The organism is uncultured Maribacter sp., from assembly GCF_963975365.1.
In the GTDB taxonomy this organism is placed as follows: Bacteria; Bacteroidota; Bacteroidia; order Flavobacteriales; family Flavobacteriaceae; genus Maribacter.
Map to the genome: position 1 here is coordinate 57,672 of NZ_CAXBGF010000013.1, position 57,671 is coordinate 115,342.

Here is a 57,671-nt window from a genome sequence, read left to right on the forward strand (position 1 = left end):
TCTATCTTTCTTAATCGTCCGTTAGATACATTCATAAGGCCCTTAGGGGCTTTGACACTAATAAGCATACTATCTACTTCATCATACATATGGTCTTTGTTAGGCCACCAAACACTAGCACCTAAACCTTGACATGAAGTTGCCACAAAATCTTTACCGTTTTCATCTTTTTTCCAAGAAAAACCACCATCCCAAGGTGCTTTAACCGCTTCTTTCGGGTGCCCGGAATAAGTAACTATTATTTCGTTAAACTCATCAATTTTTTGCTGTTTCTCTAATTGAATAAAGTGGGCATTACCTTTATTGATTATTTCTAATTCCTTACCATCCTGCGTTACTTTTCCAATTTGCAACGGTAATTGTAAATCAACCTGCAATACTTGATGGGGTTCTAGTACTTTGTAACGAATGGTATTACTACCGCTTATGAATTTGTCATTGGGATTGACCTCGATATCTAAATGATAGTAATTCAAATCCCACCAGGAACGTTCGGGGGTAATACTACCTCTAAGGGTGTCTTGTTCTGTGAACGTTTGCGCTTGACCGAAAGTGAAAAATCCTAAGGCAAGGGCAATTACTATATTTTTCATCCTGTAATGAATTAAATTATTCTTTTAAAATATTTCAATATTAGGCAAATCTTATCTAAATATCCCGTTAGGAAAAACAACAGGACTTTCAAATTCGTTTTCACCTACTGTAGAAACTCCAAAAAAGAAATTGTCAATAACAATACCTTCTAAGGTGAACTCAGTAACATCACCCACATAACGGCTGTTATCCCATGTAGGAGATGTTGTATCTCTCCAGTAGATTTTATATCCTTTGGCCCCGTCAACTTTACTCCATTGAAACTTAGCAGCAGGTTCTACGATACCGCCAATTTTAACCGTTGCTGGTGATGGTGGTGCCCAAGCTAAAGATGCTAGATTAATAGCGTTTACAGCAGTTAATTTAGCAGCATATTTAAAATTTACATGTTCTAAAACATCGCCATAGGCAATACCATCTTCAACACGGATGTCTTGATGCTGTTGAGTATAGTTTTCGTGAGCTTCCATAATACGAATACCTGGAAAACCAGCATCATTAAATGGTCTGTGGTGGCCGCCTCTTCCAAAACGGTCCAATCGATAAATCATCATCGGATTCATTTCGGGCATATACAGCTTTACGTTTTTATGAACGTAACGTGCCAGTTGTCTTGAAACACCGTCAACTTCACCGCCATAAAAACGCCTAGCTTTGCGTTGCTCTTCTGTTTCGGTTGGTGGCACAGGTTCTGAGAAAATTCTAAAATCTACATTACTAACAGTACCATCAACACCAGTGATGTTACCAATCATATCATTATTGAAAATACCGATAATTTCCCAACCTTGATCTTTGGCATATTGCGCAACTCCGCCACCTCCAAAGAGACCTTGTTCTTCACCAGAGAGTCCCATATAAATGATGCTGTTCTCAAATTTATATTTAGAAAGTACTCGGGCAGCTTCAAGGGTACCGGCCATACCACTTGCATTATCATTCGCTCCTGGAGATTCATCAGTATAATTTGTTGGGTCACTTACCCTAGAATCTATATCACCACTCATAATAATAAAGCGATTAGGATATGTAGTACCTTTTTGAATAGCGAGTACATTTACGATCTCTACATCTTTAACAATACGAGGGTTAGCTCCTTTTTCTACCAAATCTTTTTGATAAATAACATTCAAACAGCTATTACAAGCACTTGATGTTTTCTCAAATTCACTTTTAATCCATCTTCTGGCAGCTCCAATACCTCTTGTTTTTGAAATGGTATCGCTTAAAGTATGTCTTGTTCCAAAATTGGCCAGTTTTGTAATATCATTTTCGATACGCTCTGCTGAAACGGCATTGATAATGTCGTAGATACGTTGGTCGGTTTGGGCAGATACTATAAACGATGAGGTCAAAAGACCAATAAGAAGTAATTTTTTCATTTCAAGTTGGTTTATAATTTTAAAATGGTAATTAGTATGATTTTCATTAAAAGGAAGGAAATTTTATTCCTTTGGTAACAATTGTAAATAGCAAATTAAATAGTGTACGATTGTTAAAGGTATTAAACCTACAAAAACAAAAATCGGGAAATGAATTTTATAGTACAATAAATACATTACATTTTCTCATTGATTTTACTTGCGGCAAATTCGATGTTGTGTATTACCTGATCTTCTTAACCATTAGGTTATAAACTCCTAGTATTGGTCCTATGGCCAAGGGAATAAACAGTAGATAAATAGGAATTATGTTTTGAAGTACCCCTAATAGTTGAATACTTAAAATTGTAATGGCAAAACCAATACAATTGACCAATGTAAGTGCTGTTCCTTTTAATTCGGGTGCAACCGAAGAAGCAACGAGACTAGAGAATTGTGGTGAGTCAGCGGTAACGGCAATTCCCCATAAGCACCATCCTAATAAAAAAACAGGAGTTGGCAAAGAGAATAGAAGAGGTGAGATTAAGCATAGTGAACCAGACATTGTTAATGCCATCATCGCTACTTTTTCACTACCTATTTTTTGAGATATCACTCCGCCAAAAGCACAGGACACTCCACCGAGGGCAATTATAATTCCTGTCCATAACGGTATAGATAGTCCACTGCCGGTTTGCTTGTTAAACCAAAAGAGAGCAACTGGGGTAAATGCCCAAAATGCATATAATTCCCACATGTGACCAAAATAACCAAATGCCGATTTTCTGAACTCAGTATTTCTAAAAAGTTTAGGTCCTACAGCTAACTTTAAAGTAGTGCTGCCTATTCTAAACGGACCATTTGGAACTAAAATAAACAAGAGAAAACCTCCGATTGCAGTTATACCAGATGTAATTTTTATAACACTATCTGGATGGTTGGCCAATGGGCTTCCTTTTAATAAAAAAGGAAAAGCGGTTCCTAGAACTAATGCTCCAACCAAAAAACCCAAAGCTTTGCCTAAACCCTTTTCGTAATAATCGGCAGCTATTTTCATCCCTATTGGATAAATACCGGCAAGAAAAAAACCAGTGCTAAATCGCGCTAGCATAAGCCCGATAACACTAAGATTTGGTAAGATTAAAAATAAGTTAGATAGCGATGCTAAAAATGCACAAAGCATGAATACGCGAGATGGTGAAAATCTATCGGCTATCATTAATATAGCGAAAAGCAAGGTGCCGACAATGAAGCCAAATTGAACCGATGATAGTACATAACTAATTATGTCGGTACCAAAATCTAGCTTTTTTGTTAACGATTCTAATATGGCATTGCCTGCAAACCAAGTAGATGTACAGGCAAATTGAGAAAGTATGATGATAGGAAGTATATGCGATTTTTGCTTCACATGAACGTCGTTGGTTATATTGATATGAAAATTAGACTTAAATTATAAATGCTAATTAAAATCAGAAAAACGTTTCAAAATATCACGAACATTTTTAGTGTTATCCACAAAATATTTAGCCTGTGTTTTTTGTCGTCCTACTTTCACGGTTACTGAATCTTTGGGTAATTCTTGGAACATAAATTCGTCGGTCCAGTCATCACCAATAGCAAATACAAAATCATAATCATGTTCTGTATAAACACGCATAGATGCACGACCTTTATTGACATTACTACTCTTTATTTCCATGACTTTATTTCCATTTAGAACACTAAGATCATCATTTGCTATAAGGCTTGTAAGTACAGTATTCAGTTCTACAGACCTCTTTTGACCAAAATCTGGATCGGTGTTTCTATAGTGCCAGGCCAAAGAGTAATTTTTTTCTTCAATAAAACTACCAGGAGTACGATCAACAAAAGATTCTAGAACAGGCAATATTTTTTCCATCCAATCTTTCTTCACCTTTTCGAGCATTCTAAATTCTTCCCCTCCTTGAGAGATCCATACCCCATGCTCTACAATCATATTGTATTTTTTAGGAAGAAACCATTTTGTAAATGTTTCTTTATCTCTACCGCTAATCAAATACATGTCGGTGTTTTCTTGTGAAGATATTTGATCTAACAATTTGTATAATGTTTCATCTGGCGATGCTTTTTGCGGGTCAATATGAAAACCGGCAAGCGTACCATCATAATCTAAGAATATCAATCTTCTTTTAGCTTTCTTATAATCTTTCATAACAACATTCATAATATCGACCGATAAACGACTAGATATTGAGGAAAGATCTTTATGTTTTTGATTGACCAAAGAATTCATGAAATCATTGGCCCATTTTTCAACGTTATAGCGTTCTAATCTTTTTTGTAATAAGGTATTTCTAGCAATCTGTTCTTCCTTCGGCATATTGATCGCTTCATTTAAAGAATCTGCAATTTGTTCAAAATTGTTAGGGTTGATCAATAATGATTCATTCATTTCATTGGCAGATCCCGCCATTTCACTCAATATCAATACACCCGTTTTATCAGTTCTAGTTGCAATGTATTCTTTCGCTACTAAATTCATTCCATCTCTTATAGGGGTCAACCAAGCAATATCAGATGATGTGTAAAGGTCTATAAGATTCTCAAAGGGCATGGATCTATAGAAATACCAAATTGGTGTCCAGCTTACTGTTGATAGTTCACCATTAATGCGGCCTACTAATTCATCAATCTCTCTTTTTAATAATCTATATTGTGGTACGTTCGATCTAGAAGGTACGGCAAGAATAATTAAACGAACCTTCTCCTTATAGTGCGGGTATTTATTAAGGAAGTACTCAAAGGCTTTTAGTCGTTTTGCAATTCCTTTTGTATAATCTAATCGGTCTATAGATAAAAAGAATTTTGCATCGGGTGCAGATTTCTTATGCGTATCCAATCGTTTTTGTAATTCAGATTTTTGTGCTTCACTACGTTGTGAATGCTCCTTTGCTGCATCACTGAATTTTTTATAATCAATCCCCATTGGGAAGGAATCAACCTTAATAACCCTATCGTCTAAATAGATGTCATTGAAGCTCACCTCAAGACCTAATAACCTTCGAACGGAACTAAGAAAATGGCGTTCATAATCATAGGTATGAAAACCGATTAAATCTGAACCTAGCAGTCCTAAAAGAACTTCTTTACGCCAAGGTAATGTTCTGAATATCTCATAGGATGGAAAAGGAATGTGTAAAAAGAAACCTATTGAAATATCGGGTCGTTGGGCACGCACCATTTGTGGCACTAGCATTAGTTGGTAGTCATGTATCCAAATAGTATCCTCATTATCTGCCTTTTCTAATATAGCGTCGGCAAATTTTTGATTTACCGCTTTGTAGATTTCCCAACTTTTTAATTCAAATTCAGAATATTCTAGAAAGTAATGAAATAATGGCCATACCGTTCTATTGCTAAATCCGTAATAGAAGCCATCTACTTCTTTTTCTGTAAGATTTACTTTAGTAGATCCGTGTTCTGCTAATGCAGCATCTATTTTAGGAGCTAATTCTTCTGGTATTTCCTCGTCCGTTAATCCACTCCAACCGATCCATAGGCTATCACCGCCAGAATGAACAGATTTCATTCCGGTAGCCAAACCTCCAACACTTGGCACTGCAGTGATGCCACCATTGCTAATTTGCAATTGTACGGGTAGTCTATTTGAGATTATGATAGTTTTGGACATAAATAGCGGGTTTTGCTTTGATTTAATTTTTATTTCTCTCAATTTCGGGAAAAAGGAGACCAATAGCAATTGAAACCTCATATGAATTAAGATTTTTATTGAATGGATAATTTAGACTACGGAATAATAGGAAATTGTAGAAGTGCAGCGTTAATTTCAAAAACAGGAAGTATTGATTGGTGTTGTTTACCAGAATTTGATAGTCCGTCTGTCTTTGCAAAATTATTAGATGAAGAAATAGGAGGTAGTTTTGAAATAAATGTAGATGATACCTATAGCATATCTCAAAAATATGAGCCTTTTACCAATATTTTAATTACCTCTTTTAAATCGGGGGATAATCATTTTGAAATCCATGATTTTATGCCACGGTATAGAAAGGAAGGCAATGCCTATCATGCACCGCCAGAATTAATAAGATATTTTAAGCATATATCCGGAGCGCCTAAATTTTCGGTCTTATATGATCCAAAGCTTGAATACGCAATAGGGAAAACGGAATCTTTTATAAAAAAGGATTTTATAGCAAGTCTTACACATGACGTGAAGTTTGATACTATTTTTCTTTATTCATCTTTTGATAAAGAAACTATTGTAAATAATGGTAATATTGAACTAACCGAAGATGGCTATATTTTAGTAGGTTATAATGAGAAGTTATTACTGCCTACCATTGATAGAGTTTATCTTGATTTACAGAATACGAAAGTATATTGGTTAAACTGGTCAAATTTAACACCGACCTATAAAAAGTTTAATGAAGAAATATCACGAAGTGCCCTTACCTTAAAACTCTTAAGTTATGACAAGACAGGTGCTGTATTGGCTGCAGCGACTACTTCATTGCCAGAAACAATAGGCGAAGTACGTAATTGGGATTATCGTTTCTGTTGGATTCGTGATGCCTCTATGGTTATCAAAGTAGTTTCTGAATTGGGTCATAAGAATGTCGCAAGACGATATTTACAGTTTATTATAGATTTAATACCCGATAAGGCTGAGAAACTGCAAATCATGTATGGTATTAATAAGGAGAAAAAGCTAACAGAAGAAACGTTAGAACACTTGGCAGGTTATAAAGGTTCGAAACCTGTACGTGTTGGTAATGCTGCCTATCACCAAAAGCAGAATGATATCTATGGAATATTGATGGATGTGATTTATGAACAAATGGTAAAATTTAGTGTCGATATTGATAATGGCGAAGACCTATGGGCGATAACAAAAGGAATTGTCTGGATTGTAAGTAACAATTGGAAAGATGCGGATAAGGGAATATGGGAATTCCGTACAGAAGATAGACATTTTACCTTTTCTAAAGTATTATGTTGGACTGCCTTGGATAGAGCGATCAAAGTCGCGGAAATGCTTGATAAAAAGCATAAAATTGACAAATGGATACCTATACGGGAAGAGATATGGCAAGATATTTATGATAATGCCTGGAATGAGGAAGTAGGTGCCTACACCCAATCGTATGGTTCAAAAGAATTAGATGCTTCTGTTTTGTTAATGGAATCTTATGGTTGTGTAGAAGCCAAAGATGTACGATACATTAGTACTGTACATGCCATTGGTAAAGAGTTGAATAATGACGGATTGTTATATCGTTACAAGAACGAAGATGACTTTGGCTTGCCTTCATCATCTTTTACGGTATGTACATTTTGGTATATTAATAGCTTGTTTAAAATTGGTGAACATGCAAAAGCATTGGAATATTTTGAACGACTATTAGGGTATAGTAATCATTTAGGTCTATTTAGCGAGGATATTGATTTTAAGACTAAAAGATTATTAGGAAACTTTCCTCAGGCCTATTCGCATTTAGCATTAATTGAATGTGCAATCAACTTTTCTAAAAAAGAAAGTGAAAATCAAATGTTAGAAAATTTACGAGATTAAATTTTTCTGACAAGTTGTTTGATATTCTCAATAAGTGATTTAAAATGTTGACCGGTCGTAAAGGGATTCATGACCGTTATACGCATGTAATGAATACCTTTTAATTTGGTTTGTACAATATAAAATTCGCCATCCTCTAAAAGCGCTTGGCGAATTTTTATATTTAATTCATTAAGATTTTCAGTATTTAAACCGGGTTCGCAATATCTAAAACAAACAATATTGGACATGGGTTGCAGCGCCAATTCAAAATTTGGTTCCTCTTCTATAAGCTTTGCGAAGTTCGCGCCCATGTCATATAGTTGGGTCACATTTGCATCAAAAATTTCTTCACCATATAGTTTTAACAAAGTAAACCAATGAATGCTCATCATTTTTTTAGTGCATTCAAATGTTCGCTTGCCAGAGTTATACCAATCTTCGTGTTCAGAATCTGAAAGAAGATAATCGGCCTTTTGGCTGAATGTAGCTTTAGCATTAACTTCATTCTTAAACAGTAATGCTGTGGTTAGTGCAGGCATCATCATCATCTTATGTCCGTCAATAACCACTGAATCTGCTCTTTCAATACCGTTTAAGGTATGCCTATACTTTTTTGAAAAAATTCCAGCTCCACCATGGGCGCCATCCACATGAAACCAAATTTTTTGTTTTTCCGCAAAGGTGCCAATAACTTCTAAATCGTCGAAAATTCCTGTTGCTGTTGAAGGGGCGCTACCGACAATGGCAAATATCTCAATCCCATTGGTTTTGGCCTCATTGAATTTTGATTCTAATACATCAGTATCCATGCTAAAGCCATCGGTAACAGGAATTTTAATAATACCTTGTTCTCCTAACCCCATTATTCTAGCTGCACGATCTACACAGTAATGCGCTTCTTCACTAACCATTATTCCTAATTGATTTTGTGTTCCTTTGTTCCAAATATCAACTTTGGTAATGGCCTTTCGTGCGCTTAATAATGCGGTCAAATTAGCTAAAGTTCCACCTGAGGTTAAGAACCCACTAGAATTGGCATCATAGCCAATTTTATTACAAATGAAATCCATGACAATACGCTCAATAGCGTTTGATGCCATACCCATTTCATATACAGCTGTACCGTTATTTAATAATGAACTAATTAAAGAAGTAAGTGCCGTAATAGGAGCAGGTGGACTTACTTGGTGGCCTAAGTAATTAGGATGATGAATATAGGTAGAGCGTTTCGTTATTTCTTGAAACAAATCTTTTTCATTACCATGAATTAAGAAATTTTTCCAAAATTTTAATTCTTGCTCTGGTTCTTTCCAGTTTATGGCATTTCTTGATTTAGCATTTAACTTATCCTTTAAATGAGAAGTTAATTGTTCTATTAATAAATGCCCGTTTTTATTAAAATCGGTGATGTTATAAACCTGTTCAAGTAATTCTTTATGCATAGCATAAAATTAGGTTCTATGGTAATGTTTACCAAATAAAAAACCGCCCTTATTAGGGCGGTTTATATTCAATTTACCAAACAACAAAAGGTAATCTGAATTAGTCAAAGGTGTACCCATTATCAGCAGCTACTTTGTCGGCAATTTGCGTGCGTAAAGATACTACATTAGGGTTATTTGTATATTTTGTAAAGCGTTTTAAGCCCATTAACATCATACGTTGTTCATCGCCTTCGGCAAAAGAAACAATCGCTTCTTTTCCTTTCTGAATTATAGTTTCGGTAGCATTGTATAAGTATAATTTTGCCATAGCAATTTGTGTAGCTTGTTCAGCCTCACCAAAGCGTTTGGCATTTTTTTCTGTTCTCAAAATTGTTGATTCTGCCATATATACTTCAATCAAAATGTCGGAAGCAGCTAACATTAATTGTTGGTGGTTTTCTAACTCTGGGCCATATTTTTGAACCGCAGAACCAGCAACCATTAAGAAAACCTTTTTAAGTCTTTTTATAATATCTTTCTCTTCAGCAAATAATTCTGAAAAATCAGGCGTATCAAAAGATGGTATTCCCATTAGTTCTTCACCCACTGCAGTTGCTGGTCCAAGTAGGTCTACATGACCTTTCATAGCCTTTTTAACAAGCATACCTACGGCCAACATTCTGTTGATTTCATTAGTACCTTCATAGATACGAGCGATACGAGCGTCTCTCCATGCAGATTCCATTGGGGTGTCTGCACTAAAGCCCATACCACCAAAAATTTGAACACCTTCATCGGTACAATTTTGTACATCTTCTGAAACCGCAACTTTTAGTATAGAACATTCAATAGCATATTCCTCTACACCTTTTAATTCTGCTTCTTGATGCGTATTACCGGCAGCTTCACGCATTTTAATTCTGTCCTCAATATTTTTAGCAGCACGATATGAAGCAGATTCATCAGCATAACAATTCGTAGCCATTGTTGCTATTTTGGATTTAATAGCCCCAAAATTCATAATAGGCGTTTTAAACTGAATACGCTCATTTGCATATTTGGTAGCTTCACCAATCACTCGACGTTGAGCATCTAAGCAAGCCGCTGCAAGTTTAATTCTACCAACGTTTAAGGCATTCATTGCTATTTTAAATCCGTTACCTCGTTCCGATAACATATTTTCTACTGGAACCTTTGTATCATTAAAGAATACCTGTCGAGTAGAAGAGGAGTGGATTCCTAATTTTTTCTCTTCATCACCCATAGAGATTCCGTTAGCTGGGTCATTTTCTAAGATGAAACCTGTAATATTTTTATCATCTTCAATTCGAGCAAAAACGATAAACATATTACAGAAACCTGCATTTGAAATCCACATTTTTTGACCCGTAATGCTATACGATTTGCCATCTGCAGAAAGAACAGCTTTAGTTTTTCCTGAGTTAGCATCAGAACCGGCACCAGGTTCAGTAAGACAGTAAGCTCCAAACCATTCTCCAGAGGCCAATTTAGGAACATACTTTTGCTTTTGCTCTTCTGTTCCATAAAGGGTTATAGGCATAGTACCTATACCTGTATGAGCTCCAAAGGCAGTACTAAATGAACCTGTAGCACCAGAGATATAATCACAAACCAACATAGTAGAAACGAATCCCATTCCCATACCACCGTAAGATTCTGGAACGGCAACGCTTAGCAACCCTAATTCACCAGCCTTACGCATGCATTCTTCTGTATAGGCATAATCTTTTTTCTCAAAACGTTCCCAATGTGCCCACAATTCTCGATCAACGAATTCTTTTGTGCTATCTCGCATCATTCGTTGCTCTTCATTTAAATCTTCTAATGTGAAAACATCTTCGCAATTGGTTTCTTTAACAAGGAATTGTCCTCCTCTAAGAATATCTTTATTAATTGTTTCTGTACTCATGTTGTAAATTGTGTTAATATTTGTAGTTGGTGTTAGGCATTCTAATACAACCTAATGCCAGCTAAAATGTTGTTATTTCAAAAACTCAAATATTCCGGCTGCACCTTGACCGGTACCTACGCACATAGTAACCATGCCGTATTTACCTTTCATATTGCGCTTTCTCATCTCATCAAATAATTGAACGGAAAGCTTAGCTCCAGTACAACCTAAAGGATGACCTAGGGCAATTGCCCCGCCATTTACATTAACGATGTCTTGATTTAAATTTAGTTCTCGCATTACTGCTAATGATTGAGAAGCGAAAGCTTCATTCAATTCAATAAGCTCAATATCTTCTTGTTTCAATCCAGCTTGCTTCAATGCTTTTGGAATTGCTTTTACCGGACCAATTCCCATAATGCGCGGCTCAACGCCAGCGGCGGCATAATTTACTAAACGAGCAATTGGCTCTATATTTAATTCTTTTACCATTTCTTCACTCATGATAAGAACAAAAGCAGCACCATCGCTCATTTGAGATGAGTTACCAGCAGTAACACTACCACCCGCAGCAAATACAGCTCTCAAGCCAGCTAATGCCTCTATACTGGTTCCTTTTCTAGGACCTTCATCTTTATTGACAGTGTAGCTTCTATTAGCCTTTTTGCCATTTTCATCAACATACGTTTGATCTACCTTAATAGGAACTATTTGATCTTGGAAACGGTCTTCTGCTTGAGCACGAAGTGCTTTCATATGAGAATTATAAGCAAACTCATCTTGATCTTCTCGAGAAACTTTAAACTCGTTCGCTACTGCTTCCGCCGTGTTTCCCATGCCCCAATAATAATCTTCATGACCAGATTTTACCAAATCGTAGTTTAATTCGGGTTTGTTACCGGTCATAGGAACAGAACTCATACTTTCGGCACCACCTGCAATAATACAATCTGCCATTCCTGATTGAATTTTTGCGGTTGCAATACCAATGGTTTCTATTCCTGAAGAACAAAAACGATTTACGGTAACACCAGGTACATCTACGATATCCAATCCCATAAGAGAGATTAAACGAGCCATATTCAATCCTTGAGAGCCTTCAGGCATTGCATTACCAACGATAACGTCATCGATACGTTTTTTATCTAATTGTGGCAATTCACCCATCATATGCTGAATGGTTTCTGCCGCAAGTTCATCAGCTCTTTTAAAACGGAAAACTCCTTTAGGTGCTTTGCCTACTGCTGTTCTATATGCTTTTACTATATATGCTGTTTTCATCTTTTACTAATTTCTTAAAGGTTTACCTGTTTTTAACATGTGCTGAATTCTTTCTAACGTTTTGCGTTCAGTGCAAAGAGATAAGAAAGCTTCACGTTCAAGATCCAATAAATATTGTTCGGTAACTAAGGTTGGTTCAGATAAATCGCCACCAGCCATAACATATGCTAGCTTATTAGCAATTTTCTTGTCATGCTCACTAATATACTTACTGTCTTCCATAGAATCAGTGCCAACCAAGAACATACCCAGAGCTTGTTTACCAAGAACTTTAATATCTTTTCTTTTTACAGGTTGTGTGTAACCTGCTTCAGCCATTAATTTAGCATGAGCCTTTGCGGTCGCAATTTGACGATCTTTATTCACTACAACAATATCTTTACCATGTTGTAAAATACCTAAGTCATAAGCTTCATAGGCAGAAGTAGATACTTTAGCCATACCAATGGTCAAGAAATACTCTTGAAGTACGTTTAGTTCCACATCATTCTTATGAAATAAATCCTGAGCTCTTAAAGCAAATTCTTTAGAACCACCGCCACCAGGTATTACTCCAACTCCGAATTCAACCAAACCTATATAGGTTTCTGCAGCAGCAACAACTTTATCAGCATGCAATGATAATTCGCAACCACCACCTAAAGTCATACCATGTGGGGCAGATACAGTAGGTATAGCAGAATATCGCATGCGCATCATTGTATCTTGAAACATTTTAATGGCCATGTTCAATTCATCATACTCTTGCTCAACGGCCATCATGAATATCATGCCGATATTAGCACCTACTGAAAAATTAGGGGCCTGATTTCCAACGACTAAACCTTGGAAATCTTTTTCGGCAATGTCAATGGCTTTGTTAAGTCCTGCTAGAACATCACCACCGATGGTATTCATTTTAGATTGAAATTCTACATTTAAAATACCATCACCTAAATCTTCAACAACAACACCACTATTCTTAAATACCTCTTTAGATTTTCTAATATTATCTAGGATGATAAAGGAATCTTGACCAGGTATTTTCTCAACTGATTTATTAGGAATATCATAATAATAGGTGGCACCTTCTTTTACCGAATAAAAAGATTTGTTTCCAGCAGCAATCATTTCATTAACCCAAGAAGCAGGAGTTTCTCCTTCCGCTTTCATAATTTCTAACCCTTTTTCAAGACCGATAGCATCCCAAATTTGAAATGGTCCATGTTCCCAGCCAAAGCCAGCTTTCATCGCATCATCAATTTTGTAAAGTTCATCAGTTATTTCAGGAATTCTATGGGAAACGTAAGCGAATAATGCAGCAAAATTTTTTCTGTAGAATTCACCAGCTTTATCTTTTCCGGCAACTAAAACCTTAAAACGATCCGCTACCTTATCAATAGTTTTTGTGAGTTCTAAAGTTGCAAAACTTGCTCTTTTGTTAGAACGATAATCCATCGTATCTAAATCTAAAGTCAAAATCTCTGTTTTACCTTTAGCATCTTTGGATTTTTTGTAGAAACCTTGTCCTGTTTTACTGCCCAACCATTTATTTTCCATCATGGTATTGATGAAACCAGGTAGCTTAAACAACTCTAATTTTTCGTCATCTTTACAATTGTCGGCAATACCATTTGCAACATGAACCAGTGTATCTAAACCAACAACATCTACCGTTCTAAACGTTGCAGATTTTGGTCTTCCAATTACTGGACCGGTCAATTTATCGACCTCTTCAACGGTCATACCCATATCTTTTACCATATGGAAAAGACTTTGGATACTGAAAATACCGATTCTGTTACCTATAAATGCAGGAGTATCTTTAGCTACTACGGAAGTCTTACCTAAAAATTGTTCTCCATAACCATCTAAAAATTCTAATACTTTTGTTGAAGTTTTAGGACCAGGAATTATTTCGAAAAGTTTTAAATAACGGGCAGGGTTAAAAAAGTGAGTTCCACAAAAATGCTTCTGGAAATCTTCACTACGACCTTCACTCATAAAATGTATAGGAATACCTGATGTGTTAGAAGTAATAAGTGTCCCGGGTGTTCTATATTTTTCAAGGTTCTCAAAGACAATTTTTTTAATATCTAGTCTTTCAACAACTACCTCAATAATCCAATCAACTTTAGATACTTTAGAAATGTCATCCTCTAGGTTACCAGTAGTAATTCTATCTGCAAATTTTTGGTGGTAAATAGGGGATGGTTTAGATTTTAATGCTGCCGCTAATGAATCGTTTACCATTCTATTACGAACAACCTTATCTTGTAAGGATAAACCTTTAGCCTTTTCCTTATCATTTAGTTCACGCGGAACAATGTCTAACAATAAAACCTCTACGCCAATATTAGCAAAATGACAGGCTATACCGCTTCCCATTATTCCTGAACCAATTACCGCTACTTTTTTAATGTGCTTGTTCATGTACTTTAAACTGTATTAATGATTTGATATATCTTTTGAAAATAATTTTTTGTCTGAAATCAGTTTATTAATGATATCGATAACTTCGAAAAAGCTTGATAGTTTTTCCTCTGAGACTTCTTGTTTAACGGCTTCATTAAATCTAAGAACAGTACTTTTTGAATCGTTTCTTTTTTCTAATCCGAATTCTGTTAAATATATAAGAACACCTCTACCGTCATTTGGATTAGGTTTTCTTAAAATGAGACCTTTCTCCTCCATGCTTTTCAATATCCTAGATAGGCTAGTGGCTTCCATTCCCATTTTAGGCCCCAAAGAAGTGGAAGGGGTACCTGATTTTGGATCTATACTCAATAAAGTAAAACCTACAGCCATAGTAGAATCGAAATTCTTTGCTTCTTCATTATACATTCTTGCCACCGCTTGCCAGGTAGCACGTAACGCATAATCAATAGTTGCTTCTTTCATATTTTGGTAGTTGGTGACCAAATATAAGTAAATTTATTATGCATGCATAGTAAATTTATAAAATATTAAGAATATTAAACTACTATTAATGGATTATTGTGAATTTCGAATATTTAATAATGATTTTTAATTTCCTTTTCAATAAAAGGACTCAATATTGGTGATAGAATTACCATTGGTCCGAGAATAGGTGCCACATAAATAAAAATGCTATCTTGTTTAATTTCAGCATTTTAAATTCCCATCCCTAATAAAAAACACAGTACAGCTAAGCTCACAATACTAAAAACAATTAGTGCTTTTTTAAACTTTTTTAGTTGACCAATTGTATGTTTTTCTATTGATATTATGAAAATCTATGCTGTAGTTGATTTAAATGGCATTGTTAATGCCCATATATATCATTGTAAAGATCTAAGTATTTTTCCTTTATAATTTTTCTTCTCAATTTCATGGTAGGCGTAAGGTGCCCATCTTCAATACTCCAAACATCAGGTGTAAGTCTGAATTGTTTTATTTTTTCCCATTTCGCAAAACTTTCGTTAGCAATGGTGACCTCTTCATCAATTCGAGCTAAAACTTTTTCATTATTGACAATATCTGAATTTTCACTTAAAGCGATATTATGTCTTTTCGCCCATTCATGTATGTGGTTAAAATTCGGTTGAATAAGTGCAGCAGGCATTTTTTCACCTTCACCCACGACCATAATCTGCTCTATAAATCGAGATTGTTTACATCTATTTTCTAACAACTGTGGTGCAACATATTTACCGCCAGATGTTTTGAACATTTCTTTTTTACGATCTGTAATTTTAAGAAATCCTTCATGATCAATTTCACCTATATCACCAGTATGGAAGTATCCATCTTTTATAACCTCGGCGGTTTTCTCGGTATCCTTATAATAGCCCAACATAACATTTGGACCTTTACAAAGAATTTCTCCATCCTTGGCTATTTTAACTTCAACGTTGGTTATAACTTTACCTACGCTACCAATTTCCCATCCATGGTTACGAACATCGTTTACGGAAATAACCGGTGATGTTTCCGTTAGACCATAGCCTTCCATTACAGGAATACCTGCTGCTCCGAAAATTCTACTTAAGCGAGGTTGTAAAGCAGCACTACCAGAAACCATCATACCCAGATTACCACCTAAGCCTTCTTGCCACTTACTAAAAATTAATTTGCGTGCAATAGATAATTTAAACTCGTACCACCACCCATTGGCACCATAAGGTTCATATTTGAGACCAACTTTTACCGCCCAAAAGAATAATCCTTTCTTAATTCCTGTTAGGTTTGAACCTTTAGCGATAATGGCTTCATATACTTTTTCTAACAACCTGGGTACAACGGTCATCAAATTAGGCTTTACCTCCTTTAAGTTGTCACTTATTTTATCTAAGCCTTCTGCAAAATAGATTTCTATACCACAATATTGATATAGATAAAGAATCATTCGTTCAAATATATGGCATACAGGTAAAAAGCTTAAAGCACTATCATTGGCTTTAGAGGGTACGCGTTCTTTACTTGCAACAACGTTTGAAACTAAATTATCGTGAGACATCATAACTCCTTTCGGCTTGCCTGTAGTCCCTGAAGTATAAATAAGGGTTGCAAGATCTGATGGTTTGACATTTGCTTTTAACTCATCGACTTTTTCTTGATTACTTATATCGGCACCAAGTTCTAAGACTTCTTGCCAATTTAGACAATTCTCAATTTCGTTAAAAGAGTATACCGCCTTTAAAGATTTTACATTTTCCTTTATAATGTTCACTTTATTAAGTACTTCGGTGCAAGAAACAAAGCAATATTGCGCTTCGGAATGATTTAATACATATTCATATTCCTCTTCTGAAATAGTTGGGTAGATGGGAACATTTTGAGCTCCAATTTGCAGTATGCCAATATCTAATATATTCCATTCTGTTCTATTCGTTAAAGAGATAACCGCAATTTTATCATTAGGTTTAATACCTAAACGAAGTAATCCTCTACTTATGGCATTGGCCTTATCTATATATTCTTGTGTTGAAGTGGAAATCCATTTACCATCTTTCTTTGTTACAAGAGCCTTCTCAAGATTATGGTGCTCAAGTTGGTAATAAGGAATATCGAATAGACGAGTTATCTTTTGCATGTACAGTTTATTAATGATTGCAAAATAAGCAAAGGGAACGGTATTTTAAAATGGTATTTTCATTTTAAAACTGAAAATTTTAAAGATTCAATAGATACTTTAAAATCAACCATTTTTTTCTACCCACTCTTTTGCATTTTTAAATGCTTCTAGCCAAGGTGATACTTTGTCTGTTCTGTCAGAAGGGTAATGTGCCCAGTTCCATGGAAATATAGAACGTTCAATGTGTGGCATTGTAACCAAATGGCGACCAGTTTTATCACAAAGCATTGCGGTATTGAAGTCACTTCCATTCGGGTTCGCAGGATAACCTTCATATCCATATTTGGCTACGATATCATAATTCTCCTCTGATTGTGGTAAAGAGAATTTACCTTCTCCATGAGAAATCCATACGCCAAGTTTGCTGCCTTCTAAAGATGAGAGCATGACCGAATTATTTTTTTGTATTTCTACAGATGTAAAGTTACTCTCATGTTTATGAGAATCGTTGTAAGTCATTTTTCCATGAGACTCGTGTTCAGGATTAATTAAATCCAACTCCATAAACAATTGGCACCCATTACAAATACCAACAGATAAAGTATCTTGTCTAGCAAAAAAGTTTTTAATAACGGTATTTGCTTTTTCATTGTATTTAATGGCTCCTGCCCATCCTTTTGCACTTCCTAGTACATCTGAGTTAGAGAAACCCCCAACAGCGCCTAAAAATTGAATATCCTCTAAATTCTCACGACCAGAAATTAAATCGGTCATGTGCACATCCTTTACATCAAAACCTGCCAAGTACATAGCGTTTGCCATTTCTCGTTCAGAATTACTTCCTTTTTCACGAAGAATTGCTGCTTTTGGTCTTGTGCCATTAATACTTGATCGAATTGGAAGACTAATAGAATTCGAAGTCGGGAATAAATAGTTTAATGGCTGTACTTTATAATTTTCAAATCTATCTTTCGCTAAACCTTTTGCTGTTTGTTTATTATCAAGTAAGTAAGAGGTCTTAAACCAAGTATCGCGAAGGGTTTCAATATTAAGTCCCATTTCCATACCATTGTTTCTAACAGTAAGTGTAGCTTCATTTGTAACGGTTCCTATTTTTATGGCTTTGATATTTTTTTCTTTTAGAATAGCTTCAATAGTATCATTTTTTGCTTGGAAAACGATTCCGCTATTTTCAGAGAACAATACCTTAATAGTATCCGTTTCGCCTAAATCTGATAAATCTAAATTTGCACCCAACTGAGTATCTGCAAAACATAATTCTAATAGAGTTGTAATCAATCCGCCAGAAGCAACATCATGACCAGCAACGATTTTGTCTTCTTTTATTAAGTCTTGTATTGTATTGAAAACTGTTTTAAAATATTCTGAATCTTTAATAGTAGGTGTTTCATTCCCTATACTATTTCTAGTTTGTGCGAATGATGATCCACCTAGTTTGAAACTATCTTTGGATAAATTAATATAATAGATTGATCCGGCATTTTTTTGTAAAACCGGTTCAATTACTTTGGTAATGTCGTTACAGTTACCAGCTGCTGAAATAACTACTGTACCTGGAGAAATCACATCTCCATCGTTATATTTTTGTTTCATGGAAAGTGAATCCTTTCCGGTGGGTACATTAATACCCAATTCAATGGCAAAATCAGAAACTGCTTGTACCGCTTTGTATAAACGGGCATCTTCACCTTCATTTTTACAAGGCCACATCCAGTTAGCTGAAAGTGAAACTGATTTTAAACCTTCTTTCAAGGGTGCCCAAACAAGATTGGTAAGCGATTCGGCAATACTATTTTTACTTCCTGCAGCTGGATCTATTAAAGCAGAAATAGGGGAGTGCCCAATACTTGTAGCGATTCCTTCCTTTCCTTTGAAATCTAGGGCCATTACACCACAGTTGTTTAATGGTAATTGTAATGGTCCAACACATTGCTGTTTGGCAACCTTACCACCAACACAACGGTCGACTTTATTGGTAAGCCAATCTTTACAGGCTACTGCTTCAAGTTGAAGAACGGCATCTAAATAATCATGGAAAAATTCTAATGAATACTCCGCATTGGTATAGTTACGTTCAACGGTGTTATCCGTCATTACTGTTTTTGGAGAACTGCCGAACATATCGGATAGGGCTAAATCCATTGGTTTTGCACCATTGGTTTTAGATTCGAAGGTGAATCGGTCATCGCCCGTTACATCGCCAACTTCATACATAGGTGAGCGCTCACGTTCTGCAATACGTTTTAAAAGGTCAATATCTTTTTTGCCGATTACAAGCCCCATACGCTCTTGAGATTCGTTTCCGATAATTTCTTTTGCAGATAAGGTAGGGTCTCCAACAGGTAACTTATCCAAGTCAATTTTACCACCTGTTTCTTCAACTAGTTCTGATAAGCAGTTAAGGTGACCTCCTGCACCGTGATCATGAATAGAGACTATGGAATTTTTATCACTCTCTACCATACCACGAATCGCATTGGCTGCTCTTTTTTGCATTTCCGGGTTAGAGCGTTGTACGGCGTTCAATTCAATTGCAGAGCTAAATTCACCGGTATCGGCACTTGAAACTGCTGCACCACCCATGCCTATTCTGTAATTATCACCACCAAGAATAACAATTTTATCTCCGGTTTTTGGTTTGTCCTTTAAAGCCTGTTCTATTTTACCATAGCCTATACCACCAGCTTGCATAATTACCTTGTCATAACCAAGTCTACGGTTATTGTTTAATGTAGTTTTATTTTCTTCAGATGTTTCAAAAGGAGTGGATGCTTCATCGTATTCGAACGTAAGAACAGAACCTGTAATTAAAGGTTGTCCAAATTTATTTCCAAAATCAGATGCTCCGTTTGATGCTTTGATTAAGATATCCATTGGAGTTTGGTATAGCCAATCTCTTTCTTTCATTCCTTTTTCCCATGGCCGCTCTTCTTCCAATCTTGAATATGCAGTCATGTAAACCGCAGTTCCCGCTAAAGGTAAAGAACCTTTGCCGCCAGCTAATCGATCACGAATTTCTCCACCTGCACCGGTTGCAGCACCATTAAAAGGCTCTACGGTAGTCGGGAAATTATGGGTTTCCGCTTTAATGGAAATGACGGAGTCAAATTCCTTTTCTTGATAAAAATCGGGCTTATCTGCAGTTTCAGGTGCAAATTGAAAAACCGTAGGTCCTTTAACAAATGCAACGTTGTCTTTATACGCTGAAACTATATCGTTAGGGAATTCTTGTGATGTTTTCTTTATGAGCTTAAAAAGCGAAGTAGGCATCTCTTGTCCATCAATTACAAAAGTACCGTTGAATATTTTATGTCTACAATGTTCAGAGTTTACTTGGCTAAATCCGAATACTTCAGAGTCGGTTAATTCTCTACCTAGCTTTTTACTGAGGTTTTCTAAATATTCGACTTCTTCATCATTTAATGCTAACCCTTCTTGTTGATTAAATGTAGCTATATCGTCAATATTCAAAATTGGTTTAGGTTCAACCTTAATAGTGAATATTTCTTGATCAAGCGAAGTATATTTTTGTGAAATCATTGGGTCAAAACCAACGTGATTTTCTTTAACGACATTAAATTCTTCAATTCGAATAATACCATCAATACCCATGTTTTGAGTAATTTCAGTAGCATTCGTACTCCATGGTGTAATCATGGCAGCTCTAGGGCCAACAAAAAAGGCGTCTAAAGACGCCGCATTTATTTTAGGTTGGTTGCCGAACAACCATATAAGTTTACTTGTATCTTCTGATGAAAGCTCCTTCGCGGTCTGTACCGCAAAAACCTTTGTGCTAGGTTCCCCAAAAAAGTGAATCATTTAATGTATCTGGTATTGATTTTTAAAGTACAAAATTAAGGTTTTACCCGCTATTATTAACGGTAAATCGAAACACTTTTAAACAGGTATTGTTAATGAAATTAGTTAGGTGTGAGTGAAATTTTTTAAGAATTTTAAATAGTCTTAAAACTAGATTATTATTTTAAAATAAGTAAAAGTCTGTGTTTAATACTTATTTGAAAATCATATTTTCATTAAATTTGAATAAACTAAACGATTTCGTTAGAAGTAAAATCATTACTATGACACAACAAAAATCACACACGAACGCATTATCGTATTGCATGGATATGATAGGAGGAAAATGGAAACCAGTTATACTCTTTCATGTTTCTAAAGGGATTAATCGATTCAATAAATTGTTTAATGAAATTGAAGGTATAAACAGGCAAATGTTGAGTAAGCAATTAAAAGAACTTGAAAAATCAGGTGTTTTAGAACGAACACTATTTTCTGAAATTCCACCACGGGTAGAATATACGTTAACACCTTTAGGAAAATCACTTATGACCGTTGTGCAGGCAATGAATCGATGGGGACAAAAGCAACAACAAGAGGTAAAGGTCCCAAAAAAAATGGAGACAAAGCAAGTGACATTATTTGAGTAGTAATAAGTTTATTTCTTAGTCTTTTACTTTTTCAAATAAGTAAAAATGTGATTTTAATAGTGCTGAAAATCTAAATCGAATCATTTAGGTTTTGAATTCCATAAAAATTGGAGTAGGCCACTTTTGTGAGACTGAAATTATGTATCTTTTACTAACTAATTCAAAACTAACATGAATCAAAAAACTACATTAGTTGCAATTGCATGCTGTCTGCTCGCACTTAACGGTATCTATTCGCAAAAGAAAAAATCAAACAAACAAATTGAAAAACTGAAATCTGAGGTTGCCCTAATTGTTGAGGATAATAAAAAGCAATCTCAAGTTATGGTTGATAAAATTTTCAGTTTTTCTGAACTAGGATTCCAGGAAGTTGAATCTTCTAAATACCTTACTGGAATTCTAAAAGAAAACGGATTTGAAATTGAAAATTCGATTTCGGGAATTCCAACAGCTTGGTTTGCCACATGGAGCAATGGTGAGGGTCCAATTATTGCGTTAGGTAGTGATGTCGATTGTATCCCAAAAGCCTCCCAATATCCTGGTGTTGCTTACCATAAACCTATTGTAGACGGTGCCCCAGGGCATGGCGAAGGTCATAATTCTGGTATTCCAATGAATATCTCATCAGCATTGGCGGTAAAACAAATTATGGAGCGCGAGGATATTGGAGGTACGCTTATAATTTGGCCAGGTATAGCAGAAGAGTTGGTCGCGGCAAAAGCATGGTATGTGAGGGACGGACTTTTTGATGATATCGATATGTGCATTTTTACGCATGTTGGTAATAATCTAGGGGTTTCATATGGGCCAACAAGAGGTACTGGATTAATATCGGTTGAGTATGCTTTTGAAGGAGAAGCTGCACATTCCGCAGGTTCGCCTTGGCGAGGTAAAAGTGCATTGGATGCTGCGGAGTTAATGAATATTGGATGGAATTATAAGAGAGAACATTTACATCCTTTAAAACGCTCGCATTCTATTTTTACAGATGCTGGTGATCAGCCTAATGTAGTGCCTTCAAAAGCGGCTATTTGGTTTTATTTTAGGGATATAAAATATGAGGGAATTATGGAAATGTATGCTTTGGCAAACGATATGGCCAAGGGTGCAGCTTTAATGACAGGAACGACGATGACCTCTAAAGTATTGGGTACTGCTTGGCCACGTCATTATAATAAAGTGATAGCGGAAACCATGTATTCAAATATTAAAGAAGTTGGGTTACCTAAATGGTCAGATGCGGATCAAACATTAGCTAAGGCCGTTCAAACAGAGGTGAATTCAGAAAAAATAGAAGGCTTGCCCATAAAATTAGACACAATCGGACTACCCGTAATAGACCCGATTAGTGGAGGCTCAGATGATATAGGTGATATTTCATGGAAAGTGCCAACGGTAACCTTAAGATATCCTTCTAACATTCCTGGGCTACAAGGGCATCACTGGAGTAATGCGATAGCTATGGCGACCCCAATTGCACATAAAGGTGTCGTAGCAGGTGCAAAAGTAGAAGCGATGACGATTTTAGATTTTTTATTGAAGCCAGATTTATTAAAAGATGCTTGGGGTTATTTTAATAACGAGCAACAGAAAGAAACAAAGTACGAGCCTATGATTTCTGAAAGTGATATGCCGCCAATTTATTTAAATAAGGATAAGCAAGATCAGTTTAGGCCAGCTTTAGAGAAGTTCTATTACGATGAAACTAAATATGATACCTATTTAGAGCAATTAGGTGTAGAGTATCCAACGTTAAAAAAGTAATGAACTCTGCTTAATTTAAAGCATAAAGTGGTCTATAAAAATCAAATAAAAAAAGCCTTTCAGTTTTGAAACTAAAAGGCTTTTTTTATTTTTAAGTCCTTATGAAAGAATACTAAATTATTTTGTTTAGACACTCTTTTCTAACAATGCCATAAAGAAGCCGTCATAACCACTTTTTGAGGCATATATTTTTTTGTCTTTCACTAATTTAAAATCTTTTCCTTCCTCAGAGCTTAAGAACGATTTTACTTGATCACTGTTCTCTTGCGGTAGAATTGAGCAAGTTGCATAAACCATTTTTCCGCCAGGTTTAACAATTTTACTGTAATTCCTAAGGATTTCCTGTTGTGTTTTAATGATTTTGTCTAAAAAATCCGGCTGCATTTTCCACTTAGAATCTGGGTTTCTTCTTAAAACACCTAGTCCTGTACAAGGTGCATCAATTAAAACTCTGTCTGCACTTCCGTACAATTTTTTGTAAACCTTAGAAGAATCAATTTCTCGCACTTCAATATTATGAGCTCCGTTTCGTCTGGCGCGTCTTTTTAATTCCTTCAACTTACTTCCGTAAATGTCCATGGAAATCAACTGCCCTTTATTTTCCATTAAAGCAGCCAAATGAAGAGATTTACCACCAGCACCTGCACAAGTATCAACTACTCTTTGCCCTGGTTCAACATCTAAAAATTCTGCAACCAATTGAGATGATGCATCTTGTACCTCGAACATCCCATTTTTAAAGGCTTCGGTAACAAAAACATTTGCTCGTTCGACAAGTTTTAAGGCTGAAGCATAACCCTTTATAGGCTCAGCAACAATGTTTTCATCTAATAATGCCTTACGTAATTCTTCTTTCGTAGTTTTTAAAGTATTGGTGCGTAAGATTACCTCGGCTGGCTCATTAAGTTTGGCAATTTCTTCGGTCCATAATTTATCTCCTAAAGCCTTTTCTCCTAATTCATCAATCCAGTCAGGAATAGCTTCTCTAAACTTTCTAATTTGCGAAAGTTCATCGAATTTTCCTTTAATTCTTCTTTCGGGCGTAGGTTCAATCTGTTTCCAATCAGGTAACTTAATTCCTTTAAGTACAGCCCAAACAGCCCACATACGAAACAGATCTGGTCTACTAAAAGGAGCTTTTACCTCTGCTATTTCAGCGTATAATCTTTTATAACGAACCATTTCATAGGTCGTTTCTGCGATAAAACCACGATCACGTGCTCCCCATCGTTTGTCAAAGCGAAGTACTTTTTGCACGACTTTATCGGCGTACTCGTTTTCATTGAATATGAGGTTTAATGCGTCAATAACGGCAAACACCAGATTTCTGTGTAATTTCATTTGAAGTGATATTTATTTACTTGGCTAGAAGATTATTACCATTACTTGATATGCTATCTAGAGTAAAATGGCGGTAGTCCTCAAAAATTGTGGCTGCAAAGGTATTGTTTTAGAAGCGATTCCATTTATTTTTGAAGAACTTTATACCTTTCCTTATGCGCTATGCCTTACTAATTGTTATTTTAATGGTCTCATGTTCTAAGAATGTAGAGCCTATTAAGTTTAGTTCAGTTACTGTTACTGATATTTATACAGATTCGTTAAGTGTTAGGGCAATAGAACTTATGGGAAATAGCTTAGCTTTCGCTGCCAACAAAGGAACATTTGGTACTATAGATTTAACTACTGGGAAAGTACGGACGAATATTGAAAAGTATCATACCAAAATTCCTGAATTTAGAGCGGTTGCACATACATCAACAGACTTTTTTATGTTATCGGTAGAATCACCTGCACTATTATATAAAACAGGTGAGAATGGGAGAATGGAGCTCGTTTACAAGGAGGAGGGAGAAGGGGTTTTTTATGATGCTATGACCTTTCTGAATGATAAAGACGGAATTGCAGTTGGAGATTCTGTAGATGGATGTTTAAGTATTATCATTACTTCGGATGGAGGCGCAACTTGGTCTAAGATATCTTGTATGCAATTGCCAGCGGGTATAGAGGGCGAAGGCGCATTTGCTGCTAGTAATACGAATATTGCAACAATAGGAAATGAAATTTGGATTGGCACTACAAGTGGTCGCGTTTTACACTCAAAGGATAAAGGAAAAAAATGGGATATAACTCAAACCCCGTTGCGTAGTGAAGAACCTACGGAAGGAATTTATTCAATTGATTTTAATAACAATAAATTAGGTGTTGCGATAGGCGGTGATTATACAAAACCTGATACTGCAAAGGAAAATAAAGCGATTACCAAAGACGGAGGAAAAACGTGGCAATTATTAGCAGATGGTAATAAACCAGCATATAAAAGTTGTATTCAATTTGTTCCTGGTACCAATGGTAATGGAATTGTAGCAGCTGGCTTTAATGGCATTTCGTATTCATTTGATATGGGTGTCAATTGGAAAGAATTATCGAAAGAGTCATTTTATACCTTAAGATTTCAAAATGACTCAGTTGCCTATGCTGCCGGTAAAAACAGAATTTCTAAACTCGTTTTTAAATAACTTATTTCCCACCTCTGTTTTGCCTGTATTGTTTAATTAAGTCACGCTTAAAATCTTCTTCAGCTTTTAATAATAACAATGCTTTTTTGGCGGATGTAACCTTGCTGACCTTAATTAAAAATGCTTTGTCCAATTCTTCTTCATCTTCTTCAATAGAAATCTTAAGTGTCAATAATTTTTTAGACTCTTCTTCAGATAAATCGTCGCTACTTTCTAGCTTGTCTTTTATTTGGCTATGCTCTTTACGAATTAATGCATGCCTTTTTTCTTCATACTCATTGTAGATAGGCCAGAATTCTTGAGCTTCTTTACTGTCAAGGGACAATTTCTCTGTAATATATGCCACTTTTAAGGACTTTATTTTTCCCCAATCTTTTCTGTGTTGGCCAAACGATATAGCCGTAAAAAGCATAAAAATTGATAGTATATACCTATTCATTGTCTTGTAAATTAAGTTCTTCAAAATCAATCGTATTATCATTTAAATAATCCAAAATATTTTCATTCTCTAAAGTTGAATTTAACATGTTTGAAAATTCAGTATCTGTAAAGGGCAGAACTTCTGCAATCTCATAAGATGTTAAATCAAATTCATTATTTTCGAAATAGGCTTCTATATCCGTATTTGCTAAAGCACTAAAACTTAGTTCTTCTGTACTATTCCAATCATAACCGAAAAAGATTATGAATATAGCAGCAATAGATGCGACAATGGCCATGATTTTATTATAAGGATAAAGAGGTATTACTTTAGTCTCCTTACTAAGTTTGTTAGTCAACTTATCATTAAACATATCAAAATAGTTATCAGGAACTGTAAAACCTCTTGCCTTCGGCATAGTGGTTTGTTCAGTCGATAATTTATCCACTAATCTTTCTTCAAAACTATCGAAATAGCCTTGAGGAGTATTAAACGGAATTTTGCTTTTCTTTTTCATGATATTAATTTGACTTTCAAAGACATAAAAGGTTTAATCTATTTTTAAATACTGTTCCAATTTTTTAACAGCTAAGTGATAAGAAGCTTTTAGACCACCAACCGAAGTGTCTAATATTTGTGAAATTTCTTCATATTTTAATTCCTGAAAATATTTCATATTAAAGACGAGTTTCTGCTTCTCCGGCAAAGTAGCAATCCCTTGTTGAAGCTTTAATTGAATTTCATCGCCTTCAAAATAAACGTCTGCTTGTAAGTTAGATACTAATTTCTCTTGATAATCTTCATCGGTTATACCTTGCATTTTTGCTCTTTGCTTAATAAAGCTTAAAGCTTCGTTAGTTGCAATTCGGTACATCCAAGAAAAGAGTTTGCTATCTCCCTTAAACCCATCAATGTTTTTGTAGACTTTAATGAATGTATTCTGCAGAACATCATCCGCATCGTCATGATTTAATACTATTCCACGAATTTGCCAATACAAACGTTCTTTGTACGTGTTCACCAATACCTCAAAAGCTTGCGCTTGCGTGTTCTTGGTTTTTAAATCCTGTACTAGTGTTTCCTCTACAATCAATTTGAATTGATGTTTATTTGGTAATTAGACGATAATAATAGCTAAAGGTTTAATTTACAATCAAATTTTGGATGAATTAAGAGCTTTGGTGGTAGTTGTTTTCTTTTGAAATTTAAAATTAAGCACTTAAAGTCTGCATTTGAACTAGTTTCTTGTAGGTTCCATTCAGTTCTAATAGTTCAAAGTGTGTACCTTGTTCCACAATTTCCCCTTTGTGAAGCACAACAATGGTATCCGCATTTTGAATTGTAGATAGCCTGTGAGCAATAACGATAGATGTTCTGTTTTTCATCATTTTTTCTAATGCATCTTGTACCAATCGTTCGCTTTCTGTATCTAATGCAGAAGTTGCTTCATCTAGAATCATTATTGGAGGATTCTTTAAAACAGCCCTAGCAATAGATAGTCGCTGTTTTTGTCCGCCACTTAATTTATTGCCGCTATCACCAATATTCGTTTCATAGCCATTGGGTAGGCTTACTATGAAATCGTGTGCATTGGCAATCTTTGCAGCTGCAATAATTTCTTCGTCAGTTGCATTTTCTTTTCCTAAACCAATATTGTTTTTAACAGTATCATTAAATAAGATGGAATCTTGGGTAACTAACCCCAAAAGACCACGTAATGACTTTTTTGAAAGGTTTTTGATGTTATTTCCGTCAATACTAATGTCTCCTTCATTAACATCGTAAAAGCGAGTAACAAGATTGGCAATAGTACTTTTGCCGCTACCAGATTGCCCTACTAAAGCAACAGTTTTACCTTTTTGTACTGTTAAGTTGAATTTTTTTAGAACGTAATCATCCTCATATTTAAAAGAGATGTTATTGATATGTACGGATTGGTTGAAGGTCTCTTGATTGATAGAATCATTAATTTCAGCTATTGGATTTTCTGTTTCAAGTATTTCCAATACACGTTCAGCGGCAGCATTTCCTTTTTTAACGCCATAAGATGCCTTGCTTATTGCTTTTGCAGGAGTTAATATTTGATAGGAAAGTGTCATATAAGTTATAAAGAGTTCTGCTTCCAATGTTTTTTCGACGAGAACCATTTGACCACCATACCAAAGTATTACCCCAATTGCTGCAATACCAAAAAACTCACTTGTTGGTGATGCTAAATTTTGTCTATTGAGTAAGCTATTAGAAAAATTAAAAAATCTTTTAGTAGAGGATTGAAATTTTTTAGCAAATACAGATTCTGCATTAAATGCTTTAATAACTCGCAAACCACCTAATGTTTCTTCTAAAATGGATAAGAAATAACCCTGCTCTTTTTGAACCTTATCAGATTTTCTTTTCAAAGATTTACCTATCAATGAGATTAAAAATCCTGAAAGAGGAAGAAATAAAAACACAAATAATGTCAGTTTAGGACTTATGGAAAGCATAGCTATAATCGTAAAGATTATCGTTAGTGGTTCTCTGACTATAAGTTCTAATATTGATAAAAACGAATGTTGGATTTCTAATACATCTGAAGTTATACGGGCAATAGTATCACCTTTTCTTTTTTCGGAATAATAGGATATAGGCAGTTCTACTGTCTTGTTATACAGTTCATTACGCAAATCTTTAAGTACGCCGTTACGTAAAAATGTAATGAAATACATGGCTAAGTAATTAAAAAGGTTCTTTAAAAGGAACATGGTGATAATTAAGCCTACCATAAGCATAAGAACTTCGCCTGGGTCGCTATTTTCACTTTTTTCGGTAACGAAATAGTTTAGGTATTCGGTGCCAAAATCCTTCAAATCGGAAATTCCATTCCATATAGGCTTGGTGTAAACTTTTTCCGTCTGGTTAAAAAGAACTGTCAACATTGGAAATAATGAAATCATTGCCAATGTTGAAAACAGTGCATAAAAGATGTTAGATATAATATTTAAAACCGCATATATCTTATAAGGCTTCGCAAATCGAAGAATCTTTTTGAAATAATTCATTAACCTAAGTTAAGCTCAGTAAGAATGCTCTTGATCTTATTGTCAAGCTCAACTGAGACTTTTTTATAATTCTCTGCTTTATCCAGTTTTGTATTGGTGCTTATATAAAACTTCACTTTAGGCTCAGTACCACTTGGCCTAGCGGCTATTCTAGTACCATCTTCAGTCTCGTAAATAAGTACATTGGATTTTGGTATGTCGATCACTTTTTCTTCACCTGTCAACACATTTTTAGCCGTTGAAGTATTATAATCTTCAATCCATTTTACCTTAGAGCCAGCAACAGATTCCACGGGATTTTCTTTAAAGTCCTTTAGCATCTGCTTAATTTCTTCGGCACCGCTAATTCCTTTTTTAGTAATAGAAACTAAATGTTCTTTATAGAAACCATAGTCAACATAACATTGAATTAAGTCTTTGTAAAAAGAGCTACCGTTAGCTTTCGCTTGGCTAGCAATTTCACAAGCCAATAGGGTAGAGGTAACTGCATCTTTATCACGAACAAAATCTCCCACCATATACCCAAAACTTTCTTCTCCACCACCAACAAATTTAGATTGTGGAAAATCTTTTATCATTTTACCGATCCATTTAAAGCCGGTAAGTGAAGTTTTGAATTCTACGCCATATGCTTTTGCCATAGCTTCCATCATGGGTGTAGAAACAATAGTTGTGGCTATAAACTCATTACCTTTAAATCCTTTAGCTTTCACTTTGTCTAAAAGAAATTTTGTCATAAGCACCATTGCTTGGTTGCCATTAACAATTTCCATTTTACCCTCAAGATTACGAACAGCAATTCCTAAACGGTCACTATCAGGATCTGTACCAACAACCATATCAGCACCAATTTCTTCGGCTTTTTTAACGGCCATAGATAAAGCTTCAGGTTCTTCAGGATTTGGTGATTTTACCGTTGGGAAGTTACCGTCTGGTTTAGCTTGTTCTTCTATAATAGTTACATTTTCATACCCAGCTCGTTTAAGTACTTCTGGAATGGCTGTAATAGATGTTCCGTGAAGTGATGTAAAAACAATTTTAAAATCATCTTTTCCATCGGCATTAAAGTTCCCATTTTGAACAGATTGTTCAATAAAGGCTTCATCTATTTCTTTATCGACAACTTGAATAAGATTTTCATTTGCTTTAAATTTAATATCTTCAAAATCAAGTGAATTGATTTCCGCTATAATTGCACCGTCCTGTGGTGGCACTATTTGCCCTCCATCGGTCCAATACACTTTATAGCCATTATATTCGGGTGGGTTATGCGATGCTGTCAAAACAATACCTGCGTGGCAGTTTAAATGTCTTACGGCAAAAGAAAGTTCTGGCGTAGTACGCAAATCAGAAAACAAGTAAACTTTAATATTATTGGCAGAGAAAACTTCTGCTACCGTTCGAGCCAGTGTATCGCTATTATGACGACAATCAAAAGCTATTACCACTTTGATTTTCTCTTCTTTATATACTTTGTTAAGATAATTACTAAGACCTTGTGTGCTTTTTCCTAATGTATATTTGTTAATACGATTTGTGCCTACACCCATAACACCTCTCATGCCACCAGTACCGAACTCCATATTTTTGTAAAAACGATCGTTAAGTTCTTCTTTATCGTTAGCTATAAGATGTTCTATTTCTTTTTTAACGGCTGGGTCAAAAAAATCGGTTAGCCAACTTTTGGCGGTATCTAGGATTTTATCCATAGTAAAAATGTTTTATGTGCTATTAAGTTAATGAGAATTTTACTTTTCTGAAAGAGTGGTGTTTATTTCTTCTGATACAATATACCTATTTTCTTCCTTTTTAGAACGTATTAAAATTTCACCTAGAAAACCAGCTAAGAATAATTGGGTACCTATTACCATGGCTACTAATGAAATATAAAATTGTGGGCGGTCTGTTATTAGTCTTCCGAACGGATTTATGAATAATTTATCGATTCCTAAATAGATAGCAAATCCGAATCCTATTAAGAACATTAGTACACCCAGTGCTCCAAATAGATGCATAGGTCGTTTCCCGAACCTTGATACAAACCAAATGGTTAATAAATCTAGAAAGCCATTAATAAAACGCTCCATACCGAATTTTGTTTTACCATACTTACGGGCCTGATGTTTAACCACTTTTTCTCCAATTTTTGAAAAACCAGCATTTTTTGCCAGTACAGGTATGTATCTGTGCATTTCACCAGAAACCTCGATATTTTTTACAACATCTCTAGCGTATGCTTTTAGGCCACAATTAAAATCATGTAAACGAACACCCGAAGTTCTTCTTGCTGCCCAGTTAAATAATTTTGAAGGGGTGTTTTTGAAGATTATAGAATCGTATCGCTTCTTTTTCCAACCAGAAACCAATTCATAACCCTCTTCAGTAATCATATGGTATAGTTGCGGTATTTCTTCAGGATTATCTTGCAGGTCTGCATCCATGGTAATGATAACATCTCCGCATACCGCTTTAAAACCGGCATGCAATGCTTGCGATTTTCCATAATTGCGTAAAAAATGGATTCCTTTAACTGATGGATTATTTTTTGATAATTCGGATATTATATCCCAAGATTTATCGCTGCTGCCATCATCTACAAATAGTATTTCATAAGAAAAACGATTGGATTGCATTACGGATACAATCCAATCATGAAGTTCTTTAAGTGACTCTTCTTCGTTAAGTAATGGAATTACTATGGATAATTGCATGCTTTAAATAAAGTATTCCAGTCAAAAGTACGAATTAGTTAAGGTTTTCATTCTTTTTTAAAACCAATGCAGGAATTAAGGAAAGTACAAAGCCAATTACTACGCTGAATATTAGGCCAAAAACTATTTGCATAGTGGGTGTTGTAAATGGTTTACCCATTTCCATTTGTGCCTCTACTTGCTCCATGGTCATTTTGGTGGTCTCTAATAATTGATTTTTTTGAAACTCCATAGCCTTACTCATCATGTCGGGGTCAATAACATTGGCCATAATCTGATTGAATATTACGCCAATAATACCTCCAATCAAACAAACACCAACACCTATCTTGAGGGCTTGTCCAAAGCTCATAAATCCACTATTCGCTTTTTTAAATTGAATCATTGCTATAATTATCATAGCTAATGACAATACCAGACTTATAGACATAACAGCAAAACCACCTTGGTAGTGCATGTCTACCGTATATAGCATAAATGCAAATATGATACTGATAACTCCAAGAAGTAATCCAAAATTTAAGGCGAATTTTCCAGTTTTAGGTTTATTTTCTTCCATGTTCTTAAATATTTAAAGGTTGATTTTCTTATTAGTATAACGATAATGAAGAATGTTACAAATATGATGAGAAATTATTTTAATATTTTTTACTTTTTCTAATAGTTCATTTATAGTTTTTCACTAAATTTGCACGCTTAAAATGAGTGCCCGTCGGAATGGGTGCGTTAAATTTTTTAAAATGAAAAAAGATATACACCCAGAAAATTATAGGATTGTGGCCTTTAAGGACATGTCTAACGAAGAAGTATTTTTGACAAAATCAACAGCAGACACTAAAGAGACTTTAGAGGTTGAAGGTGTTGAGTATCCATTAGTAAAATTGGAAATTTCAAGAACTTCACATCCATTTTACACTGGTAAAGCTAAATTCTTGGATACTGCTGGTCGTATCGACAAATTCAAGAACAAGTACAAGAAATTTACCAAAGAAGAGAAAAAAGAAGAAGAATAGAAATATTATTTCTTTCAAATATAAAACGCCTTCGAAACTTTCGAGGGCGTTTCTGTTTCATTCAACTTGGTTAATATGATAGTTATCCATAAAATATTAAAGCTCTAGGGATATTCGTTAATTTTGAAAAAAAATCATCTTGTATGAACTATATTCTTTTTGATGGTCCGCGTAGAAATCATTTGTTACCCTTCACCTTTACGCGTCCAGTTGCTGAAATTCGTGTAGGCATTATGACATTGAGAGAACGTTGGGACGCATTTTTAAAGGTTTCCACTTCTTCGCTTACAGAAGATTATTTGAGTGTTAAATTTCCAACTAACTTAGAGAATAATAACATATTTATCGATGCATCAGTTTTACCTACTGTTGAATTGGTGAAGGCAGTTCATTCTTTGAGAATAGGTGAAAAGTTAATGTCGAACGAGCTTCTTTTGGCATATTCTAGCGATAAGCCAAAAAGTTTAGTGCAGGTGAATGAGTTTGATTGTATTGAATTCACTAGTGATTTTCTGCAGATTAAGAATACATGGGATATTTTCGATAAAAATGCTGAGATTTTACAATCTGATTTTGATTTCCTTACCAAAGGAAGAACAAGTCAGCCAATTTCTAAGACCAATCATTTAATACATCCAGAGCGAATATTTTTAGAGGAAGGCGCAAAAGTTGAATTTAGTATTTTGAATGCTACCGACGGACCTATTTATTTAGGAAAAGATTCTGAAATTTGGGAAGGTAGCTTAATTAGAGGTGGTTTAGCGCTTTGTGAGCATGCGATTGTGAAAATGGGCGGTAAGATTTATGGAGCAACTACCATAGGGCCTTATAGTAAAGTGTGTGGTGAGATTAGTAACTCGGTAATTTTTGGGTATTCTAGTAAAGGGCATGAAGGTTATTTGGGTAATGCGGTATTAGGTGAGTGGTGTAATATAGGTGCAGATTCAAATAATTCGAACCTTAAAAATAATTACGCTAAAGTGCGTTTGTGGGACTATGCAACAGAACGTTTTGAACAAACTGGCTTACAGTTCTGCGGACTTATGATGGGTGATCATAGTAAGACGGCAATTAATACCATGTTTAATACGGGTACGGTAATTGGGGTAAATTCAAATATATACGTACCAGGGTTTCCTAGAAATTTTATTCCAAGTTTTAGTTGGGGTGGTGCATCTGGGTTTACCGCTTATTTACCCGAGAAGGCTTTTGAGGCTGCTAAGGTTATGATGGCTAGAAGAGGAGTTGAGTTTAATGAAGTTGAAGCCAATATTCTTAACCATGTTTTTGAAATAACTAAAAAATGGAGAAAGTATTAAAATTAAAATTCGGAGCGTTGGGTCTTTTTAGGCCTAATGAAGTTTAAGTATTTTTGCACTTTCAAAGAAATGATTAGATGAAGAAAAAGGTAGCTTTTTACACGTTAGGATGTAAGTTGAATTTTTCAGAAACATCAACCATAGCCCGTAGCTTTACTGATGAGGGTTTTGACCGGGTGGATTTTTCAGAAAAGGCCGATATGTATGTTATCAATACCTGTTCGGTAACCGATAATGCAGATAGGAAATTCAAAACCATCGTAAAAAAGGCACAAAAAATCAATCCCGATGCTTTTGTAGCGGCCGTTGGTTGCTATGCACAATTAAAACCAGAAGAGCTAGCTGATGTTGATGGTGTAGATTTAGTTCTAGGCGCCACTGAAAAATTTAAGATTACAGATTATATAAATGACCTGACTAAGAATGACCATGGAAAGGTGCACTCATGTGAAATTGCCGATGCTGATTTTTATGTAGGTAGTTATGCAATTGGCGATAGAACAAGGGCATTTTTAAAGGTACAAGATGGTTGTGATTATAAGTGTACCTATTGTACAATTCCATTGGCTCGAGGTATTTCTAGAAGTGATACTTTGAATAATGTTTTGAAAAATGCTGCTGATATTGCAGCACAAGGCATTAAGGAAATTGTTTTAACGGGAGTTAATATAGGTGATTATGGTAAGGGTGAATTTGGAAATAAAAAGCATGAACATACCTTTTTAGATTTAGTAGAAGCTTTAGATGAAGTAGAAGGCATTCATCGCTTACGAATATCTTCTATAGAGCCTAATCTTCTGAAGAATGAGACGATAGAATTCGTAGCTCAAAGCAAAACTTTTGTGCCACATTTTCATTTACCATTGCAAAGCGGGAGTGATTCATTGCTAAAGTTGATGAAGCGAAGGTATATGACTAATTTATACAAAGAACGTGTTTCGAAAATTAGAGAAGTAATGCCAAATTGCTGTATAGGTGTTGACGTCATTGTCGGCTTTCCTGGTGAGACCGAGGAGCATTTTTTAGAGACCTATCATTTTCTCAATGATTTAGAGATATCCTACCTACATGTTTTTACGTATTCGGAAAGAGATAATACATTAGCGGCTACGATGGATGGGGTAGTACCGATTAAAGTTAGAAATAAAAGAAGTAAAATGTTACGTGGCCTTTCTGTGAAGAAAAAAAGAGCTTTTTATGAAAGTCAAATAGGCAATAAGTTGACCGTGTTGTTTGAAGGTGAAAATAAAGAAGGGTATATCAATGGCTTTACAGAGAATTATGTAAAAGTTAAAACTCCTTGGAATCCTGAATTGGTAAATACGCTTCACCAGATAAAACTTACAGATATAGATAAAGATGGACTGGTCAGGTTTGAATTTTCTAAAGAGACAATAGAAGTATAAAAAAAAGCCTTTCATTTGAAAGGCTTTTTAATTTTTTAGATTCGAATACCGATAGGTAACATTTCTTTGTACTGTAATCGATTTTTTCTTAAAAATCCTGCTATATGAGGACTTGTAGGAACAACTCTAAGGTTTCTTTCTTGAATTGAGCTTAGAACGGCTTTGATGAAGTTTTCTCTAAAATGTTCATCAGTAATCTCTTCAGGAACCACTAGTTTTGTAAGGAACACTTTACGTTCTTGAGAAGAGTATTCTATTCTTGCAAGATGTCCATTTATTGTAGTTTCAAATTGGCGCAGAAAAGAATTGTCTTTAATAATAACATCGTTCATATAGATTATTTTAGTGTTTCTACTAGACAAAAAAATTACGATGTTCTCATATCGTAATTTGTCGTAAGTGAAATGCTGTAAAGATTATTACCTAATATTACTAGGTGTTTTTCGCATTCTTTTACAAAAGTAGTTAAAAAATCCCTAATTTCCTAGCTTTTACTACGTTTCATAACTATGATTGATAATAGAATTCATGTGTATTGTATGCCAGGTATGGCCGCAAGTTCTGCTATTTTTGAGTATATTGAACTTCCACCGGATAAATTTGAATTACATTTTTTGGAATGGACTATTCCCACAGTTGGTATTTCATTTACAGAATATGCACAAAATATGTGCTCTAAGATAGCGGATGAGAATATTGTTTTGTTAGGGGTTTCTTTAGGCGGACTTTTAGTTCAGGAAATGTCAAACTTTATTCATGTAAGAAAAGTGATTATAGTATCAAGTGTTAAAACTAGATATGAACTTCCAAAACGAATGTTGTTTGCGCGTTACACAAAAGTGCATAAATTATTGCCTACTGGTTTGATTAGTAATGTTGAATTATTGGCTAAATATGCGTTTGGAGAAAGTGTTGCCAAAAGGCTTTCATTATATGAGCGATACTTATCAATTCGCGATAAGAGCTATATAGATTGGTGTATTGATCAATTGGTAAATTGGAAGTGTGTAAAGCCTTGCGACAATATAGTGCATATACAAGGTGAAAATGATAACGTTTTTCCAATTTCTAATATTACCGATTGTTTAATGGTATTAAATGGAACACACACCATGATAATACATCGTGCTAAATGGTTTAACGAGAACTTGCCAACAATTATTTTGGAATAAGAAAGTTCTATATATCTTTGATAGTAAGAATAAAGGATGCGATAATTAAAAAAAATAGGTCATGAAAATTATAAAAAATATATTGATGTTGTTGGGTGTGGTATTTGTTGCGGGAACATTAATATTTGCAGTGCAGGGTACCGATGCTGTTTCTGTGAACAATCATTTTGTCGTAAATGATAGTGTTCAGGAAAATGTGGTTAAATCCTATAAAATTTCGTCAATTGATATACCTGATAATTTAAATTTCGCAGGCGAAGTTGTTCCTCAAGAGGATCCTGAAATTATGGAGCGCGTTGATCGTGAATTTTTGGTGAATACTTATTGGCAATCGAATGCTTTGTTATTAATGAAAAGAGCTCATAAATTCTTTCCGATTATTGAGCCAATACTTGCTAAAAACGGAATTCCTGATGATTTTAAATATTTAGCGGTTGCCGAAAGTGGTTTAACGAACGTTGTTTCACCCGCAGGTGCAACAGGATTTTGGCAAATTATGAGAGAGACGGGAAGAGAGTATGGCCTTGAAGTAAATTCAAATGTTGATGAACGTTATCATTTAGAAAAATCAACAGAAGTAGCTTGTAAGTATTTGAATAGATGGAAAAATAAATATGGGAGTTGGGCTTTGACAGCTGCTGCGTATAATGCAGGACCAGGAGCTATTAATAAATATATGGGTATTCAGCAAGTTGATAATTATTGGGATTTGTTGTTGGGTGATGAAACGGGTAGATATGTATTTAGAATAATGGCTATCAAAGAGATTTTAGCTAATCCTGAAAAGTATGGTTTCCATATTGAAAAAGAAGATATGTACGAAGCTGTACCAACCTTTACAGTCGAAATCGATAAACCAGTTAGTGATTTTGCAGATTTCGCACAGCAGTATGAAATCAATTACAAGATTTTAAAACGTCACAATCCGTGGTTAAGAGAACCGCATTTAAACAATGGTTCTGGCAAAAAATACACTGTTGAAATTCCTAATAAAGGATATTACCGAGAAACAAAATAGATTTAAATTTTTTTCATTTGTTGCTGCATCATCTTAATTTGGTCAGTCAGCATATTATTCTTATCTAATTTTTTAGCTTCGTTCAATAGGGTGGTGGCTTCTCTTTTACGGCGCTTTTGCATGGCAATACCAGCAAGACTAAGTTTAGCCATAGCTACATCATAATCCATTGTTAGGCCTAGTTTCAATGCTTTTTTGAAATACTTCTCCGCCTGAGTTAAATTGGTTTGAGAAAATATGATACCATGTAGATAGTTGTAATAACCTTGTTGTTTAACGGTTAATGCTGCTTTGGGTTTCTTGATTTTATCCAACCAATTTTTAGTGCCAGTTAAATCTTGCTTGCGCATTCTTAAAAATGCTAGAAGAATAATTTCATTTCTAAAATAAAGAAAGATAAAAATCGAGGATAAAAGTAGAAGAGAAATGCCATTTCCAATATTACCCTCTATAAATTGATAAATAGCAAAAGCTATTATTAGTCCTGCAATAACCAATTTTAAATTTTTATTGAACATATAATGTAGATTTTATCTGAATGAAAACTGATATAAAATTCTTTAGGAAATAGAAACTCTATTGAAATAGGTAACTACAGCGTTTAATTTTAATTCTGGCAAAATTAGTTAAAAGCTAGGTTTTCAGAGGTACGGATTAATAAAAAAATTTTTTTTCATAACCCTTGCCAAAGAAAAAACTCTTTGTATATTTGCGCCCAGTTTCACAGAGGATTCTGTAAAATATCAAAATAATAGAAAAGGTTTAAGAGATGCCCGGACAAAAAAGAACATATCAGCCGTCAAAAAGAAAAAGAAAGAACAAACATGGTTTTCGTGAGCGTATGGCTTCCGTAAATGGTAGAAAGGTTCTTGCAAGAAGAAGAGCAAAAGGAAGAAAGAAATTGACTGTTTCCTCTGAAACAAGACATAAAAAATAATGATTGCATAGTTTTTAAAATATATAGGTGTTACTTTTCTGAAAGTAGCACCTTTTTTTTGACCAATTCCCAAAATACAAAGTTCGAAAATGCCGAAAAGAAAAGATTTAAAGTCAATTTTATTAATAGGATCTGGCCCAATAGTAATAGGTCAGGCATGTGAATTTGATTATGCAGGTAGTCAGTCATTACGCTCATTGCGCGAAGATGGAATAGAGACTATACTAATCAATAGTAACCCAGCAACAATAATGACTGATCCAACCATGGCGGATCATGTTTATTTAAAACCGTTGACAACCAAGTCAATTGTAGAAATATTAAAAGCACATCCACAAATTGATGCTGTTTTGCCAACAATGGGTGGTCAAACTGCATTGAATTTATGTATTGAAGCTGATAAAAAGGGAATTTGGGAAGATTTCGGAGTTGAGTTGATTGGTGTAGATATCGATGCGATAAATATTACAGAAGATAGAGAACAGTTTAGAGAACTGATGTTGAAAATAGGTGTAGGCATGGCACCACAAGCCACGGCTACTTCATTTTTACAGGGAAAAGAAATAGCACAAGAATTTGGCTTCCCATTGGTAATTAGAGCCTCTTATACCTTAGGAGGTGCCGGAGCTTCTATCGTTTATAAGCCAGAAGATTTTGATGAGCTTTTAAGTTACGGATTAGAGATTTCACCGATTCATGAAGTTATGATCGATAAGGCCTTAATGGGTTGGAAGGAATATGAACTGGAGCTACTAAGGGATAAAAATGATAACGTAGTTATTATTTGTGCGATTGAGAATATGGATCCTATGGGTATTCATACTGGTGATTCGATAACCGTAGCACCTGCAATGACTCTATCGGATAGGACGTATCAGAAAATGCGTGATATGGCAATACATATGATGCGTAGTATTGGGGATTTTGAAGGCGGATGTAATGTGCAATTTGCAGTTAGTCCAGATGAAAATGAAGATATTATTGCCATTGAGATAAATCCACGTGTTTCAAGGTCGTCAGCCTTAGCCTCTAAGGCAACGGGATATCCTATTGCAAAAGTAGCGACCAAATTGGCAATTGGCTATACTTTAGATGAGTTGGACAATCAGATTACGAAATCTACTTCAGCATTATTTGAACCGACTTTAGATTATGTAATTGTAAAAATACCACGATGGAACTTTGATAAATTCGAAGGTTCTGATCGTACCTTAGGGCTACAGATGAAATCTGTTGGAGAAGTAATGGGTATAGGACGTTCATTCCAAGAAGCTTTACACAAAGCAACGCAGTCATTAGAGATTAAACGTAATGGTTTAGGTGCAGATGGTAAAGGATATAAGAATTACGAACAAATTATTAGTAAACTAACCATTCCAAGTTGGGATCGTGTTTTTGTAATTTATGATGCTATTCAAATGGGAATTCCATTGAGCAGAATACATGAAATTACTAAAATAGATATGTGGTTTCTTAAACAATATGAGGAATTACATTTCTTAGAGAAAGAAATTTCAAAATATACTATAGCAACGTTATCTAAAGATTTGTTACTTGAAGCAAAACAAAAGGGATTTGCCGACAGACAAATAGCCCACATGTTAGATTGCTATGAAAGTGAAGTTTATAATAAGCGTACAGAACTTAATATTAATAGGGTTTATAAATTAGTAGATACCTGTGCTGCTGAGTTTAAAGCGATGACCCCTTATTATTATTCAACATTTGAGGCAGAAATAGAAAAACCTGATGGCACTCGTTATGTTGAAAATGATAGTATCGTTACCGACAAGAAAAAGATTGTAGTTCTAGGTTCAGGCCCTAACCGAATAGGACAAGGTATAGAGTTTGATTATTGTTGTGTTCACGGTGTTTTGGCAGCTGCGGAATGTGGTTATGAGACTATTATGATTAACTGTAATCCAGAAACGGTATCAACAGATTTTGATACAGCGGATAAACTTTATTTCGAACCAGTTTTTTGGGAGCATATTTATGATATAATTCGTCATGAAAAGCCAGAAGGTGTAATTGTTCAGCTTGGCGGTCAAACCGCACTAAAGTTAGCTGAAAAGTTATCTAAATATGGAATAAAAATTATAGGAACTAGTTTCGAGTCTTTGGATTTAGCCGAAGATAGAGGTAGTTTTTCAAAGCTTTTACAGGATAATGAAATTCCATTCCCTCAATTTGGAGTCGCTGAAACCGCAGAGGAAGCGTTGGCACTTTCAGATGAGTTGGATTTTCCATTATTGGTAAGACCATCTTATGTGCTAGGTGGTCAAGGAATGAAGATTGTAATCAACAAAGAAGAGCTTGAGGAGCATGTAGTGGATTTACTTCGTAAGATTCCAAATAATAAACTCTTACTTGATCATTACCTTGATGGGGCAATAGAAGCTGAAGCCGATGCTATTTGCGATGGTGAAGATGTCTATATCATAGGTATTATGGAGCATATTGAGCCCTGTGGTATTCACTCAGGAGACTCTAATGCTACTTTGCCACCATTTAACTTAGGGGAATTGGTGATGCAGCAAATTAAGGATCATACTAAGAAAATAGCCTTGGCATTAAATACAGTGGGACTTATAAATATTCAATTTGCAATAAAAGATGAAGTGGTTTATATAATTGAAGCAAACCCAAGAGCATCACGTACGGTACCTTTTATTGCAAAAGCATATAAAGAACCTTATGTTAATTATGCTACCAAAGTTATGTTGGGGGAGAAGAAAGTTAAGGATTTTACCTTTAATCCTCAACTGGAAGGTTTTGCTATCAAACAGCCCGTCTTTTCGTTTAATAAGTTTCCTAATGTGAATAAAAACTTAGGTCCAGAAATGAAAAGTACAGGAGAAAGTATTCTCTTTATAGATAGCTTGAAGGATGATGAATTCTATAACCTTTATGCCAGACGTAAAATGTATTTAAGTAAGTAGGTCTAATTATTAGACAATAATTATATATAGGAGGAGAACTAAGATTTATTTTAGTTCTCCTTTTGCATATAGTCTTCTTATTTCTTTCTTATCAAATTTTCCAACACTGGTTTTCGGAACTAAATTTATCGTCACATAATGATCAGGTATTTGATAGTTGGCAAAATCATATGATAAAAATTCTTTAAGTTCAACATCAGAAATAGGCTTTGAGTTATCGGTTAAAACAATAGCCGCCAATGGTCGTTCGGTCCATTTTTTGTCGGGTATGGCTATTACTGCTGCTTCTTTAATTTTAGGGTGTGCCATTAGCGCTGATTCTAACGCAACACTTGAAATCCATTCTCCGCCACTTTTAATTAAATCTTTGGTTCGATCTGTAATTTCCATATATCCATCGGCATCGATAGTGCTTACATCTCCTGTTCTAAACCAACCATCATCTGTAAAATTATCTCTGTTATTGGTCTTAAAGTATGATTTTATGACCCAAGCCCCCTTTACCTGTAATTCTCCCATGGTCTTTCCATCACGAGGTGCAATCTTTCCATCTTCTCCGATAATTCGCATTTCGATACCTGGAAATTCAATACCTTGTTTTGCCCGTATTTTTATTTGCTCCTTTTTAGATAAAGCTTTGTGTTTCCTTTGTAATCTACTTGCAGTACCTAGAGGAGAGGTTTCTGTCATTCCCCATGCTTGAACACCTCTTATGCCAAAATCATTTTCAAAATTCTCAATTAGGCTAACAGATAAAGCTGAACCGCCAACTAAGTATTCTTCTAATGCTAATTTTTCTTTTGGAGGATTATTTTTCATTTCCGCATAAACACCCATCCAAATAGAAGGTACACCATTGGCTTTAGTTATTTTTTCACTTTCTAAAATTCGTATAATCGCTTCAGGTTGTAAATGTAAAGAAGGCATAACCATATCTGAACCTGTTAAAAGGCACATATAAGGAAAACCCCATGCCATAACATGAAATTGAGGGACTATCAAAAGAATTACATCGTCATTACTGTAATTGCCCGCATTTGGGGATGATATTGTCATTGCATGTAAATAGGTAGATCTATGAGAATATAGGACCCCTTTAGGCATACCTGTAGTACCGCTGGTATAACACATGCCACAAGCTTCGTTTTCATTAAGAATTGGCCATTCAGTCGTATCTAATTGTTCCTCAATTAAATCTTCGTAGTAAAGTGTGTTTAAAAGTGTCGTATTAAAATTTTCTGGAGCATTAATAATAATATACTTTTCTACAGTTTCTAACTTTGGCGCTATTTTTTCTAGTAAAGGAACTAAAGTAGCATCAACAAAAATTACTTTGTCTTCCGAATGATTGATGATGAATTCGGTCTGTTGAGAAGACAAACGAATATTAATCGTGTGGCATACGGCGCCGATACCTGGTATGCCATAGTACAGCTCAACATGTTGATAGTGATTCCAAGCAAAGGTTCCTACCATGTCACCCTTTGTAATTCCTAATTTGTATTTTAGTGCATTTGCTAATTGGCACGAGCGTTTTTCAAGTTCATCATAGGTATACTCATGTCGGTCTCCATTGGGTAGGTATGAAATTAATTTTTTATGAGGAAATGCACTTTTTGCATACTTTAAAATAGTAGTTGTGGTAAGTGGATAATCCATTATTAATCCGTTCATATGAAGAGTATTTAAGTTGAGCAAAAGCTTGTCGCTTAAATTTAGTCATTTAATGAAGAGGTTTAATTAAAATTTATTTTCAGCATTTTAGATATCGCAAAGGCGATGATTTAATATTACTCGATTAATTATGAAAATGTAATAGTTAAAGCGGGGTCTATTTATCGGAATAATAACCTGATAATTGCTAGATTAATCTATCCTAGATAGGATTATGAAGTTTAATTGTACCAAACAGCATACCTTTTTCTTCTTAACTCAATAGCTAATTGTTCTTCCATTTTTAAAGCCTCTGCTTTAGATGAAATAGGTCCGATATGATTGTATAAACTACCACGTAGATATAAGCCATATTTATGAACAATTGACGAAGACAGGTTATGTCCTTTTTTGCTTAACGTACCTTTTTTATGTTGTTCAAATCGTTCTTTAGGGTCCTTACTCGTCATGCCCACGTAAAGACATTCTAAAACACCATTAAATTGCGGGTTAGCTTCTCTGTACTTTCTATTTTCAGAATATACCTTTTTTGATAATTCAATTACATAAATCGAATATTTATAATTGGGCATAATCTTTTTAATTTATTGTGATTGCGTTAAGGAAATAATAAACTTTCTGTGTTTTAGTAAAGTTGAAATTAGGTATCAAAATAGGGATTTAAGCCTTTCTACCCGTAAAATGTTCCATCGTTTTGTAAACACCTAAAACATTCCCTGTAAACCAATCAAAAATTGAAATTGGTAATATGGCTTGTGCAAATCGAGTAATTCTATAAATATACCCAGGTATAGAAACCATTTTTTTATTTTTCTCAATTGCCTTTATAATTGTTAAAGCAGTTGTTTCTGGGTCGAGTATGGGGATTTTAGATTTTACGCCATTAAACATTCCGGTATTTATATAATAGGGCATTATTGTAGTAACATTAATATTTTTCTTTAACTGTTCCATTTCCAAACGCAGACTATCAGAAAAACCTATTAGTGACCATTTAGTGGCTACATAAACAGACATTTTAGGGTTAGATAGTAATCCGCCAGAAGATGCTATATTGCAGATGTGACCAGAGTTTCGCAATAACATATTATCTAAGAAAGCATGGGTAATATATATTGGTGCATTCGCATTTATACTTAAAGTATTTGTAATATCAGCTTCTGAATGTTCATGAAAGTAGTTACCAACGATAATACCTGCGTTATTAATTAATAGGTCAATTCCACCAAAAACATTAATAACTTCTTTGGCAGCGATATTAATTTGAGAAATACTAGAAACATCAACTTTCATGGTCGTAAGTTTTCCTAATGAGGAATACTTCAAGTTTAATAACTCTAAATTATCGCTATTAATATCCCAAATGATAATATTTGCACCGCGTTCTATGAGTAATTGGCACATGATTTCACCAATGCCAGATGCTCCACCAGTAACTAATACTATTTTGTCTTTTAGGATTTTCATAATTTGAGCCGATGTATTAAATTTCTTCTACTGTAGATATTCCGTAAGAACAATCTCCCGAGGTCCATTTCCATTCTTCATGAAGTCTAATTTTACCATTTGAAAGCACCTCTGGTGGGGATTCACTTATCCCTGTCATCAGTTCTCCTTCAGTATTGACTTGTTGATAACGCATACTAATATGACCTTCAGAATCTACAATGCCTATTAAATGTCCTTTGAGAATTTTACTTCCTTGGTAATTAGCAGTTATTGTGGAGCCGGATTGCATGTAATAAAAAATAGTTTCTTCAGAGGTTTCTCCATTTATAGAGGTTTGAACTGGTTTAAAATATTTATTATTATAATTCATTAGAGATGAATGAAATATGATGCTTCAAAAAATGAGGTAGTTCGATTATTCTCGTTCTACCTCAATTCCATCTGTAGTGAAGGAGAACGCTTGCGCCCCTAAACCACCAACCATTACCGCTTGAAATAATGGATTTAATTGCTTTTTAGAATACCAATCAATTAAGAAATTAGCACCGCTACCACCCGAATTATCTTGTTGTTCTATAACATAATCAATAGACTCCATTGGTTTGAGGTAGATAGGAGAATCTATATAGCTTCTCACTAAATCGCCTTGGGTATTATAGTAATCAATGGTACTCACGAAAAGGCTATCACGAATACTCGTATTACGAATACTCAATGTAGCTGTTAGCATTGTTCTAGTATCTCTTGTTTGATTGTAAATATCAGAATAGATAGGTACATATACCTGTCTTATCAGTGAGTCTACTGTAGTTGTATTTACTCGCCTGTCAAGCATGTGCTCGTCAAGTATTTCGACAGGTATTTCTTCATTCTTTAAGTCCTTACAGGAACCAAGCAATGATGAGAATATCAACGATAAACAAAAACCAAATATTACAACTGATGATTTATTCAAACTTTAGTTTTTATGCTTCCCATTCCGTATGAAAGATTCCTTCTCTATCTAAACGCTCATAGGTATGTGAACCAAAATAATCACGCTGAGCTTGAATTAGGTTCAGAGGTAATTTACTTGATGTGTACGCATCAAAATACGTAAGTGAATTTGATAAACCTGGAAGCGGAATTCCGTTTTGTGCTCCAAAAGCAACTAACTCTCTAGCGGCACCGACCGAATCTTTTACTTTACTAACAAAATTTGGTGAAAGTAATAGATTTGGTAATGTTGGTTCTGCTTTAAACGCTTCTGTAATATCGGCCAATAAACCAGCACGAATAATGCAACCTGCACGCCATATTTTGGCAATTACCGAAATGTCTAAATTATACCCATATTCTTTAGAAGCATCTGCTAATTGGTGCAGGCCTTGAGAATATGTAATGATAAAAGAGAAATACAACGCCTTTTCAGAAAGTTCTTCCAATTTAGCCTTATCCATATGTGCCACTACTGGTCTATCGTATAGTGCATCTGCTTTTATTCTTTCCTCCTTTAAAGCAGAAAGTTCTCGCATACTAACGGCAACATCTATTGAAGGTACAGGTATACCTAAATCCATTGCGTTTTGACTTGTCCATTTTCCGGTACCTTTTTGTTTTGCTTTATCTAGAATTTGATCCACTAAGCGACCTTTGGTCAGGTCATCTTCTTGTTCAAAAATTTCAGAAGTTATTTCCACTAAAAAGGATTGCAATCTTCCTGAATTCCATTTGGCAAAAGTAGAATGCAACTCATCATTGTTATAATCACCTCCTTTTTTAAGAAGGTCATATATTTCAGAAGTTAATTGCATTAATCCGTACTCAATACCGTTATGAACCATTTTTACGTAGTTGCCTGCAGATTTTGGCCCCAAATAAGCAACACATGGTTCTCCTTCATATTTTGCGGCAACGGCTTCAAAAATAGGTTTAATATGTTCATATGCTGATTTTGAACCACCGGGCATAATACTTGGACCTTTACGAGCGCCTTTTGCACCACCTGAAACACCAGCGCCAAAAAAATTAATTGCTCTATTTTGTAATTCACTCTCTCTGCGATCAGTATCGGTAAAGAAAGAATTTCCACCATCAATAATTATATCTCCTTTATCAATATATGGAAGTAATGATTCAATAACTGAATCAACGATTTTACCAGCGGGTACCAGCAACATAATTTTACGAGGTTGCTTTAAATTTTTAACAAAGGTTTTAATGTTTGTTGAGGCATCAACTTTTTCTAAATCTCCACCTTCAGTTTTCAAAGAATTTACTTTTTCATCATCTAAATCATATCCATAAGCAGAAAATCCATTATCTGCCACATTAAGGATAAAATTACGGCCCATTACCCCAAGACCTACTAAACCAAAATCATACATAAATTCAATGTTTTAAAATTAAAATACATAATTGCCGCACCTTCATTTTATTAAATTTCGACGACTTAATGCAAATCAAAAATAATTTAAAATATTGACTTTATTTCTAAATTCCATTCCAAAAGAAGGGTATAATGGCTTTCTTTTTAAGATATTTGAAGAATAAAGTTTAGAGAGGGTTTATGAAGAAAACAGATAATCAAATGCTCATTATTTTTGGAGCATCTGGAGATTTAACAGCGAGAAAATTAATACCTGCTATATTTAATTTATATAAGGGTAATCATCTACCTGAAAATTTTGTCGTATTGGGAGTTAGTAGAAGTGATTTAGGTGACTTGAAATTCCGTAATAAGGTGGTTTTGGAAAGTCCATATTTTGAGGAAGACCGTAAGTTAAATGACGAAGAATTTTTTCAAAATTTTGCTGATAAATTATTTTATGAAGATTTAGGGTCTGATTACGATACTTCTTACGAACGTTTAGAAAAGCGTATTAGTGATCTTGACCAAAAATATGGTACAGATGGCAATCATATTTTTTACTTATCTACACCACCTAGCTTATATGAGCCAATAGCAAAAAACTTGTCGGAGTATGGATTGAATGATGAATCTAAAGGGTGGAGAAGATTAATTGTTGAAAAACCATTTGGTTATGGTTTAAAGTCTGCTAAAGAATTAAATGATGGTCTTCATACTTATTTTAAAGAAGGCCAAATATTTAGAATAGATCATTATTTAGGTAAAGAAACAGTACAAAATCTACTAGTTACTCGTTTTGCCAATAGTATTTTTGAACCACTTTGGAATAGAAATTATATTCATCACGTAGAAATTACCAATGCAGAAAGTGTTGGTGTTGAGAAAAGAGGCGGATATTATGATAAATCTGGCGCATTGAGAGATATGTTTCAAAGTCATTTATTGCAGATTGTAGCACTAATAGTAATGGAGCCACCATTAAGTGCAGATGCAGAGGAGATACGAAATGAAAAGCTTAAAGCATTGAAGTCTCTTAAAATAATGACTGATGAAGAAACGCTTTACAATAACACGATTAGAGCGCAATATGTTGCATCTAAAATTGATGATAAAGAAGTAAAAGGATATAGGGAAGAGGACGGAGTTGATAAAAATTCAAAAACGGAAACATTCGCCGCTATAAAATTCTTTGTAGATAACTGGCGTTGGGCAGATGTGCCTTTCTATGTAAGAACGGCAAAACGTATGCCCACTAAAGTAACCGAAGTGGTTATTCATTTTAAAACACCACACCATCAGATTTTCAAAGAATCAAGCATGAGTAATAAGGATAACAAATTGATTATTCGTATTCAACCAAATGAAGGAATATTGATAAAATTTGGTGTTAAAGTACCAGGTCAAGGTTTTGAAGTAGAGCGTGCTAATATGGATTTTTATTATTCAAGTTTAACAGAAACACGTGTTATGGAAGCATACGAGCGTCTTTTACTTGATGCTATGCAAGGCGATGCAACTTTATATGCAAGGGCAGATGAGGTTGAAGCGGCATGGGCATTTGTTGACCCAATTTTAGATTACTGGGAAAATGGAAAGGATGTTAAAATGTATGGGTATGCTGCTGGTGTATGGGGGCCTGAGAATGCAAATGAACTAATTGATGGTGTTGCTGAATGGCGTAACCCAAGTGAGAATTTATCAGATGATCCTGGGTTCTGTGTTATTTGTTAAGTTTAAAAAATAATCAATTTACATTCTTAAAAAATGGAAGTAAAAGTATATCAGAATAAGGGTAGGGTTGCAGAGGAATTTTCAAGGTTTTTGATTGAGAAATCATCGAATAAAAACGCATTTCATATAGCTTTGTCGGGTGGAAGTACTCCTAAAATTGTATTTGACGTTTTAGTTGAGGAATTCTCAAATGATGTTAACTGGAGTGCTATTCATTTGTATTGGGGAGACGAACGTTGCGTTGCGCCAGATGATGATGAAAGTAATTATAGAATGACGGTAGAGCATCTTATATCTAAGGTTGATATACCAGAAGAAAATATTCATCGCATTAAAGGGGAGAATGATCCTAAATTGGAAGCTAAGCGTTACGGAGAACTACTAGAAGCGGAATTGCCGAAAGAATTAAGTTTGCCTCAGTTCGATATGGTTATATTGGGTATGGGCGATGATGGGCATACCGCATCAATTTTTCCTCATGAATTGAATTTATGGAAATCACCTGATAACTGCGAGGTGGCCATTCACCCAGAGTCAGGTCAACGAAGAGTTTCACTAACTGGCAGAATTATTAACAATGCAAAAACGGTTGCCTTCTTGGTTACGGGTGAAAGCAAAGCGGAAAAGGTAAGAATCATACTAGACAGGGAAGAAGGGTATTTGAAATACCCTGCAAGCCATGTGTCTCCAAAAACAAAAGATTTAATTTGGTTTTTAGATGCGGCAGCCGCTGAACAAATTACTTCAAATCAATCTTAATGTTTTCACTTTCTAATTCGAGAATATAATCATTAGAAATAAAAGTTTTGGATTCGAATTTAGTATCGCGCTCTTGAGCTTCTAATTTTCTATACTTACTTCGGGCAAAACGTCGAACCCCTTGATCATCGGTTACGATTAAACCGGGTATTGGAACATTTTTACCGTCAGGCCCTTTGGCAACCATGGTAAAGTAAGAAGAATTACAATGTTTTCTTGTGCCCGATGTAATGTTTTCAGACTCTACACGAACACCAACAACCATAGAGGTACGTCCAGTATAGTTTATGCTGGCTTTTAAGGTAACCAACTCTCCAACTTCGATAGGGTTTAGAAAATTTACTCGGTTTACGGAAGCGGTAACACAATATTGTTGTGAATGCTTAGAAGCGCAGGCAAATGCAATTTGGTCCATAAGGCTTAAAATATGTCCGCCATGAACTTTACCACCAAAATTAGAATGGGAGGGAAGCATTAACTCTGTTATTGAAACTTTTGATTCTCTTGCCCCTTTAAATTTTTCCATGTACTTGTGCTTTTAACCGATTGAAAAACAATTCTGATTTTACTTAATTTCTAAAATGCGGAGACTTTTCTGCTTTTACCGCAGTAATAAAATATTTGGTATCACCAAGCCAAAAGAATGTAGCGTATCGTTCGGTATAATTTACCTTAACATATTGCCCTTGATATTCTTTTAGTTTTTCTATCACATCTTTGTCTTTATCCAATACGGAGAATGCAAATATTTGAGCACCAGAAATACCTTGGCTAATTTCACCTTCCCAAGTTTTAGCTATCACCCCTTTATGGGTTAATTTAATTAACTCTCCAGAGCGTACTCCTTCACTAAAAGAGACGAAGTATATAAAAGCATAATAAATGCCTCCTATAAGCAGAAAGCCTAATAAAAGTAATGATATAATCTTTTTCATAATTTGGTTATTCTATGTTCAATGGAATATGAATCATCATTTAAAATGATGGGGTCAATATATTGACGAATATTCATTTATACTAATAAACGTTTAAGATGTTATATGGTATTTATGAAAGTATTTTTTAAAGTTTTAATTTAGGTTCTTCTTCATAATCCTCATCTTCTTTAGCGCGTTTTAATAAAGTTTCTGGAATAGATTTTTTTGCCTTAGCTCCCATCTTTTTTAATTTTTCAATACTATTTACAATATTGCCTCGACCATCGACCAGTTTGTTCATGGCTCCTCTATATTCTCCTTTGGCTTCATCCATTTTTTTTCCAACCTTCATTAAATCGCTTACAAATCCTTCAAACTTATCATAAAGTGCGCCAGCCTGTCTTGCAATTTCAATCGCATTTCGTTGTTGTTTTTCATTATTCCACATACTATCAATAGTACGTAGTGTAGCTAAAAGCGTGGATGGTGTAACAATAATGATGTTTTGTTCAAAGGCTTTGTTATACAATGAGTTATCATGATTTATAGCAATTGCAAATGCAGGCTCTATAGGAACGAATAACAAAACAAAATCGGGACTCTCCATTTCATAAAGATCCTCATACTTTTTTGCAGATAACTGGTCAACATGCCTTCTTAATGAATTGATGTGGTCTTTTAGGAATTTATCTCGATTTTCTTCATCGGCATTTACATAGCGCTCGTAATCGGTTAAAGATACTTTTGAATCCACTATCATTTTCTTTCCATCGGGCAGATTGATAATGACATCGGGAAGCACACGACTTCCATCAGCTCTAGTAAAGCTTTGTTGTACTGTGTATTCACGGTCTTTCTCTAATCCCGATTTTTCTAAAACACGTTCTAAAACCAATTCGCCCCAATTTCCTTGCATTTTACTATTACCTTTTAAGGCTTTGGTTAAATTTTCTGCCTCTTGGGTAATCTTTAAATTTTGAGACTGAAGATTCATGAGTTGCTCTCTTAGGGCTGAATGAATACTTATATTTTCTTTCTGACTAGCTTCCACTTTCTTTTCAAAAAGTTGAATTTTATCGTTTAGTGGAGTAAGAATATCTTTAATGTTCTTTTCATTTCGCTCTGTAAATTTTAAACTTTTTTCTTCTAGAATTTTATTGGCTAAGTTTTCAAACTCCTTTGTGAACTTTTCCTGTAGTTTTTCAACCTCTTCTTTCTGTTCTCGATTTTTATCGTGTAAGTGCTCCATATCAGCTTGCGCTCGTACAATTCTATTGCCAAGTTGTTCTTTTTCTGATTGAAGCATGAGTCTATTTTGCTCTGTCTCTTTTAACCGTTCTTGTAAATCAGATAAATTAGTATGCATTAGTTGTTCACGTTCCTTTAAAGCACTTATGTTAGATTTTGTTTTTAGTAGCTGTATGTAATTTCCAAGGATATATCCAATGGCTAGGCATAGGATTCCAATGAGGAAGTAGATATAAATTTCGTTCATGAGTATTGTAATGTGATAAGGTAAAGATACTGGATCGCCAATTGAAATTTAAAATGCCTTTCCAGATTTAATAATCATAGAAATGATAATGAAAAATACCACAGAGATATAGCTTTAGCTTTTAATTTTAAAAGAACCAGAGCTGGCATCAAATAAAATCATATCCGTAGGAAATAGTGTTTCAAAATTTTTATGTTCAATAAGCTTACAGGGTTCTTCAAAAGGATTGGTTTGCCCGTCTAAAATCAACATTTTATCACATAATTGTATAGTCAATTCAATTTCATGACTGGTGAACAGAATTGTTTTTTTGGTTTTATGTGCTATCGATTTTAAGAGTTTTAATATTTGCACTTTATGGTACAGGTCTAAATGAGTTGTTGGCTCATCTAAAAGTATAATACTGGTATCTTGAACCAATGCTCTGGCAATCATAACGCGTTGTAATTGTCCGTCACTCAATTCATAGCATTTCTTGTTCAGAAATGGTTCTAACTCCAATAAAGAAACACTCTTAGTAATGAAGGCAATGTCATCGGCAGATAATTTTCCTAGCCAATTGGTATATGGCTGTCTGCCTAAAGCCAGTAACTCTTTAACAGACATGTTTTTAGAAGCAATAGGTTCTGTAAGTACAACGCTAACCTTTTTGGCTAAATCTAAGGTATGGATTGAAGCTAGTTCTTTTCCTTCAATTTGTATGGTGCCAGATATCTTAGGTTGAAATCCGCTTATAGTTCGTAGCAGCGTAGATTTACCAATACCATTGATGCCAACAATAGCTACAAGTTCCCCTTTTATTAAGTCAAATGAAATATTATTGGCAATGACTTTCTTATCATATCCAACAGATAAATCAATGATATTAAGTACGCTATTTTGTTTTTTGTGTTTGATAACTTTATATAGTTTGGATTAAAACATCATTTTCTTTTTGCGCACCAATAGCCATATAACCACGGGCGCTCCAAAAATACTAGTTATCGCATTGATGGGAAGTACACTCATTGAGCCAGGCAGTTGGGCTATAGTATCACAAATCAACATTAATATAGCGCCACAACTAAGAACTGCAGGTATCAAAATCTTATGATCGGTCGTATGAAATAGTTGTCTAGTTACATGGGGCACAGCTAATCCTATAAAAGCTATAGGCCCTGCAAATGCGGTAATGCAACCTGCTAAAAGACCTGTCGCTATTATAATAGTATAGCGCGATTTTTTTAATTGAATTCCTAAACTCTTAGCGTAATTTTCACCAAGTAAATAAGCATTAAGCGACTTAATTGAAAATATGCTTAATATAATTCCAAAAAAAGTACAGAAGCATAGAATCGCTAACTGGGTCCAAGAAAGATTACCTAAACTTCCAAAGGACCAATAAACGTATTGTTGTAGTTTTTCAGCTTTTGTAAAATATGAAAGTACACTTACAATAGCTGCGGTAATACTACCGAACATTAAACCTATAATTAAGAGTGCCATGGTATCCTTTACTCTAACCGCCACAGTTAAAACGGCAAGTAATACTAAAAAACTCCCGACACTTGATGCGATAGCCAAAGCAATATCATTAAAAGCGGAAAATGTAATAAACCCCGAAAATAGGGAAGAACCCATAATCAATATTGCAGCACCTAAACTCGCACCTGAACTGATACCCAAAACATAGGGGCCAGCTAACGGATTCCTAAATAGAGTTTGCATAAGCAGGCCACTTAAAGAGAGTCCACTACCAACTAAAATAGCGGTTAAAGCTTTTGGTATTCTGTAATTCCATATGATATAGGAATTTGAAGATTGATTGGTATCAGAACCTAAAATAACCTTTAAAGTATCAATAAAGGATATACTTACGGACCCAAGACTTATATTTATGCATAGGCAAACTAGTAACCCGATTAGCAGCAGCAAAAAATGAATGGCGTATGTGGGGTGTTTGGACAATTAAAGTAAGGGTTTAAAAAAGAAGGGTTCATAGTTTGGTAATAAACCAGGATGCAAAATATGAATTAAATCTTTTAATACGAGATCGGGTCTTTGCGGTGCTAGTTCGTAATATAGTGTGCCACCAGTATCGCCCATGGTGTTGGCAGTGGTAAATATCTTTCTTTTTTTGTAGGCATCGAACTGTAAATAATGTTTACTTGATAATTCCATTTCCTGGTAAGAATTGAATTGAGCAGGACCAATCCAATATTCAGCATTTTTGGCTACGTTTAAAACACTTTCCCAACTTAAAGATAAACTTCCATTTTCATGGTTGTCATTCCAAAGATATTCTGCATTGGCATCTTTTAGAAAATTTGCTGCCCAGCTCTTACCACCAGGTAAGTACCAAACATCTTTATAAAGCGCACCACTAAGTACTGTTGGTTTTACTTTTATAGTTGCAGCCAATTCTTTAGCATTTAAATATGACTCTTTTATGTTTTCAAAAAAAGTATTCGCTTCCTCTACTTTGTCGAAAAAAGGAGCAAAGAATTTTATCCATTCTGCTTTTCCTAAAGGAGTTTCTTCTACCCAATCACCATTATAAATAACAGGTATGTTAGAACGTTGAATCGTTTCATAAGCACTATTTCCGCCATTAATTGTAAAACCAATTACCATTTTAGGTTGTAATGCTAAAACGGCTTCGGTGTTTAGGCTTTCGTTGACACCTAATTCTTTTATTTGCCCATTTTCAATACGTGCTCTGGCTGCCTTTGATGAAATAAACTTGGTCTCTGGAAATCCAATAAGCTTATCTAATACACCTAATTCTTCTAAAGCGGGTATATGTGTTGTAGAAGTCACCACCACATTTTCTACCGGTACCGTAATAATGGCATCGAACTCATCTATGTTTAAGGTTATTAGTGCTTGTTTTTCTTTAGGAATCAAAGCATAGGTGTAAGTTGCCTCTGCATTCGGCCAAGGTGCCAAGACTTTAATTATGGTTATGCCTGATGTTTTCTTTTCTATGGTAAACCCTTTCGCGTAGGTTATCGAAGAACTATTGCTGGGTGTTTTTAATAGTGATGACTCCTTTTTTTGTTCTTTGCATCCGCATAAAAAAAGTAAGAAACTTAAAAAGAGTAGGTGTTTAATCATCTTTGATTTACTTCTATTTTTCAAAAGTAGTATTATAAAAGTTTACTAAGAAAGATTAAACAAAATGTTTATTTTCGCCGTGAATTTTGGTTTTCGCTGCTTATGGCAGTGAAATTAAAAGGGAATCCGGTGTAAATCCGGAACTGTTCCCGCAACTGTAAGTTTATGTCAACTAATCTATTGGCGAATAGATATCAATTGGCACTTCTGTAAAGAAGATGTTATTTTCTTCATAGCCACTTTGTCAACTGAACCGGTTCAGAATACATGGGAAGGCAAAATAACATAAAACGAGTCAGGAGACCTGCCTTATTCAAACAACAATGTTAAACTTTCGGGATAAAGGTTTGCGTATGGGTACAGACATACTACGCTCCCGTTTATGAATATAAACGAATGAAAAATTATTTTTTGTGGCCAACGGTCACGGTATTGCTATGCGCCAAAGTTGGGGCACAAGAAAAACAAGATTCCATTAATACATTACAGTTAGACGAGGTTGTCGTTAGTGATTCACGGTTTGAACTAAAGCGTGAAAACTCTGGTAAGACGGTCATTTCTATTTCTAAAAAAGAATTGGAACAGAACCAAGGTCGCACTGTAGCAGAAATTATTAATACTAAAAGCGGAATTGAGATAAACGGTACCAGAAGTTATGCTGGGCAGAACTTATCTACCTACGTTAGAGGAGGTAACAATCGTCAAGTTTTAGTAATTATAGATGGTATTCAAGTTTCTGACCCATCTGGTACCAGTGCAGATTATGATCTTAGACTTTTGAATACATCACAAATAGAAAGCATTGAAATTTTAAAAGGAGCGGCAAGTACACTTTACGGTAATTCCGCTGCAACAGCGGTAATTAACATAACTACCAAAAAAGTTAAAAAAGTGGGTTTTTCTCTAGATTTACTTTCTAGTATGGGTACCAACCAATCTCAGGATGACCAAAATTATAATATCTCTGATTTTTCAAACACGGTGAACCTTAATGCTAAGAAGGGGAAGATAACATTTTTGGCTTCCGGAGGTCATCAGTTTACAGATGGATTATCTGCAGCTGTAGGTACTGAATCAGATGCATTGTCACGAATAGATGGAAATGTAAAGCTGGGTTATCAAATTTCTAAACGTTTTGACATAACCGCTTCTGCATATTATAATAAGTTGAATAGTGATTATGATAACGGATTTCCAATAGAAGATGCCGATTTTTCATTTACTAGTGAACAGTCACGATTTTCATTAGCTTCTAAGTATAGTTATGAGAAGGGTAGTATACATGTCAATACAGCATTCAATCAAATAGATAGATTTTTTATTTCTAGTTTTCCTGCTGCTTACAATTCTCGTTCTTATGTATTAGACGTTTTTAATAAATATACTTTTGCAGAAAAAATTTACACGATAGTTGGTTTAAATTATATTGATAATCAAACACTTTTTTTAGAAGAGCGGAGTTCTAACACTGTGGATCCATATTTTAATATCGTATATGTTGGTGATAGCGGTATTAACTTGAATGCGGGTGTGCGCTTAAATAATCACAGTACGTATGGTTCAAATTTTATCTATAACGTTAATCCATCCTATAGAATAAATGTTAATTCTGGGTATTTAAAGTTTATAGGTTCATATTCTACTTCATATATAGCGCCGAATTTATCGCAATTATATGGACCATTTGGGGCTAATCAAGATTTGAACCCTGAGGAGGATACTACTATAGAGGGCGGTTTAGAATTTAAATTATCAGATAAGTTTACAATTAATGCCGTTTATTTTAATAGGGCAGAAGAAGATAGAATCGAATATGTAACTATTGATCCAAATACATTTGAAAGTCAATATCGTAATTCAGTAAGTACAGTTCATTTTAATGGTTTAGAGGTAGGCTTTAGCTCTAAACCTGTTAAAGGTTTTACATTTGACGCTAACTATACGCTAACAAATTCTAAAGAAGGCTTGGCACTAAGAGTTCCAAAAAATAAAGCCAATGTGAGTTTAGGATACCATATTGGAGTTAAAACCTATCTAGGACTTACCTACCAATATATATCTGACCGAACAGATACTGATTTTGCCACATTCTCAGCAATTACTTTAGATAGTTTTAGTCTAGCTAACCTACAATTGAAACATGATTTTTCGAATAGATTTGGAGCCTTTTTTGCCGTTGACAATATCCTGAACGAAAAATATATAGAACTAGTAGATTACACTACCAAAGGAAGAAATGTAAGACTAGGATTTAAATTGAGTTTATAACAAAAAAAGGACAGCTATTTGGCTGTCCTTTTTACATTTTTTCTTTTG

47 protein-coding genes and 1 riboswitch (1 of these 48 only partly in view) are annotated in these 57,671 nt (G+C 34.8%); of the genes, 14 read left to right on the plus strand and 33 right to left on the minus strand.

What is annotated here, in order from left to right:
* The 4 genes from AACZ49_RS14110 to AACZ49_RS14125 all read right to left on the minus strand — a co-directional run.
* Positions 1-593, minus strand: the 5' portion of a protein-coding gene (locus AACZ49_RS14110) for a M1 family metallopeptidase (protein WP_339656140.1). Its footprint begins 1,018 nt before the window's first position; the window shows 593 of its 1,611 coding nt (coding positions 1-593); it begins with the start codon at positions 591-593; its stop codon lies off the left edge, out of view.
* A 51-nt stretch (positions 594-644) separates the two neighbouring features.
* Positions 645-1,976, minus strand: coding sequence for a M28 family peptidase (locus tag AACZ49_RS14115; RefSeq protein WP_339656142.1), 1,332 nt, complete (start codon positions 1,974-1,976; stop codon positions 645-647).
* Positions 1,977-2,199: 223 nt separating this feature from the next.
* Positions 2,200-3,366 carry an MFS transporter gene (locus AACZ49_RS14120; RefSeq protein WP_339656144.1) on the minus strand — a complete coding sequence of 389 codons (1,167 nt, stop codon included), beginning with the start codon at positions 3,364-3,366 and terminating at the stop codon, positions 2,200-2,202.
* 51 nt (positions 3,367-3,417) lie between these two features.
* Positions 3,418-5,631 carry a bifunctional alpha,alpha-trehalose-phosphate synthase (UDP-forming)/trehalose-phosphatase gene (locus tag AACZ49_RS14125; protein ID WP_339656146.1) on the minus strand — a complete coding sequence of 738 codons (2,214 nt, stop codon included), beginning with the start codon at positions 5,629-5,631 and terminating at the stop codon, positions 3,418-3,420.
* A gap of 102 nt (positions 5,632-5,733) precedes the next feature.
* Between AACZ49_RS14125 and AACZ49_RS14130 the strand changes: the two genes are divergently transcribed.
* Positions 5,734-7,536, plus strand: coding sequence for a glycoside hydrolase family 15 protein (locus AACZ49_RS14130; RefSeq protein ID WP_339656148.1), 1,803 nt, complete (start codon positions 5,734-5,736; stop codon positions 7,534-7,536).
* On the opposite strand, the gene AACZ49_RS14135 is transcribed toward AACZ49_RS14130, so the two are convergent.
* The 7 genes from AACZ49_RS14135 to purL all read right to left on the minus strand — a co-directional run bounded on the left by AACZ49_RS14135 (position 7,533) and on the right by purL (position 20,992).
* Positions 7,533-8,960, minus strand: a complete 1,428-nt coding sequence (locus AACZ49_RS14135; RefSeq protein WP_339656151.1) for an aminotransferase class V-fold PLP-dependent enzyme — start codon at positions 8,958-8,960, stop codon at positions 7,533-7,535. The two genes, AACZ49_RS14130 and AACZ49_RS14135, sit on opposite strands and share 4 nt — an antisense overlap.
* 100 nt (positions 8,961-9,060) lie before the next feature.
* A complete protein-coding gene (locus AACZ49_RS14140; RefSeq protein WP_339656154.1) occupies positions 9,061-10,872 on the minus strand; it encodes an acyl-CoA dehydrogenase family protein in 1,812 nt (603 codons plus the stop codon).
* A 72-nt stretch (positions 10,873-10,944) separates the two neighbouring features.
* The gene (locus tag AACZ49_RS14145; RefSeq protein ID WP_339656156.1) at positions 10,945-12,135 is read right to left on the minus strand and encodes an acetyl-CoA C-acyltransferase; all 1,191 of its coding nucleotides are present in this window, start codon (positions 12,133-12,135) and stop codon (positions 10,945-10,947) included.
* A 6-nt stretch (positions 12,136-12,141) separates the two neighbouring features.
* A complete protein-coding gene (locus AACZ49_RS14150; RefSeq protein ID WP_339656158.1) occupies positions 12,142-14,547 on the minus strand; it encodes a 3-hydroxyacyl-CoA dehydrogenase NAD-binding domain-containing protein in 2,406 nt (801 codons plus the stop codon).
* 15 nt (positions 14,548-14,562) lie between these two features.
* Positions 14,563-15,015: a MarR family transcriptional regulator gene (locus AACZ49_RS14155; RefSeq protein WP_339656161.1), complete on the minus strand. Its 453-nt coding sequence runs from the start codon at positions 15,013-15,015 to the stop codon at positions 14,563-14,565.
* A 385-nt stretch (positions 15,016-15,400) separates the two neighbouring features.
* Positions 15,401-17,170, minus strand: a complete 1,770-nt coding sequence (locus tag AACZ49_RS14160; RefSeq protein ID WP_339656164.1) for a long-chain fatty acid--CoA ligase — start codon at positions 17,168-17,170, stop codon at positions 15,401-15,403.
* A 105-nt stretch (positions 17,171-17,275) separates the two neighbouring features.
* On the minus strand, positions 17,276-20,992 hold the full coding sequence (purL, locus tag AACZ49_RS14165; RefSeq protein ID WP_339656167.1) for a phosphoribosylformylglycinamidine synthase: 3,717 nt from the start codon (positions 20,990-20,992) through the stop codon (positions 17,276-17,278).
* A gap of 263 nt (positions 20,993-21,255) precedes the next feature.
* Between purL and AACZ49_RS14170 the strand changes: the two genes are divergently transcribed.
* Together AACZ49_RS14170 and AACZ49_RS14175 are read left to right on the plus strand one after the other, a co-directional pair.
* Positions 21,256-21,621, plus strand: coding sequence for a helix-turn-helix domain-containing protein (locus tag AACZ49_RS14170; RefSeq protein WP_339656170.1), 366 nt, complete (start codon positions 21,256-21,258; stop codon positions 21,619-21,621).
* A 171-nt stretch (positions 21,622-21,792) separates the two neighbouring features.
* Entirely contained in the window at positions 21,793-23,385 is a 1,593-nt protein-coding gene (locus AACZ49_RS14175; RefSeq protein WP_339656173.1) for an amidohydrolase, read from the plus strand.
* Between the two features lie 126 nt (positions 23,386-23,511).
* On the opposite strand, the gene AACZ49_RS14180 is transcribed toward AACZ49_RS14175, so the two are convergent.
* Entirely contained in the window at positions 23,512-24,726 is a 1,215-nt protein-coding gene (locus AACZ49_RS14180) for a methyltransferase domain-containing protein (RefSeq protein ID WP_339656176.1), read from the minus strand.
* Between the two features lie 155 nt (positions 24,727-24,881).
* Here AACZ49_RS14180 and AACZ49_RS14185 point away from each other — a divergent pair, with 155 nt between their 5' ends.
* Entirely contained in the window at positions 24,882-25,904 is a 1,023-nt protein-coding gene (locus AACZ49_RS14185; protein WP_339656178.1) for a YCF48-related protein, read from the plus strand.
* A 1-nt stretch (position 25,905) separates the two neighbouring features.
* Here AACZ49_RS14185 and AACZ49_RS14190 read toward each other — a convergent pair whose 3' ends face one another.
* From AACZ49_RS14190 to AACZ49_RS14220, 7 genes are all read right to left on the minus strand, one after another.
* A complete protein-coding gene (locus AACZ49_RS14190) occupies positions 25,906-26,343 on the minus strand; it encodes a hypothetical protein (RefSeq protein WP_339656181.1) in 438 nt (145 codons plus the stop codon).
* Positions 26,336-26,842: a hypothetical protein gene (locus AACZ49_RS14195; RefSeq protein ID WP_339656184.1), complete on the minus strand. Its 507-nt coding sequence runs from the start codon at positions 26,840-26,842 to the stop codon at positions 26,336-26,338. Before AACZ49_RS14195 ends, AACZ49_RS14190 begins: the two co-directional genes overlap by 8 nt.
* Before the next feature lie 33 nt (positions 26,843-26,875).
* The gene (locus tag AACZ49_RS14200; RefSeq protein WP_339656187.1) at positions 26,876-27,418 is read right to left on the minus strand and encodes an RNA polymerase sigma factor; all 543 of its coding nucleotides are present in this window, start codon (positions 27,416-27,418) and stop codon (positions 26,876-26,878) included.
* A gap of 118 nt (positions 27,419-27,536) precedes the next feature.
* Positions 27,537-29,366: an ABC transporter transmembrane domain-containing protein gene (locus AACZ49_RS14205; RefSeq protein ID WP_339656190.1), complete on the minus strand. Its 1,830-nt coding sequence runs from the start codon at positions 29,364-29,366 to the stop codon at positions 27,537-27,539.
* Complete coding sequence (locus AACZ49_RS14210; protein ID WP_339656192.1) at positions 29,366-31,075, minus strand: phospho-sugar mutase; 1,710 nt, start codon at positions 31,073-31,075, stop codon at positions 29,366-29,368. Before AACZ49_RS14210 ends, AACZ49_RS14205 begins: the two co-directional genes overlap by 1 nt.
* 39 nt (positions 31,076-31,114) lie before the next feature.
* Positions 31,115-32,077: a glycosyltransferase family 2 protein gene (locus tag AACZ49_RS14215; protein WP_339656195.1), complete on the minus strand. Its 963-nt coding sequence runs from the start codon at positions 32,075-32,077 to the stop codon at positions 31,115-31,117.
* Positions 32,078-32,111: 34 nt separating this feature from the next.
* Positions 32,112-32,636 (minus strand): DUF4199 domain-containing protein, encoded by a 525-nt coding sequence (locus AACZ49_RS14220; RefSeq protein ID WP_339656198.1) that lies wholly within the window; start codon positions 32,634-32,636, stop codon positions 32,112-32,114.
* Between the two features lie 181 nt (positions 32,637-32,817).
* Between AACZ49_RS14220 and AACZ49_RS14225 the strand changes: the two genes are divergently transcribed.
* The 3 genes from AACZ49_RS14225 to mtaB all read left to right on the plus strand — a co-directional run bounded on the left by AACZ49_RS14225 (position 32,818) and on the right by mtaB (position 35,815).
* Positions 32,818-33,090: a type B 50S ribosomal protein L31 gene (locus AACZ49_RS14225; RefSeq protein ID WP_339656200.1), complete on the plus strand. Its 273-nt coding sequence runs from the start codon at positions 32,818-32,820 to the stop codon at positions 33,088-33,090.
* A gap of 143 nt (positions 33,091-33,233) precedes the next feature.
* Entirely contained in the window at positions 33,234-34,409 is a 1,176-nt protein-coding gene (locus AACZ49_RS14230) for a GlmU family protein (RefSeq protein ID WP_339656203.1), read from the plus strand.
* A 77-nt stretch (positions 34,410-34,486) separates the two neighbouring features.
* Positions 34,487-35,815: a tRNA (N(6)-L-threonylcarbamoyladenosine(37)-C(2))-methylthiotransferase MtaB gene (mtaB, locus tag AACZ49_RS14235; protein WP_339656206.1), complete on the plus strand. Its 1,329-nt coding sequence runs from the start codon at positions 34,487-34,489 to the stop codon at positions 35,813-35,815.
* 35 nt (positions 35,816-35,850) lie between these two features.
* On the opposite strand, the gene AACZ49_RS14240 is transcribed toward mtaB, so the two are convergent.
* Positions 35,851-36,147 (minus strand): N-acetyltransferase, encoded by a 297-nt coding sequence (locus AACZ49_RS14240; RefSeq protein ID WP_339656209.1) that lies wholly within the window; start codon positions 36,145-36,147, stop codon positions 35,851-35,853.
* 177 nt (positions 36,148-36,324) lie between these two features.
* Between AACZ49_RS14240 and AACZ49_RS14245 the strand changes: the two genes are divergently transcribed.
* Both AACZ49_RS14245 and AACZ49_RS14250 read left to right on the plus strand, forming a co-directional pair.
* Positions 36,325-36,987: an alpha/beta hydrolase gene (locus tag AACZ49_RS14245; RefSeq protein WP_339656212.1), complete on the plus strand. Its 663-nt coding sequence runs from the start codon at positions 36,325-36,327 to the stop codon at positions 36,985-36,987.
* 61 nt (positions 36,988-37,048) lie between these two features.
* Complete coding sequence (locus tag AACZ49_RS14250) at positions 37,049-38,005, plus strand: lytic transglycosylase domain-containing protein (protein ID WP_339656215.1); 957 nt, start codon at positions 37,049-37,051, stop codon at positions 38,003-38,005.
* 2 nt (positions 38,006-38,007) lie between these two features.
* On the opposite strand, the gene AACZ49_RS14255 is transcribed toward AACZ49_RS14250, so the two are convergent.
* A complete protein-coding gene (locus tag AACZ49_RS14255; protein ID WP_339656218.1) occupies positions 38,008-38,523 on the minus strand; it encodes a DUF2892 domain-containing protein in 516 nt (171 codons plus the stop codon).
* A gap of 251 nt (positions 38,524-38,774) precedes the next feature.
* On the opposite strand from AACZ49_RS14255, the gene rpmH reads away from it, so the two are divergent.
* Complete coding sequence (gene rpmH / locus AACZ49_RS14260) at positions 38,775-38,942, plus strand: 50S ribosomal protein L34 (RefSeq protein WP_027067351.1); 168 nt, start codon at positions 38,775-38,777, stop codon at positions 38,940-38,942.
* Positions 38,943-39,031: 89 nt separating this feature from the next.
* The gene (gene carB, locus AACZ49_RS14265; protein WP_339656221.1) at positions 39,032-41,884 is read left to right on the plus strand and encodes a carbamoyl-phosphate synthase large subunit; all 2,853 of its coding nucleotides are present in this window, start codon (positions 39,032-39,034) and stop codon (positions 41,882-41,884) included.
* Between the two features lie 45 nt (positions 41,885-41,929).
* On the opposite strand, the gene AACZ49_RS14270 is transcribed toward carB, so the two are convergent.
* From AACZ49_RS14270 to gndA, 6 genes are all read right to left on the minus strand, one after another.
* Positions 41,930-43,558, minus strand: a complete 1,629-nt coding sequence (locus AACZ49_RS14270; RefSeq protein ID WP_339656223.1) for a long-chain fatty acid--CoA ligase — start codon at positions 43,556-43,558, stop codon at positions 41,930-41,932.
* A 221-nt stretch (positions 43,559-43,779) separates the two neighbouring features.
* Complete coding sequence (locus AACZ49_RS14275) at positions 43,780-44,130, minus strand: ribose-5-phosphate isomerase (protein WP_339656226.1); 351 nt, start codon at positions 44,128-44,130, stop codon at positions 43,780-43,782.
* An 88-nt stretch (positions 44,131-44,218) separates the two neighbouring features.
* Entirely contained in the window at positions 44,219-45,025 is an 807-nt protein-coding gene (locus AACZ49_RS14280; protein WP_339656229.1) for an SDR family NAD(P)-dependent oxidoreductase, read from the minus strand.
* 16 nt (positions 45,026-45,041) lie between these two features.
* On the minus strand, positions 45,042-45,377 hold the full coding sequence (locus AACZ49_RS14285; protein ID WP_339656232.1) for a n-acetylglutamate synthase: 336 nt from the start codon (positions 45,375-45,377) through the stop codon (positions 45,042-45,044).
* A 45-nt stretch (positions 45,378-45,422) separates the two neighbouring features.
* Positions 45,423-45,962: a DUF3124 domain-containing protein gene (locus AACZ49_RS14290; protein ID WP_339656235.1), complete on the minus strand. Its 540-nt coding sequence runs from the start codon at positions 45,960-45,962 to the stop codon at positions 45,423-45,425.
* Positions 45,963-45,972: 10 nt separating this feature from the next.
* Positions 45,973-47,373 carry an NADP-dependent phosphogluconate dehydrogenase gene (gene gndA / locus AACZ49_RS14295; RefSeq protein ID WP_339656238.1) on the minus strand — a complete coding sequence of 467 codons (1,401 nt, stop codon included), beginning with the start codon at positions 47,371-47,373 and terminating at the stop codon, positions 45,973-45,975.
* 182 nt (positions 47,374-47,555) lie between these two features.
* Here gndA and zwf point away from each other — a divergent pair, with 182 nt between their 5' ends.
* Both zwf and pgl read left to right on the plus strand, forming a co-directional pair.
* Positions 47,556-49,088: a glucose-6-phosphate dehydrogenase gene (zwf, locus tag AACZ49_RS14300; RefSeq protein ID WP_339656240.1), complete on the plus strand. Its 1,533-nt coding sequence runs from the start codon at positions 47,556-47,558 to the stop codon at positions 49,086-49,088.
* A gap of 33 nt (positions 49,089-49,121) precedes the next feature.
* The gene (gene pgl, locus AACZ49_RS14305; protein WP_339656242.1) at positions 49,122-49,847 is read left to right on the plus strand and encodes a 6-phosphogluconolactonase; all 726 of its coding nucleotides are present in this window, start codon (positions 49,122-49,124) and stop codon (positions 49,845-49,847) included.
* Here the strand turns inward: pgl and AACZ49_RS14310 are convergent.
* From AACZ49_RS14310 to AACZ49_RS14335, 6 genes are all read right to left on the minus strand, one after another.
* The gene (locus AACZ49_RS14310) at positions 49,828-50,373 is read right to left on the minus strand and encodes an acyl-CoA thioesterase (protein WP_339656245.1); all 546 of its coding nucleotides are present in this window, start codon (positions 50,371-50,373) and stop codon (positions 49,828-49,830) included. The two genes, pgl and AACZ49_RS14310, sit on opposite strands and share 20 nt — an antisense overlap.
* A gap of 43 nt (positions 50,374-50,416) precedes the next feature.
* Positions 50,417-50,782 (minus strand): 6-phosphogluconate dehydrogenase, encoded by a 366-nt coding sequence (locus AACZ49_RS14315; RefSeq protein WP_339656248.1) that lies wholly within the window; start codon positions 50,780-50,782, stop codon positions 50,417-50,419.
* A gap of 127 nt (positions 50,783-50,909) precedes the next feature.
* Complete coding sequence (gene rmuC, locus AACZ49_RS14320) at positions 50,910-52,259, minus strand: DNA recombination protein RmuC (RefSeq protein WP_339656251.1); 1,350 nt, start codon at positions 52,257-52,259, stop codon at positions 50,910-50,912.
* A 114-nt stretch (positions 52,260-52,373) separates the two neighbouring features.
* Positions 52,374-53,156 (minus strand): ABC transporter ATP-binding protein, encoded by a 783-nt coding sequence (locus AACZ49_RS14325; RefSeq protein ID WP_339656302.1) that lies wholly within the window; start codon positions 53,154-53,156, stop codon positions 52,374-52,376.
* An 18-nt stretch (positions 53,157-53,174) separates the two neighbouring features.
* Positions 53,175-54,206 (minus strand): iron ABC transporter permease, encoded by a 1,032-nt coding sequence (locus AACZ49_RS14330; RefSeq protein WP_339656254.1) that lies wholly within the window; start codon positions 54,204-54,206, stop codon positions 53,175-53,177.
* Positions 54,207-55,355 carry an ABC transporter substrate-binding protein gene (locus AACZ49_RS14335; RefSeq protein WP_339656257.1) on the minus strand — a complete coding sequence of 383 codons (1,149 nt, stop codon included), beginning with the start codon at positions 55,353-55,355 and terminating at the stop codon, positions 54,207-54,209. It lies immediately after the preceding gene.
* Between the two features lie 70 nt (positions 55,356-55,425).
* A riboswitch (cobalamin riboswitch) is annotated at positions 55,426-55,682 on the plus strand.
* Between the two features lie 69 nt (positions 55,683-55,751).
* Between AACZ49_RS14335 and AACZ49_RS14340 the strand changes: the two genes are divergently transcribed.
* Positions 55,752-57,623, plus strand: a complete 1,872-nt coding sequence (locus AACZ49_RS14340) for a TonB-dependent receptor (protein ID WP_339656260.1) — start codon at positions 55,752-55,754, stop codon at positions 57,621-57,623.
* Positions 57,624-57,671: the final 48 nt, after the last annotated feature.

What these genes read in the sequence shown, in the direction of transcription:
- AACZ49_RS14115 (WP_339656142.1), bottom strand. Translation starts at nt 1,976, where the DNA reads ATGAAAAAATTACTTCTTATTGGTCTTTTGACCTCATCGTTTATAGTA.
- AACZ49_RS14125 (WP_339656146.1), bottom strand. Translation starts at nt 5,631, where the DNA reads ATGTCCAAAACTATCATAATCTCAAATAGACTACCCGTACAATTGCAA.
- AACZ49_RS14130 (WP_339656148.1), top strand. Translation starts at nt 5,734, where the DNA reads ATGGATAATTTAGACTACGGAATAATAGGAAATTGTAGAAGTGCAGCG.
- AACZ49_RS14135 (WP_339656151.1), bottom strand. Translation starts at nt 8,960, where the DNA reads ATGCATAAAGAATTACTTGAACAGGTTTATAACATCACCGATTTTAAT.
- AACZ49_RS14140 (WP_339656154.1), bottom strand. Translation starts at nt 10,872, where the DNA reads ATGAGTACAGAAACAATTAATAAAGATATTCTTAGAGGAGGACAATTC.
- AACZ49_RS14145 (WP_339656156.1), bottom strand. Translation starts at nt 12,135, where the DNA reads ATGAAAACAGCATATATAGTAAAAGCATATAGAACAGCAGTAGGCAAA.
- AACZ49_RS14150 (WP_339656158.1), bottom strand. Translation starts at nt 14,547, where the DNA reads ATGAACAAGCACATTAAAAAAGTAGCGGTAATTGGTTCAGGAATAATG.
- AACZ49_RS14155 (WP_339656161.1), bottom strand. Translation starts at nt 15,015, where the DNA reads ATGAAAGAAGCAACTATTGATTATGCGTTACGTGCTACCTGGCAAGCG.
- AACZ49_RS14160 (WP_339656164.1), bottom strand. Translation starts at nt 17,170, where the DNA reads ATGCAAAAGATAACTCGTCTATTCGATATTCCTTATTACCAACTTGAG.
- purL (WP_339656167.1), bottom strand. Translation starts at nt 20,992, where the DNA reads ATGATTCACTTTTTTGGGGAACCTAGCACAAAGGTTTTTGCGGTACAG.
- AACZ49_RS14170 (WP_339656170.1), top strand. Translation starts at nt 21,256, where the DNA reads ATGACACAACAAAAATCACACACGAACGCATTATCGTATTGCATGGAT.
- AACZ49_RS14175 (WP_339656173.1), top strand. Translation starts at nt 21,793, where the DNA reads ATGAATCAAAAAACTACATTAGTTGCAATTGCATGCTGTCTGCTCGCA.
- AACZ49_RS14180 (WP_339656176.1), bottom strand. Translation starts at nt 24,726, where the DNA reads ATGAAATTACACAGAAATCTGGTGTTTGCCGTTATTGACGCATTAAAC.
- AACZ49_RS14185 (WP_339656178.1), top strand. Translation starts at nt 24,882, where the DNA reads ATGCGCTATGCCTTACTAATTGTTATTTTAATGGTCTCATGTTCTAAG.
- AACZ49_RS14190 (WP_339656181.1), bottom strand. Translation starts at nt 26,343, where the DNA reads ATGAATAGGTATATACTATCAATTTTTATGCTTTTTACGGCTATATCG.
- AACZ49_RS14195 (WP_339656184.1), bottom strand. Translation starts at nt 26,842, where the DNA reads ATGAAAAAGAAAAGCAAAATTCCGTTTAATACTCCTCAAGGCTATTTC.
- AACZ49_RS14205 (WP_339656190.1), bottom strand. Translation starts at nt 29,366, where the DNA reads ATGAATTATTTCAAAAAGATTCTTCGATTTGCGAAGCCTTATAAGATA.
- AACZ49_RS14210 (WP_339656192.1), bottom strand. Translation starts at nt 31,075, where the DNA reads ATGGATAAAATCCTAGATACCGCCAAAAGTTGGCTAACCGATTTTTTT.
- AACZ49_RS14215 (WP_339656195.1), bottom strand. Translation starts at nt 32,077, where the DNA reads ATGCAATTATCCATAGTAATTCCATTACTTAACGAAGAAGAGTCACTT.
- AACZ49_RS14220 (WP_339656198.1), bottom strand. Translation starts at nt 32,636, where the DNA reads ATGGAAGAAAATAAACCTAAAACTGGAAAATTCGCCTTAAATTTTGGA.
- AACZ49_RS14225 (WP_339656200.1), top strand. Translation starts at nt 32,818, where the DNA reads ATGAAAAAAGATATACACCCAGAAAATTATAGGATTGTGGCCTTTAAG.
- AACZ49_RS14230 (WP_339656203.1), top strand. Translation starts at nt 33,234, where the DNA reads ATGAACTATATTCTTTTTGATGGTCCGCGTAGAAATCATTTGTTACCC.
- mtaB (WP_339656206.1), top strand. Translation starts at nt 34,487, where the DNA reads ATGAAGAAAAAGGTAGCTTTTTACACGTTAGGATGTAAGTTGAATTTT.
- AACZ49_RS14240 (WP_339656209.1), bottom strand. Translation starts at nt 36,147, where the DNA reads ATGAACGATGTTATTATTAAAGACAATTCTTTTCTGCGCCAATTTGAA.
- AACZ49_RS14245 (WP_339656212.1), top strand. Translation starts at nt 36,325, where the DNA reads ATGATTGATAATAGAATTCATGTGTATTGTATGCCAGGTATGGCCGCA.
- AACZ49_RS14250 (WP_339656215.1), top strand. Translation starts at nt 37,049, where the DNA reads ATGAAAATTATAAAAAATATATTGATGTTGTTGGGTGTGGTATTTGTT.
- AACZ49_RS14255 (WP_339656218.1), bottom strand. Translation starts at nt 38,523, where the DNA reads ATGTTCAATAAAAATTTAAAATTGGTTATTGCAGGACTAATAATAGCT.
- rpmH (WP_027067351.1), top strand. Translation starts at nt 38,775, where the DNA reads ATGCCCGGACAAAAAAGAACATATCAGCCGTCAAAAAGAAAAAGAAAG.
- carB (WP_339656221.1), top strand. Translation starts at nt 39,032, where the DNA reads ATGCCGAAAAGAAAAGATTTAAAGTCAATTTTATTAATAGGATCTGGC.
- AACZ49_RS14270 (WP_339656223.1), bottom strand. Translation starts at nt 43,558, where the DNA reads ATGAACGGATTAATAATGGATTATCCACTTACCACAACTACTATTTTA.
- AACZ49_RS14275 (WP_339656226.1), bottom strand. Translation starts at nt 44,130, where the DNA reads ATGCCCAATTATAAATATTCGATTTATGTAATTGAATTATCAAAAAAG.
- AACZ49_RS14280 (WP_339656229.1), bottom strand. Translation starts at nt 45,025, where the DNA reads ATGAAAATCCTAAAAGACAAAATAGTATTAGTTACTGGTGGAGCATCT.
- AACZ49_RS14285 (WP_339656232.1), bottom strand. Translation starts at nt 45,377, where the DNA reads ATGAATTATAATAATAAATATTTTAAACCAGTTCAAACCTCTATAAAT.
- gndA (WP_339656238.1), bottom strand. Translation starts at nt 47,373, where the DNA reads ATGTATGATTTTGGTTTAGTAGGTCTTGGGGTAATGGGCCGTAATTTT.
- zwf (WP_339656240.1), top strand. Translation starts at nt 47,556, where the DNA reads ATGAAGAAAACAGATAATCAAATGCTCATTATTTTTGGAGCATCTGGA.
- pgl (WP_339656242.1), top strand. Translation starts at nt 49,122, where the DNA reads ATGGAAGTAAAAGTATATCAGAATAAGGGTAGGGTTGCAGAGGAATTT.
- AACZ49_RS14310 (WP_339656245.1), bottom strand. Translation starts at nt 50,373, where the DNA reads ATGGAAAAATTTAAAGGGGCAAGAGAATCAAAAGTTTCAATAACAGAG.
- AACZ49_RS14315 (WP_339656248.1), bottom strand. Translation starts at nt 50,782, where the DNA reads ATGAAAAAGATTATATCATTACTTTTATTAGGCTTTCTGCTTATAGGA.
- rmuC (WP_339656251.1), bottom strand. Translation starts at nt 52,259, where the DNA reads ATGAACGAAATTTATATCTACTTCCTCATTGGAATCCTATGCCTAGCC.
- AACZ49_RS14335 (WP_339656257.1), bottom strand. Translation starts at nt 55,355, where the DNA reads ATGATTAAACACCTACTCTTTTTAAGTTTCTTACTTTTTTTATGCGGA.
- AACZ49_RS14340 (WP_339656260.1), top strand. Translation starts at nt 55,752, where the DNA reads ATGAAAAATTATTTTTTGTGGCCAACGGTCACGGTATTGCTATGCGCC.